The organism is Siccirubricoccus phaeus (genome assembly GCF_008360935.1).
Classification (GTDB): Bacteria; Pseudomonadota; Alphaproteobacteria; order Acetobacterales; family Acetobacteraceae; genus Siccirubricoccus; species Siccirubricoccus phaeus.
The window spans coordinates 54,919-111,667 of the sequence record NZ_SRXO01000012.1; the positions used below are offsets into that span (position 1 = coordinate 54,919).

Annotated in this window: 47 protein-coding genes (2 of these 47 running past the window's edge); 15 read left to right on the plus strand and 32 right to left on the minus strand. The window is 72.1% G+C overall.

Annotated elements, in window-relative coordinates; translation table 11 throughout:
* Positions 1–1,025, minus strand: partial view of an extracellular solute-binding protein gene (locus tag E5N76_RS17220; protein ID WP_149538565.1) — the 5' portion only. The gene continues 76 nt to the left of window position 1, outside the view; 1,025 of the gene's 1,101 nt are visible here — the first part of the coding sequence; its start codon is at positions 1,023–1,025; the stop codon falls past the left edge of the window.
* Positions 1,026–1,261: 236 nt separating this feature from the next.
* Here E5N76_RS17220 and E5N76_RS17225 point away from each other — a divergent pair, with 236 nt between their 5' ends.
* The 6 genes from E5N76_RS17225 to E5N76_RS17255 all read left to right on the plus strand — a co-directional run bounded on the left by E5N76_RS17225 (position 1,262) and on the right by E5N76_RS17255 (position 8,215).
* Complete coding sequence (locus tag E5N76_RS17225) at positions 1,262–1,915, plus strand: hypothetical protein (RefSeq protein ID WP_149538566.1); 654 nt, start codon at positions 1,262–1,264, stop codon at positions 1,913–1,915.
* Positions 1,916–1,969: 54 nt separating this feature from the next.
* The gene (locus E5N76_RS17230) at positions 1,970–4,444 is read left to right on the plus strand and encodes a glycosyl hydrolase family 28-related protein (protein ID WP_149538567.1); all 2,475 of its coding nucleotides are present in this window, start codon (positions 1,970–1,972) and stop codon (positions 4,442–4,444) included.
* 109 nt (positions 4,445–4,553) lie between these two features.
* Positions 4,554–4,856: a hypothetical protein gene (locus E5N76_RS17235; protein ID WP_149538568.1), complete on the plus strand. Its 303-nt coding sequence runs from the start codon at positions 4,554–4,556 to the stop codon at positions 4,854–4,856.
* A gap of 13 nt (positions 4,857–4,869) precedes the next feature.
* Positions 4,870–5,244, plus strand: a complete 375-nt coding sequence (locus tag E5N76_RS17240) for a phage tail fiber protein (protein ID WP_149538569.1) — start codon at positions 4,870–4,872, stop codon at positions 5,242–5,244.
* 699 nt (positions 5,245–5,943) lie between these two features.
* Positions 5,944–6,651, plus strand: coding sequence for a TVP38/TMEM64 family protein (locus E5N76_RS17250; RefSeq protein ID WP_149538571.1), 708 nt, complete (start codon positions 5,944–5,946; stop codon positions 6,649–6,651).
* Positions 6,644–8,215, plus strand: a complete 1,572-nt coding sequence (locus tag E5N76_RS17255) for a phospholipase D-like domain-containing protein (protein ID WP_207792007.1) — start codon at positions 6,644–6,646, stop codon at positions 8,213–8,215. The genes E5N76_RS17250 and E5N76_RS17255 overlap by 8 nt, the downstream gene beginning before the upstream one ends.
* Before the next feature lie 7 nt (positions 8,216–8,222).
* Here the strand turns inward: E5N76_RS17255 and E5N76_RS17260 are convergent, their stop codons facing one another.
* The gene (locus E5N76_RS17260) at positions 8,223–9,218 is read right to left on the minus strand and encodes an endonuclease/exonuclease/phosphatase family protein (RefSeq protein WP_207792008.1); all 996 of its coding nucleotides are present in this window, start codon (positions 9,216–9,218) and stop codon (positions 8,223–8,225) included.
* Between the two features lie 247 nt (positions 9,219–9,465).
* Between E5N76_RS17260 and E5N76_RS17265 the strand changes: the two genes are divergently transcribed.
* Together E5N76_RS17265 and E5N76_RS31055 are read left to right on the plus strand one after the other, a co-directional pair.
* Positions 9,466–10,803 (plus strand): ABC transporter transmembrane domain-containing protein, encoded by a 1,338-nt coding sequence (locus E5N76_RS17265; RefSeq protein WP_149538572.1) that lies wholly within the window; start codon positions 9,466–9,468, stop codon positions 10,801–10,803.
* Complete coding sequence (locus E5N76_RS31055; RefSeq protein WP_187830224.1) at positions 10,790–11,308, plus strand: ATP-binding cassette domain-containing protein; 519 nt, start codon at positions 10,790–10,792, stop codon at positions 11,306–11,308. Before E5N76_RS17265 ends, E5N76_RS31055 begins: the two co-directional genes overlap by 14 nt.
* 120 nt (positions 11,309–11,428) lie before the next feature.
* Here E5N76_RS31055 and E5N76_RS17275 read toward each other — a convergent pair whose 3' ends face one another.
* The 5 genes from E5N76_RS17275 to E5N76_RS17295 form a co-directional block, all read right to left on the minus strand.
* A complete protein-coding gene (locus tag E5N76_RS17275) occupies positions 11,429–11,860 on the minus strand; it encodes a DUF1801 domain-containing protein (RefSeq protein ID WP_149538574.1) in 432 nt (143 codons plus the stop codon).
* Positions 11,861–12,032: 172 nt separating this feature from the next.
* Positions 12,033–12,845, minus strand: coding sequence for an SDR family NAD(P)-dependent oxidoreductase (locus E5N76_RS17280; protein ID WP_149538575.1), 813 nt, complete (start codon positions 12,843–12,845; stop codon positions 12,033–12,035).
* A 37-nt stretch (positions 12,846–12,882) separates the two neighbouring features.
* Entirely contained in the window at positions 12,883–13,917 is a 1,035-nt protein-coding gene (locus tag E5N76_RS17285; protein ID WP_149538576.1) for a zinc-binding dehydrogenase, read from the minus strand.
* Between the two features lie 31 nt (positions 13,918–13,948).
* Positions 13,949–15,250, minus strand: coding sequence for an MFS transporter (locus tag E5N76_RS17290; RefSeq protein WP_149538577.1), 1,302 nt, complete (start codon positions 15,248–15,250; stop codon positions 13,949–13,951).
* Between the two features lie 45 nt (positions 15,251–15,295).
* Positions 15,296–16,453 (minus strand): LLM class flavin-dependent oxidoreductase, encoded by a 1,158-nt coding sequence (locus E5N76_RS17295; RefSeq protein WP_207792009.1) that lies wholly within the window; start codon positions 16,451–16,453, stop codon positions 15,296–15,298.
* A gap of 306 nt (positions 16,454–16,759) precedes the next feature.
* Here E5N76_RS17295 and E5N76_RS17300 point away from each other — a divergent pair, with 306 nt between their 5' ends.
* On the plus strand, positions 16,760–17,467 hold the full coding sequence (locus tag E5N76_RS17300; RefSeq protein ID WP_149538578.1) for a TetR/AcrR family transcriptional regulator: 708 nt from the start codon (positions 16,760–16,762) through the stop codon (positions 17,465–17,467).
* 302 nt (positions 17,468–17,769) lie between these two features.
* Here the strand turns inward: E5N76_RS17300 and E5N76_RS17305 are convergent, their stop codons facing one another.
* The 11 genes from E5N76_RS17305 to E5N76_RS17355 all read right to left on the minus strand — a co-directional run bounded on the left by E5N76_RS17305 (position 17,770) and on the right by E5N76_RS17355 (position 31,744).
* Positions 17,770–18,957 carry an ABC transporter substrate-binding protein gene (locus E5N76_RS17305; RefSeq protein WP_149538579.1) on the minus strand — a complete coding sequence of 396 codons (1,188 nt, stop codon included), beginning with the start codon at positions 18,955–18,957 and terminating at the stop codon, positions 17,770–17,772.
* Positions 18,958–19,361: 404 nt separating this feature from the next.
* A complete protein-coding gene (locus E5N76_RS17310) occupies positions 19,362–19,673 on the minus strand; it encodes a putative quinol monooxygenase (protein ID WP_149538580.1) in 312 nt (103 codons plus the stop codon).
* Positions 19,674–19,836: 163 nt separating this feature from the next.
* Entirely contained in the window at positions 19,837–20,340 is a 504-nt protein-coding gene (locus E5N76_RS17315) for a cupin domain-containing protein (RefSeq protein ID WP_149538581.1), read from the minus strand.
* A gap of 356 nt (positions 20,341–20,696) precedes the next feature.
* Positions 20,697–21,662, minus strand: a complete 966-nt coding sequence (locus tag E5N76_RS17320) for a Bug family tripartite tricarboxylate transporter substrate binding protein (RefSeq protein WP_149538582.1) — start codon at positions 21,660–21,662, stop codon at positions 20,697–20,699.
* Entirely contained in the window at positions 21,659–23,245 is a 1,587-nt protein-coding gene (locus E5N76_RS17325) for a hydantoinase B/oxoprolinase family protein (protein WP_149538583.1), read from the minus strand. Before E5N76_RS17325 ends, E5N76_RS17320 begins: the two co-directional genes overlap by 4 nt.
* Positions 23,242–25,254, minus strand: a complete 2,013-nt coding sequence (locus E5N76_RS17330; protein ID WP_149538584.1) for a hydantoinase/oxoprolinase family protein — start codon at positions 25,252–25,254, stop codon at positions 23,242–23,244. Before E5N76_RS17330 ends, E5N76_RS17325 begins: the two co-directional genes overlap by 4 nt.
* Before the next feature lie 3 nt (positions 25,255–25,257).
* Positions 25,258–26,217 (minus strand): Bug family tripartite tricarboxylate transporter substrate binding protein, encoded by a 960-nt coding sequence (locus E5N76_RS17335; RefSeq protein WP_149538585.1) that lies wholly within the window; start codon positions 26,215–26,217, stop codon positions 25,258–25,260.
* Positions 26,218–26,420: 203 nt separating this feature from the next.
* On the minus strand, positions 26,421–27,668 hold the full coding sequence (locus tag E5N76_RS17340) for an NAD(P)/FAD-dependent oxidoreductase (RefSeq protein WP_149538586.1): 1,248 nt from the start codon (positions 27,666–27,668) through the stop codon (positions 26,421–26,423).
* 86 nt (positions 27,669–27,754) lie between these two features.
* The gene (locus E5N76_RS17345) at positions 27,755–28,954 is read right to left on the minus strand and encodes an ABC transporter substrate-binding protein (RefSeq protein WP_149538587.1); all 1,200 of its coding nucleotides are present in this window, start codon (positions 28,952–28,954) and stop codon (positions 27,755–27,757) included.
* Positions 28,955–28,985: 31 nt separating this feature from the next.
* Positions 28,986–30,413, minus strand: a complete 1,428-nt coding sequence (locus E5N76_RS17350) for a glutamine synthetase family protein (RefSeq protein ID WP_149538588.1) — start codon at positions 30,411–30,413, stop codon at positions 28,986–28,988.
* On the minus strand, positions 30,413–31,744 hold the full coding sequence (locus E5N76_RS17355) for an aromatic ring-hydroxylating dioxygenase subunit alpha (protein ID WP_149538589.1): 1,332 nt from the start codon (positions 31,742–31,744) through the stop codon (positions 30,413–30,415). The genes E5N76_RS17350 and E5N76_RS17355 overlap by 1 nt, the downstream gene beginning before the upstream one ends.
* A gap of 94 nt (positions 31,745–31,838) precedes the next feature.
* Between E5N76_RS17355 and E5N76_RS17360 the strand changes: the two genes are divergently transcribed.
* On the plus strand, positions 31,839–32,633 hold the full coding sequence (locus E5N76_RS17360; RefSeq protein ID WP_187830225.1) for an IclR family transcriptional regulator domain-containing protein: 795 nt from the start codon (positions 31,839–31,841) through the stop codon (positions 32,631–32,633).
* Between the two features lie 196 nt (positions 32,634–32,829).
* On the opposite strand, the gene E5N76_RS17365 is transcribed toward E5N76_RS17360, so the two are convergent.
* From E5N76_RS17365 to E5N76_RS17375, 3 genes are read right to left on the minus strand one after another with little or no spacing between them, the layout of a single operon-like run.
* Positions 32,830–33,144 (minus strand): hypothetical protein, encoded by a 315-nt coding sequence (locus E5N76_RS17365; protein ID WP_149538591.1) that lies wholly within the window; start codon positions 33,142–33,144, stop codon positions 32,830–32,832.
* Positions 33,145–33,191: 47 nt separating this feature from the next.
* The gene (locus E5N76_RS31060) at positions 33,192–36,704 is read right to left on the minus strand and encodes an AAA family ATPase (protein WP_149538592.1); all 3,513 of its coding nucleotides are present in this window, start codon (positions 36,702–36,704) and stop codon (positions 33,192–33,194) included.
* Between the two features lie 3 nt (positions 36,705–36,707).
* The gene (locus E5N76_RS17375) at positions 36,708–37,967 is read right to left on the minus strand and encodes a metallophosphoesterase family protein (protein WP_187830226.1); all 1,260 of its coding nucleotides are present in this window, start codon (positions 37,965–37,967) and stop codon (positions 36,708–36,710) included.
* A 554-nt stretch (positions 37,968–38,521) separates the two neighbouring features.
* Between E5N76_RS17375 and E5N76_RS29575 the strand changes: the two genes are divergently transcribed.
* Complete coding sequence (locus tag E5N76_RS29575) at positions 38,522–39,226, plus strand: hypothetical protein (protein ID WP_187830227.1); 705 nt, start codon at positions 38,522–38,524, stop codon at positions 39,224–39,226.
* Positions 39,227–39,887: 661 nt separating this feature from the next.
* On the opposite strand, the gene E5N76_RS17385 is transcribed toward E5N76_RS29575, so the two are convergent.
* Complete coding sequence (locus E5N76_RS17385) at positions 39,888–40,106, minus strand: hypothetical protein (RefSeq protein WP_149538594.1); 219 nt, start codon at positions 40,104–40,106, stop codon at positions 39,888–39,890.
* A gap of 85 nt (positions 40,107–40,191) precedes the next feature.
* Positions 40,192–41,088: an EamA family transporter gene (locus E5N76_RS17390; protein ID WP_149538595.1), complete on the minus strand. Its 897-nt coding sequence runs from the start codon at positions 41,086–41,088 to the stop codon at positions 40,192–40,194.
* 257 nt (positions 41,089–41,345) lie between these two features.
* On the opposite strand from E5N76_RS17390, the gene E5N76_RS17395 reads away from it, so the two are divergent.
* On the plus strand, positions 41,346–42,023 hold the full coding sequence (locus tag E5N76_RS17395) for a helix-turn-helix transcriptional regulator (protein ID WP_187830228.1): 678 nt from the start codon (positions 41,346–41,348) through the stop codon (positions 42,021–42,023).
* 132 nt (positions 42,024–42,155) lie between these two features.
* On the opposite strand, the gene E5N76_RS17400 is transcribed toward E5N76_RS17395, so the two are convergent.
* Together E5N76_RS17400 and E5N76_RS17405 are read right to left on the minus strand one after the other, a co-directional pair.
* Positions 42,156–43,259, minus strand: a complete 1,104-nt coding sequence (locus E5N76_RS17400) for a class I SAM-dependent methyltransferase (RefSeq protein ID WP_149538597.1) — start codon at positions 43,257–43,259, stop codon at positions 42,156–42,158.
* A 382-nt stretch (positions 43,260–43,641) separates the two neighbouring features.
* On the minus strand, positions 43,642–44,907 hold the full coding sequence (locus E5N76_RS17405) for an MFS transporter (protein WP_149538598.1): 1,266 nt from the start codon (positions 44,905–44,907) through the stop codon (positions 43,642–43,644).
* A gap of 262 nt (positions 44,908–45,169) precedes the next feature.
* Between E5N76_RS17405 and E5N76_RS17410 the strand changes: the two genes are divergently transcribed.
* On the plus strand, positions 45,170–45,748 hold the full coding sequence (locus E5N76_RS17410; protein WP_149538599.1) for a YqaA family protein: 579 nt from the start codon (positions 45,170–45,172) through the stop codon (positions 45,746–45,748).
* A 286-nt stretch (positions 45,749–46,034) separates the two neighbouring features.
* Here E5N76_RS17410 and E5N76_RS17415 read toward each other — a convergent pair whose 3' ends face one another.
* From E5N76_RS17415 to E5N76_RS17425, 3 genes are all read right to left on the minus strand, one after another.
* Positions 46,035–46,712, minus strand: a complete 678-nt coding sequence (locus tag E5N76_RS17415) for an RES family NAD+ phosphorylase (RefSeq protein WP_149538600.1) — start codon at positions 46,710–46,712, stop codon at positions 46,035–46,037.
* Between the two features lie 271 nt (positions 46,713–46,983).
* A complete protein-coding gene (locus E5N76_RS17420; protein ID WP_207792010.1) occupies positions 46,984–47,982 on the minus strand; it encodes a tripartite tricarboxylate transporter substrate binding protein in 999 nt (332 codons plus the stop codon).
* A gap of 85 nt (positions 47,983–48,067) precedes the next feature.
* Entirely contained in the window at positions 48,068–48,517 is a 450-nt protein-coding gene (locus E5N76_RS17425; protein ID WP_149538601.1) for a GNAT family N-acetyltransferase, read from the minus strand.
* A gap of 141 nt (positions 48,518–48,658) precedes the next feature.
* On the opposite strand from E5N76_RS17425, the gene E5N76_RS17430 reads away from it, so the two are divergent.
* A complete protein-coding gene (locus E5N76_RS17430) occupies positions 48,659–49,705 on the plus strand; it encodes an amino acid ABC transporter substrate-binding protein (protein WP_235907747.1) in 1,047 nt (348 codons plus the stop codon).
* Between the two features lie 410 nt (positions 49,706–50,115).
* Here the strand turns inward: E5N76_RS17430 and E5N76_RS17435 are convergent, their stop codons facing one another.
* Together E5N76_RS17435 and E5N76_RS17440 are read right to left on the minus strand one after the other, a co-directional pair.
* Complete coding sequence (locus E5N76_RS17435) at positions 50,116–50,757, minus strand: YcbK family protein (RefSeq protein ID WP_187830229.1); 642 nt, start codon at positions 50,755–50,757, stop codon at positions 50,116–50,118.
* Between the two features lie 398 nt (positions 50,758–51,155).
* Complete coding sequence (locus E5N76_RS17440; RefSeq protein WP_149538604.1) at positions 51,156–52,373, minus strand: M20/M25/M40 family metallo-hydrolase; 1,218 nt, start codon at positions 52,371–52,373, stop codon at positions 51,156–51,158.
* A 107-nt stretch (positions 52,374–52,480) separates the two neighbouring features.
* Between E5N76_RS17440 and E5N76_RS17445 the strand changes: the two genes are divergently transcribed.
* Complete coding sequence (locus E5N76_RS17445) at positions 52,481–54,562, plus strand: methyl-accepting chemotaxis protein (protein WP_149538605.1); 2,082 nt, start codon at positions 52,481–52,483, stop codon at positions 54,560–54,562.
* A gap of 154 nt (positions 54,563–54,716) precedes the next feature.
* Here the strand turns inward: E5N76_RS17445 and E5N76_RS17450 are convergent, their stop codons facing one another.
* Together E5N76_RS17450 and E5N76_RS17455 are read right to left on the minus strand one after the other, a co-directional pair.
* Positions 54,717–55,814, minus strand: coding sequence for a site-specific DNA-methyltransferase (locus E5N76_RS17450; RefSeq protein ID WP_149538606.1), 1,098 nt, complete (start codon positions 55,812–55,814; stop codon positions 54,717–54,719).
* A 493-nt stretch (positions 55,815–56,307) separates the two neighbouring features.
* Positions 56,308–56,749: the 3' end of a Bug family tripartite tricarboxylate transporter substrate binding protein gene (locus E5N76_RS17455; RefSeq protein WP_149538607.1), read on the minus strand. The gene runs 533 nt beyond the window's last position; 442 of the gene's 975 nt are visible here — the last part of the coding sequence; its start codon lies beyond the right edge, outside the window — the gene reads right to left on this strand; the stop codon is at positions 56,308–56,310.

Consider the following 56,749-nt stretch of genomic DNA (forward strand, 5'->3'; position numbering starts at 1 on the left):
AAGGCGCGGGCCAGGCTCTCGGCGGAGGGATAGACGCTGGGATCCTCCCGCACCGCCGCCGGCACCAGCGGCCGGGCGGCGGGGACGGCGTTGGGGTAGCGGACATGGCCGGTGATGGCGGCCATCACCTCCGGCCGCAGCAGGAAATTGATGAAGGCTTCCGCCGCCTCCGGATTCGGCGCATCGGCCGGGATCGCCAGCAGGTCGAACCAGAGATGCGCGCCGCTTTCCGGCGCGGCATAGGCGATCTCCACCCCCCTGCCCGCCTCCCGCGCCCGGGCCGCGGCCTGGATGACGTCGCCGCTATAGGTCAGCGCCACGCAGATCTCGCCCCGCGCCAGCATGTCCAGCAGCGCGCCGGAGCCGGGGATGGCGCGGAGCTGCGGCCGCACCGCCAGCAGCGCCTGCTCCGCCGCGCGCAGATCGGCCGGCGCCGTGCTGTCCGGGGCCTTCCCCAGCCAGCGCAGCACGGAGGGCAGCACATCCGTCGCGCTGTCCATGACGGCGAGGCCGCAGCGCGCCAGCTTCGCCGCATTCTCCGGCCGCAGCAGCAGGTCGAGCTGGTCGAACCGCGCCCCGGGCAGGATCTGCCGCACCGCATCCGCCCGCACCCCGAGCCCCACCGTGCCCCAGAGATAGATCGCGCCGAAGCGGTTGCCCGGATCCACCGTGGCGACGCGCGCCATCAGCGCCGGATCCAGATTCCCCCAATTCGGGATGCGCGCCTGGTCCAGCGGCCTGAGCGCCCCGGCGCGGACCAGCCGGGCGAAAGTCGGCTCGCTGGTCGGCACGATGAGGTCATAGCCGGAGCGGCCCGAGGAAAGCTTTCCTTCCAGCGTCTCCAGGCTGTCATAGACGTCGTAGCGGACCCGGATGCCGGTCTCCGCCTGGAAGCGCTGCACCACATAGGGGTCGATGTAATCCGCCCAATTATAGACGTTCAGCACCGGCTGCGCCGCCGCCGTCCGCCCCGCCAGCAGGGCGCCGAAGAGCAGGCCGAGGCATAGGGCACGGCGAAGGGTCATCGGGTCTCCCGGGCAGCTTGCGGTGGTGGCGCAGAGTGCCGCCGCCCGGCCGGAAAGACCATCGGCAAGAACCAAGGACCATTTTCCTTGACTTAGAGAAACTATTCCAGTAGACCCGCCTTGCCGACGGCCGAATTGCGCCCGGCGCCCCTCCCCGCACCCTCCGCGCCCGCCGCCCAGGCCGCCCCGTTCGGACGGCCTGCCGCGCGCGCACGCCCGTTGAGACGGAGATCCCCGTGCCCTTCAGCCCGGCCAACCTCACCGCCCTCGTCCAGGGCAACAATTTCACCCTCTGGCACTACCGCACCGCGGACAGCCGCTCGACGGTCGGCAGCGCCGGCTATTTCGGCAGCGTCGCCGGCAGCCTGAAGCCGGGCGACCTGATGATGCTGCAGACCGCCGACGCGGTGGCGCTGCTGCCCATCCGGATCGGCGCGCAGCTCGGCACCGGCGTCACGCTGGACGGCGCGGTCGGCCCGCTCAACACGGTGCGCAGCGTTGCCCAGAGCTTCGGGCTGAGCCAGGTGGCCGCAGCGGTGGTGCGCACCATCATCCTCGCCCCCTTCGCCGCCGGCATCGTCGCCGGCACGTCCATCCCGGTCTCCGCCACCGTCACCGGCCCGGTCAGTGCCGTGGTCTTCACGCTGCGCGACGGCACCGGCGCGGTGGTGCCGCCCGCCCGGACCATCCCGGTCTCGAACGGCGCCGCCGCCACCACCTTCCCGGCGCCGCCGGTCGGCACCGGCTACCGCATCCATGTCGAGGACGTGGCGGACCCGCGCGTCGCCACCTTCTCCCGGAGCTTCAATGTCGGCCCCGACCTCAAGCTCATCCTGGTCGAGGCCGACGGCAAGCTGCTGACCGAAAGCGGCAACGTCCTGAAGCAATAGGCGCCGCGCCCCGGCCGCCCTTCCCCCCAGCCGCGAATACCGGAACGGAGCCCCATGCCCGACGCAAGAATCAGCGAATTGCCCGTGGCCGCCACGCTCGGCGACAGCGACCTTGCCCCGCTGGTGCAGACCAGCGGCGCCATCACCGAAACCCGCCGCGCCTCCATCACCCAGATCCGCAACGCCATCCTCGCCGAGCGCGGCGCGCATGTGCGGGATTACGGGGCCAGGGGCGACGGCACCACCAATGACGCGCCCGCCATCCAGGCCGCGGTGAACGACCTGAAGACCAAGGGCGGCGGCACGCTCTATTTCGGCCCGAAGGTGTACCGCATCGCCTCCGCCATCACGGTCAGCGACGCCACCATCCGCTTCCAGGGCGCCGGCTTCACCGAAGGCCCGGGCCCCGGCCAGGGCACCTGGCTGCAGATCGCCGCCACCGGCTTCACCCCCTTCACCTTCACCGGCGTCTCGACGCGCGGCGCGGCGGTGAGCGACATCGCGGTGCGGCAGAACCACACCAACCCGATCAACGCCTCCTGGACGCCGAACGCCTTCGACTACGTCTTCCGGGTGGAGGACTGCCTAGGCGGCGTGGACTTCGACAACGTCTTCCTCTGCGCCATCAACAAGGGCATCTACTGCCGCAATTCCGGCCGGCTGGACATCCGCCGGCTGCGCGGCCAGATCTTCACCGCGGGCGTCGAGATCGACGAGTGCTTCGACGTGCCGCGCATCCACAACCTGCATTTCTGGACCTTCCTGACCGCGGACAACAACGTCGTCCGCTGGCAGCAGGCCAATGGCGATGCGATGATCTTCCGCCGGGTCGACGGCGTCTTCATCGACCAGGCCTTCGTGCTCGGCTACCGGAGCATGTTCCGCTTCGCCTCCTCCACCGCCGGCAACACCACGAAATTCTACATCGGCCAGGCCTATGCGGATTTCGTGAAATACGCGGTGCTGGTGGAAGCCAACGGCACCGAGGGGCAGATCGGCAGCCTCACCTCGCAGAACGAGCTGTACAATTCCGGCGGCGCCGCTCTCGCCGGCTCCAACGGCATCTGCGTCAACGCCGCCAACACCCGGATCCAGGCGGCGAATCTCCGCATCGACGCGGTGCAGGACAACCCGATCGCCATCGGCGGCAGCGGCAACCGGCTCGACATCTTCTCGCTGCGCTGCGTGCGCTTCAACGCCCAGAACAACGGCGCGGCGGCGATCAGCATCGCCGATTCCGGCGGCAATCCGCCGAACGCCGTCTATCTCGGCTCCCCGGCGCTGCTTGAATCCGGCAATGGCGGCCCGGTGGTGAACAGCGGCACCAACGGCATCCTCGCCACGGGCGCGCCGGCCGGGCGGGCGGCGCGCCCGGGACTCACGGTCGGCAGCACCGACACCGGCCTCTACCTCCCCGCCACCGGCGTCCTGGCCGGCAGCGCCGGCGGGGTGGAGGTGCTGCGCGCCACCGCCGCCGGCGCCGTCACCCTGGGCGCGATGCCCGGCAGCCATGCGCTGGAAGTCGCGACGCCCGGCAGCACGGCGAACCGGCTGCTGGTCACCGGCGGCACCACCGGCAATGCCGTCACGCTCCAGGCGGCCGGCGCTGATGCCAATATCGGCATCGCCCTGACGCCGAAGGGCAGCGGGCTGGTGCGGCTTGCCGCCGACGTCCTGACGGCACCCGGCGGTAGCGGCAATATCGCGCGGCTGCAGGGCGCGGCCACCGGCAACCCGGTGGCGGTGCTGGCCGATACCGGCTCGGCGGATGGCAATGTCGGCCTGGCCCTGGTCACCAAGGGCACCGGTGCGCTGATGGCCGCCATCCCGGACGGGACCGCGGCCGGCGGCAATGCCCGGGGCACCAATGCGGTGGACTGGCAATCCAATCGCTCCTTCGCCAACCAGGCCGCCACCGGCAACGCGGCGACCATCAGCGGCGGCAGCGGCAACATCGCTGCCGGCACCTTCTCTACCGTCGCCGGCGGTAACGGCAACGCCGCAAACAGCGGCGCTAGCTGGGTCCCCGGCGGGCAGCAGGCCTATACCCGCAACAACATTCACCGGGGCGCCTGGGCGGCCGGCCGCTTCATCACCGATGGCGACGCCCAGGCCGGCGAGTTCCTGCTTCGCCGACAGGCCACTGACGCCACCGCGACGCGGCTGACCGGGGATAACGGCGGCCCCAACACCAGCAACACGCTGAACCTGCCGAATAACGGCACCTATCTCCTCAGGCTGATGGTGCTCGCCCGGCAGACCGGCGGTGCCGCCGGCACCGCGGGCGACAGCGCCGGCTGGACAGTGGAGGCGCTGGTGAAACGCGGCGCCACCGCTGCCGCCACCAGCCTGGTCGGCGGTGGCGGCGCTTCCCTCGCGCCCACCTACAGCGACAGCGCGGCTGCCGCCTGGCGCCTGGCCGTGGCGGCCGACACGACCAATGGCGGCGTCGCCCTCAGCGGCACCGGCGAGGCGAACAAGACGATCAACTGGGTCGCCCGCGTGCTGTCCGTCGAAGCCGTCGGCTGACCCCGGCGCGGCCGCCGCCCGGCGGCCGCACCACCCACCACCGGCCAGGCGCGCAGGGCGGAAGCCGCGGCGAAGCCCACGCGCGCCGGCAGATCCACCGGAGAGCATCATGGCCCTGCTGAAGCCCATCGAGATCGAGAATACCGGCCTCGTCGCCAGCTACTGGCGGCTGACCCATACGCAGATCGACCATGTCGCCGGCGTGGCGGAGTTCCGCCTGCATGGCTACCCGGACGCCGAGGCGCGCAGCGCCGGCAAGACGCCGCTGCCCGCCATCCGCTTCCGCGCGACGCCCGAGGAGCTGGGCGAGGCGAGTCTGCACAGCCTCACCACCGCGGCGCTCTACGCCGCGGCCAGGACCCTGCCTGCCGAGGACGGGCAGGTGTGGTTCACCGACGCCACCGATTGCTGAGCAGGAGAGAGCGATGCCCGACCTGACCGATTATGCGAAGAACCTTCTCGGCCGCGCGCTCTGCGCCCGGGCGCCGGCGATGCCGACCGCGGTCTATCTCGGCCTCGGCACCGGCGGCAGCGATGCCACCGGCCTGACCGGCGAGCCGACCGGCACCGGCTATGCCCGGCAGCGGGTGACCTTCAGCGGCACCGGCGCGCAGCAGAACACCGATGCGGTGACCTTCACCTTCGCCGCCTCGGCCGGCACGCTGACGCATGTCGGGCTGTTCGACGCGGTGAGCGGCGGCAATGCGCTGACCTGGTCCGCGCTGTCGCAGGCCGCTGCGGTGACCGGCGCCGGGACGGTGACGATCAACCCGGCCGGGCTGGTGCTGACGGCGAGCTGAGGCAGCGGCCGGGCCCGGCCGGAGTCGGCGGTTTAACCTGCCGACCGAGGGCGGCACCGACCAGGCGCCGCCCTCTTTCCGGTTCGTGCCACCGCCTGCCGAAATGTTGAGTCACGTGGGAGACGGCATCGGCCGGGCGCGCGGGGCGGCGGCAACCCTGCTCCGCACGCAGGCGTTGGCCCAGGCTGAGGAACGGCCGGAGCGCCGTTCCGTTTCGATCTCGCACGCATTCCGGAGAGATTGCCTCGCATGCAGGTCCAGGCCGTCGTCCTCGACAAGCCCGAACCGCCGGCGCGCCCTGGGATCTGCATCGAGGCCGCCGAACTCAGCGGCCCCTGCCCCAGCGGGTATCGGTACGCGGGGAGAATGCCGCGTCTCTGGCACCGGCCGAGGCTGAGCCATGGCCCGAGCCATGGCCCACACCCTGCGTGTCTGGCCATGAAAGGCGCCGGCATCATCGAGCCCGTCGGATGCGAGGTCACCCAGTGAATCCCCGCGACCGCCCTTTCCCATATCGGTTCGGATCCGGTCGAGGCCTTCGAGCATCTCGGCCTGCGGCGCCGGGGAACGGTCGAGCTGGGGCCGAAGCCGGGATCGTGACCGGCGTGGCCGCCTCGGCGCGCACCACAGCACGGCCGCTTGCCGCCCCTGATCGGGAGTTTGCCGGAAATGGGCATCAAGGCCGCCCGCCATCGCGGCATGGAAGATGATCGATTCGGATGGCTGCGGCTCCTGCCGGTCCTGGTCCTGCTGGCCGGGCTCGCGACGGCCTGGGCGTTCGGCCTGCAGCGCTACATGTCGCTGGATGTCCTGGCGGAGTACCGCGACGCGCTGTCGCAGCAGGTGGCGGCGCGGCCGTTCCTGTCGGCCGCATGCTACCTTCTGGCCTATGTGGCAGCGGTCACCTTCTCCGTCCCCGCCGGTCCCGTGCTGACGCTGGCGGGCGGCCTGCTGTTCGGCCGCTGGCTCGGCGCCGCGCTCGCGGTGACGGCCGCCACGGCGGGGGCCTGCCTGCTGTTCCTGGCCGTTCGCTCGGCGCTGGCCCCGGCGGTGGCGCAGCGGGCCGGCCCCTTCCTGGACCGGCTTCGGCCGGGGCTGGAGCGCGACGGCTTCTGGTACCTGCTCTCGCTGCGGCTGCTGCCCATCGTGCCCTACCCCGTCGGCAGCATCGCGCCGGCCCTGGTGGGGATGCCGTTCCGCGCTTTCCTGGCCGCGACCGCGCTGGGGATCGTGCCCAGCACCCTGATCTTTGCCGGCATCGGCGCCGGGTTCGGGCAGGTCTTCGCCCAGGGTGGGCGGGCGGATGCATCCGTGCTGCTCTCGGCGCCGATCCTGTTGCCGCTTCTCGGCCTCGCCACACTTTCTCTGGTGGCGATGTGGTGGCGGCGTTGGAGGAGCCATGCGTGACAATTGCGGGCCGGGATCGGCGCATTCATCCCGTGCCGCCTCGGATGTAGCGGAGGCGAATGTCGGCGCCATGTGGCCGGAGTCCCGGCTCAGGGGTGCGGAGGAGGCCGCGCCGCATGGCGGGCAGTCCTCGCTGCTGCGCGCCGGCGAGACCTGCTGGCGTGTCGAGTCGGCGGGACGCATCGCCTTCCTGCTCGACAACGCCGCCTATTTCGCCGCGGCCAAGGCCGCCATGCTAAGAGCTGAGCGATCCATCCTGCTGCTCGGCTGGGATTTCGACCCGCGCACGCGCCTGTGCCCGGACGCGGCGGCACAGGAACCGCCGGACGAGATCGGGCCGCTGCTGACCGCGCTTGCGACGCAGCGGCCGGGCCTCGACATCCGCGTGCTGGTCTGGGACATCCCCCTCCTGCTCACGGCGCGCAGGCAGTTCTTTCCCAGGCGCGCAGCCGCGCGGTTCCGGGGCGGCCAGGTGCATTTCCATCTGGACCACGCACCCATCGGCGCCTGCCATCATCAGAAATCGCTGATCATCGACGACGCCATAGCCTTCTGCGGCGGTGGCGATTTCGCGATCAATCGCTGGGACACGCCGCGGCACCCGGACCATGATGCGCGCCGCCGCCTGCCCTTCGGCAGGGAGCACGCGCCGCGGCATGAGGTGATGATGCTGGTGGATGGCGGGGCGGCGGCGGCGCTGGGCCAGCTTGCGCGCGAACGCTGGCTGCATGCGACCGGCGAACGAATTGCGCCGCCGCCGCCTGTGGGCGGCGATCCCTGGCCGCAGGAGGTGCCCCCCGACCTGATGGGCGCGCCGCGCCTTGGCATCGCCCGCACCGAGCCGGCCTGGATGCACGACCCGCCGGCGCGCGAGGTCGAGGCGTTGTACCTGGCGGCCATCGCCGCCGCGCGCCGCTTCATCTACCTTGAGAATCAGTATTTCGCCTGGCCGCGGCTGGCGGATGCGCTGGCTGCGCGGCTCGCGGAGGCCGAGGGGCCGGAGATCCTGCTCATCGTGTCGAGGAGGAGTCCCGGCATTCTCGACCGGATGACGATGGATGCGCCGCGCGACTCGCTGGTGGCGCGGCTTCGTGCCGCTGACCGCCACGGCCGCTTCTCCGCCTATGCGCCGCGCACGGCGGGTGGGCGGACCGTCATCGTGCATTCGAAGGTCGCCATCATCGATGATCGGCTGCTGCGCGTCGGCTCGGCGAACCTCAACAACCGCTCGGGCGGCTTCGATACCGAATGCGACCTCGCCCTCGAAGCCCCGGCCGGGCCGGACGGCGCGCGCGTCCAGGCCGCGATCCGCCGCTTCCGGGAGCGGCTGATCGGTCACTTCCTGGACGTCGACGATGCACGCATGGCGGCGGCGATCACCGCGGCGGGCGGGCTGGCCAAGGGCATCGAGGCGCTGGACGGCGGTCGCAGCCAGCGGCGGCTGCCGCCGCTCCAGCCCGGCGAGCCTGGCCCCTTCGGGGCGGTTGTCGCCGCCCTGCAACTGGGCAACCCGTGCGGGCCCGAGGATTCCTGGCGGCCCTGGCGACGGTGGCGTGCGTCGTAAGCGCTGCTTACACCGGCGCCTGCGGGCGGATGCTCAGCTCCACGACCAGCGGCAGGTGATCGGATGCCAGCCGCTCGAGCGGACCGCGGCGCACCTCCGCGCTCTGCGCCTCGACACCCTCGCCGAGGAAGACATGGTCGATGCGCAGCAGCGGCCACCGGGACGGGAAGGTGGGTCGCGGCCGCTGCCCGGGCTGCGCGCATTGCGCGTCGCGCAGGCCGGCGGCGAGCCGCCGATAGGCGCCGGAACGAGGCACGGCGTTGAAGTCGCCGAGCAGCACCGCCGGCTGGCCGCGGCAGGCCGGATGGCCGAGCCAGCCCTCCCCGAGCAATGCCGCGACCTGCGCCAGCCGCTCGCTTGGCGCCAGGCCGAGATGCGTGTTGATCACCTGCAGCACGGTCCCTTCGCCGAGTTCCACCGCGACCCAGAGCGCGCCACGCGGCTCCAGCAGCGGCCGATGCGTCAGGCCGGGCAACGGCCCGGCCTTGACGAGCCGGAGAGGCAGCGTGCTCAGGATCGCATCGCCGTAGGATTCCTCTTCGACCCGGAGCGCCGGGTGGAAGTGGAAATTCATGCCGAGCTCGCGCGCGATGCTGTGCGCCTGGTCGAGGCCACGGGTCCGGACGCGCCCGACATCGAGTTCCTGTAGCGCTACGATGTCGGGCCGGGCGGCGGCGATCACGGCGGCGATCCGCTCAGGCGAGAGCACGCCGTCCGTGCCGCGGCAGCTATGCACGTTGTAGGTCAGAATACGGGGCATGCCGCGACAACGCGCGATGGCCGCAGCGGCAGCGACCTGGCTTGGCGCACGTCCGGGGAACGTCCCGATATCGACCAGGACGTCGCCATCATCGCCAGGCCGGCTGGTCGCATCTGTTGCCGTCCTGGCACAGCTTGCTTCTCCCTCTCGCTGACCGCGTTCCGGATACGGATTGCCGTCGCCCTCGGCGCGGTGGCGCTCAGGCCAGTGCTGGATGGCACCGGTCAGGAATTTCTTCCACACGGCGCACGTTCTAAGGCGCCTCCCAGTACCGAACAAATTGGGCGCTTCGCCCTGAGAGCTGCGCGGCCGGGGCGCCACCGACGACGCATCAAATTCACGCCGCACAGCCTGTGGTTCCTTCCCTCCCGGCTGGCTGCAGGGAGCCGGTGCTGTTCGATGCGCCGCAGGCACAGAAGCTCGCCGGCCGGAGCTAACGGAACAGGGGGCGATCTGTTATTGCGAGCGGCTCGCAAACGGGGACCACGCCATGCCGCCAGACTTCGATCGCCGAAGAGAGCCCGGCAAATTGGCCGGCCTGGGCGAGGAGCTGCGGCACGTCTCGACCGGCCTGTGGCGCAGCGTCCCGCCCTCGACGCGCTGGCAGATGGGCGGCGTGCTGGTGCTCGTGGTGCTCGGCTCCGCCTTCCAGGCCCTCTCCCCCCTGGCGCTCAAGGCCATCATCGACGGCCTCGGCAGCGGGCCGGCGGCGGTCGTTCTTCCTGTCCTGGCCTATGCCGGGCTCATCGGCGCCGCCCGGGTCGGGCCCTCCATCGCCGGCTGGGGCTATCAGCTCTCATCCCGCCGCGTGGAACGCGCGCTTTCGCTGCAGGCCTATGCGCGCCTGCTCGATCTCCCCCACGCATTCTTCCTGAAGCACCGCAGCGGCGAGATGGCCCGCACCGTGTCGGATGGCGTGAGCGGAAGCACGACCATCCTGGGCGCGCTGCTCTTCTCCGCCCTCCCCTTCCTCGTCGAGGTCGGCATCGCCTTCGCCGTGCTCGCGGCCAGCTCCTTCCCGTGGTCGATCACCCTCGTGCTCGTCGTCTTCGTCATCGGCTACGGCATCGTCTTCGAGAAGGGGATCGCCGGGCAGCGGGCCGCCTACCGCGATGCGGCCAGGGACAACGCCGAGGCCGCCGGCATCGCGCACGACGCCTTCGCCAATCACGAGGCGATCAAGCTCTTCGCGCGCGAGCGCTACGTGCTGGACCATGTGGTCAGCGGGATGGCGCGCAGCGACGCGCACTGGTCCCGCTTCGCGCGGCTGATCGGCGTGACGGGGGCCGCGCAGGGCCTGATCGTCGCGGCCGCCATGGGATGCACCCTGCTGCTGGCCGGGCGCGAGGTGGCGGCCGGCCGGCTGACGGCGGGCGACTTCGTCCTGGTCAACGCCTACGTCCTGCAGGTGATGGGGCCGGTGGAGCGGCTGGGGCACCTGATCCGCGAGGTGACGCGCGGCCTGGACATGGCGGGCCGGCTTCGGCGGCTCCTGGCGGAGCCCTCGGAAAGCGAGCTCTCCCCCGGCCAGGCAAGCCTGCCGCCAGGGGGCGCCCTCTCCGTACAGGTCCGGCAGTTGCGGTTCGGCTACGACGGCGAGCGGGAGGTACTGCGGGGCATCGACCTGGACATCCCGGCAGGGCGCACCCTGGCCGTCGTCGGCCGTAGCGGATCGGGCAAGTCGACCTTGGCGCGGCTGTTCCTCCGCCTCTACGCAGCGGATGGCGGCCGGATCGCCCTGGACGGCGTGCCGGTCGAGGATCTCGACCTGCAGGCGCTGCGCAGGGCGATCGCCATCGTTCCCCCAGGAAACCGTGCTGCTGCATGACACGCTGCGCCGGAACGTCGCCTTCGGGCAGCCGGATGCCAGCCCGGATGAGATCGAGGCGGCGGCAAGGACCGCGGGGCTCGACCGTGTGGTGGCCGCCCTGCCGGAGGGATGGGAGACGGTGGTGGGCGAGCGGGGGCTGCGCCTCTCCGGCGGTGAGCGTCAGCGGGTCGCGATTGCCCGCGCGCTGCTGAAGAAGCCGCGGCTCCTCGTGCTGGACGAGGCCACGGCCTCCCTGGACACGCGGACGGAACGGGAGGTGCAGGCCCGGCTGGACCTGCTGGCCCGGGGCACGACGACGCTGGTGATCGCCCACCGGCTCTCGACGATCCGCCAGGCCGACGAGATCGTCGTGCTGGACCACGGCTCGATCGTCGAACGCGGGAGCCACGAGGAGCTGCTGCAGCGTGGGGGCCTCTACGCCTCGCTCTGGCGTGCGCAGATCGAGGCGGAAGAGGTCCTGGAGCAGGGCGTCAGGCCGATCGGACGTGCCAGGGCGACCTGATCGGACCCTGCCCTCGATCTCGATGCCGGCCATGCGGTCGATGGCGAAATGGCCACCCTCGGAGATGGGCGCTGAGCCGCCCGGCTGAAAGTGGCCGCGTCTGCTCTCCCCATGGCCTCATCATTCGTCCGGCGGATAGCGCTCACGCAGGTAGCGAAGGGTTTCGGACAGCAGCTCCTCCAGCACCGCACCGTCCACATCCGCCAGGCGCCCGATGTAGAGGCAAGCTTTTCCGGTCCGGTGCTTGCCAAGCTTCTGGAGCCGGTTCTCGTACTCGGGAAATCCACCCATCCCATAGAGCACGAGCTCCTTGGCGCGTGGCGAGAAACTCACGCGCGCCATGCTGCCCTCCCGGCCGCTCTCATAGCTGTAGCGGTAAGCGCCGAAGCCGACGAGGCTGCCACCCCACATCACGGCCGGTTCGCCCGATACGCGTTCCATGATCTCGCGCAGCGCGATCGCATCCGCGCGGCGCGCCGCATCGGCCAGCCCGGCAAGAAAGGCGTCCACCGATTGCACGTTCGGCTGTGTCCTTGCCTTGGGCCTGGTCATCGAGGGGTCTCCCCAGGGGCCCTCCCTAGGGGGCCTCCCGCTGCCTCACGGCGATCGCCTCTGCGCCGGGCAATCTCCATGCGCGCGACGTCCGACGCCTTGAACATATAGTCCCCGCGTCTTCGCCCGAGCGGGATACCAGGTCGCGCTCTCCGGTTCGTGTGCTTCGGGATCATGCACCGCGAGGCGACCAGCCTGGCGCGCCGCGGAAGGGCCGCATGTCAGGGTAGCCGGTGACTGCCCAGGCACCATCGACCAGCAGGCTGGCGCCGGAGACGTAGCGGGCCTCGTCGCTGGCCAGGAACAGCGCGGGACCGGCGATGTCCTCGGGTTGCGCGGCGCGGCCGGCCGGGATGCGCGCGAGGAAAGCGGCCTGCGCCGCCGGATTCTCGAAGTGCCGGCGGGTGAGCGGCGTCTCGACCAGCCCCGGAAGGACGGCGTTGACCCGGATCCCGTCCGGCGTGAGCTCCAGCGCCGCGTTCCTGGTCAGCATCTCGACGCCCGCCTTCGCCGAGGCATAGGCGGCACCGGCATGCATGGGCACATGCGCGTTCAGCGAGGCGATATTGACGATCGTGCCGCCGTCAAAGCCCAGCATCCGCCGCGCGGCGTGCTTCGTGCAGAGGAACACGCCCTTCAGGCAGAGGTCGACGGTGAAGTCCCAATCCGCCTCGCTCAGATCCACCAGGTAGCCGGGCCGGGAGGCGCCGGCGACGTTGAAGGCGCAGTCGAGCCTTCCGAACCGCTCGACCGCGAGAGCCATCGCCGCCTCCACCTCGGCCTCTTTCGTGACGTCCGCTGTCGTGCACGCCACCCGGGTTTCGAAGCTGCCCGCAACCGCGTCCAGCTTCTCGCGGTTGATGTCCGCGCAAACGATGCTGGCCCCCTCGCGGTGCAGGCCGCGCAGGATGGCCAGCCCGATGCCCGAGGCACCGCCCGCCACCACCGCCACCCTGCCGGCGAAGCGTCCCGTGCTGCCGCTCATGCCCAATCCTCCCGTCAATCCCGCCGCCCGTCCGCCGCTAGCCGCGCGACGGATCGAGCAGTACCTTGTTGTGCGGGTTGGGACGCCGGAGCGCCTCGAAGGCGTCCGGCAGCTCCGCAAAGCTGACGACCCGCGAGATCATTGCCGTCGCTTCCGCCCCCTTCGCCCGGAGGAGGTCCAGGGCCAGCGCGAAATCCTCCGGCACGTAGCCCAGCACAAATTGCAGCCGCAATTCCTTGAGCACGGCGCGCCGCGGGATCAGACGGTCCTCGGTGCGGCAGACCCCGACGATGACGACGCAGGAGCGGACGGACGCCAATTCGATGCATTGCTGCAGCAGGCCAGGCGCACCGACGCACTCGAACAGAATCTCGGGCGGGCCGCCGGTCAGGCCGCGGAATGCCGCATCGAGCGCGCCGGCGGCAGGGTCGACCCCGGCCGTCGCGCCCAGGCGCACCGCCCGGTCCCGCCGGACCGGATCGATTTCGCTGACCACCACATCCCGCGCGCCGGCCGCGCGGGCGAAGAGGACGACAGCGATGCCGATCGGCCCCGCCCCCACTACCAGCACCCGCCGCCCCAGCAGCGGCCCCGCCATGCGCACGGCATGGGCGCCCACCGCCAGTGGCTCCGCCAGAGCGGCGGCCTGATCGTCCACGCCGTCCGGGATCCGCAGGGCCTGGCGTCCGCCGAGGCGGACATACTCGGCGTAGCCGCCCGGGACCGCCGGGGACATGCCGACGATCCGGCTGTTCGGGCAATGGATGCCGAGGCGGTCCCGGCATTCGCCCTCGGCTCGGCAGTCGTCGCAGGGCCACACCGGGATACCGATGGCGCGGTCGCCCGGCGCCCAGCCCGCAGCGCGGGACTCCACGACCTCGCCGGCGAATTCATGGCCCAGCACCGTGCCGGCCGGAATATGGGACGGGCCCGGCTCCGTGGCATGCAGGTCGGAGCCGCAGATGCCGCAATAAGCGACCCGCAGGACGATCTCGCCCGGTTCGGCCCGGGGCGCGGGCCGTTGCTCGATCTGCAGGGGCATCCCCGGCCCGGCGAAGACAGCGGCTTTCATGACGCCTCTCTCGCTGATGAAGACCGGCACCTCACGCCCGACCGGCGCCAAGCGGCCGTGCGCTGGCGGGCGCCGCCTCGTCCGCCGCCGAGCGGCGGGCAAAGAGCGCGACGGTCAGGGCACCGAGGACGACCAGCACCGCAGCCAGGATGAAGGCGCTGATGAAGGTTCCCGTGCCCTTCACCAGGTAGCCGGTGATGATCGGCGCCAGCATGCCGCCGACATTCGCCACGAAGACCATGAAGCCGCCGACGCTGCCGAGGCTTTGCTCCGGCACGCCGTCCAGGCCGATCGCGTAATAGGTCGGGCCGGTCAGGTACATGAAGCCGACACCAAGCCCCATCAGGGTCACCGCGGCGGGGACCGAGCTGACCAGGCCGGCAAGCGCCACGCATCCCGCCGCGACCAGGAGTCCGACCACGAGCACCATCTTGCGGCCACGCAGCGGGTCGCCGGAAAGGCGGGTCACGTAGTCGCAGATGAAGCCACCGCTGATCAGCCCGAGCGCACCGAGCATCCAGGGGATCGCGCTGACGACGCTCATCGTCCCGACGCTCATGCCCAGCGACATGGTCAGGTAGCTCGGGAACCAGGAAAGGAAGAAGTAGAGCAGGTAGCTGTAGCTGAAGAAGCAGAGCGACGTGGCGATGAGGGATGGCTGGCGCAGCGCGTCGCGCAACCCGCCGGGAACGGGCGGCGTGGCGGCGGCCTCGGCCTGCCGTTCGCGCTGCACCTTCTCCCGTTCATCGGCGCCCAGCCAGGGATGCTCTTCCGGGCTGTTGGCGGCGAGGAGAAGCCAGCAAAGCACCCAGGCCAGGCCGATAGCGGCGACGGCGAAGAAGGCCGCGCGCCAGCCGAAGGCGGCTGCGATCACCCCGACGAGCGGCCCGGCCACGACGCCGCCGAGCGGCTGCCCGGAACTGGCGAGACCGAAAGCGCCGGCGTAGCGCTCGCGCGAGAACCACCGCATCAGCACCTTGTTGGCGGCGGAGATATAGGGCGATTCGCCAATGCCGAAGAGTGTCCGCAGCACGAGGAGCGAGAGGAAATTTCCCGCCGTCCCGATCAGCCCGCAGAAGACCGACCACAGCGCCATCGAGACTGCGAGGGTACGCTTGGATCCGAAGCGGTCCGCGGCCCACCCGCCGAAGAAGCAGAAGATGGTGTAGCCGAAGGAGAACACGCTGAACGCCAGGCCCAGCTGCGCCGGATCGAGCTCGAGATCACGTCCGATAAGTGGCGCCAGGACGGCGAACACCGCACGGTCCATGTAGTTGATCAGGCCGCCCGCGAAGAGCAGCCCGATAGTGGCCCATTGCAGGCGCTTCAGCATCCCGTTCCCCCAGATGGTCCCACGGCCGCGCGATCAGCCGCCGCGCTACGGCGTGCCGCGCTTCCTGGCCTCTTGCCGGGCGATCTCCGCCTGCACGGCCGCGCTGGCCTGACCGACGAACTCGGCATGGTGGTCGCGGGCAAAGGCGTAGCTGTCGCGCCGCCATTCGCGTGAGCGCTGGAAATGCGGGTGAACGTAGCGCGCCATCAGCTCGTAATGGCGCTTTGTCTCGGCCCAGTCGGCCCAGTTGTGCGCCAGCTCCAGGATGGTGCCGAAGCCGCCGGATCCCTCCAGCAACCGCTCGATATAGGCGATGGCGTCGTCGGGCGTGCCGATGCAGCCGGCTCCGGTCTCGACGAAGAAGGTGTAGGGGTCCTCGACGTCCGGCGGGACGATCGGGAAGGTCGCCACGTCATTGAAGTAGTCGCGGAAGGCATGGATACCGTGCTGCACGTTCCGGCGGGCCTGCTCGCGGGTTTCGGCGATGTGGAAGAGGGTCACCATGCGCCATTTGCGCCGGTCGGGGCTGTGACCGTTCCCGCGCGCCTGATCCTCGTAGAGATTCCAGTTGTTGCTGTGGTGCTTGATGGCCTCCGGGCTGGTGCCGCCAATCGATAGCATGCCGAGCCCGTGTCGCCCGGCCGCCAGGGCGCCGGCCGGGGAGCGGGAGGCGGCGACCGCCATCTCCATGACAGGCTGGGTGTAGCAGGGGAGCTGCAGCCGGGCGTCCTGCAGATCGTACCAGCCTGTCTTCTCGGTCACCGTCTCGCCGCGCAGCAGCCTGACGATGACGTCGAGCGACTCGTTCATCATCCGCCGCTGGTCGGCCGCCTTGATGCCGATCTTCAGGGCATCGTGGACCAGCGCACCCGGCCCTACGCCGAACATCGCCCGCCCGCGCGTCATGTGGTCGAGCTGGACCATACGGTCGGCGAGGATGAAGGGGTTGTGGTAGGGCAGCGACAACACGCCGGTGCCGAGCCGGATGTGGCGTGTCCGTTCGGCAGCGGCCGCGATGAACAGCTCGGGCGCGCCAATGATCTCGAACCCGCCGGAATGGTGCTCGCCGATCCAGGCTTCGTGATAATTCAGCCGGTCGAGGTGCTGCAGGAGCTCGAGGTCGCGCTCAAGCGCGAGGGTCGGGTTTTCGTCCAGGTTATGGAATGGCGCGAGAAAGATCCCGCTGCGCAGATACTCGCTCATGCGTGCCTCGCCGCTGCGATCGGGACGGATGCCGTGGGCCGGCCAGGTCGATGGGACGGCGACGCGCGGCATGGATCGGGGGCGAGCGCCGCGGCAGGGCGCGCATTCCCTGTTCGGGCATAGGGGGTCAGCACGGTTCGGCTGCCTTTCTTGCTTGGACGTCCGGTTCTTATAACGCGTTATAAAAAGCGGCTGCGGGATGCCCGGGAAAATCACCTCATCGCGACGCCACGAAGCGAGCCGGTGCTTGGTAGCCCGTACGCGGCGGCTTCTTGCGGGGCATGGTCCGCCTGACAGGGATGAGCAATGGCCAGTCACGCAGAGAGCAAGGCCGAGCGACGTGCGAGAATCATCCGGGCGGCCCGTGCGCTGATCCGCGAGACCGGACGGACCGGGCTTTCCATGCGCGCACTTGCGTCACGCGCCGGCGTCAGCCTCGCCACGCCCTACAACCTCCTTGGATCGAAGGAGGCGGTCCTGAAGGCGCTGCTCGAGGCAGACCTTCAGGAATTCCGGGAGGCATTGCCCATCCCCGGATCGGGGGATCCCATTGAGCACATCTTCGCGGCGATCACCGTGGCCACGCGGCTCTATTCGACCGAAGAGAGCTTCTACCGCGCGTTGTTCCTGGCGCTCTTCGAGTCCGACAATGTCGAGCTGCGGACGTTCTACGGGCCGGATCGCCAGCAATTCTGGGCAGGATTGCTCCGCGAAGCCGTTTGCACCGGCCAGGTCCTTGCCGGGACCGACGTGGCCGCACTGGCACGCAACATCCGCTACGTCTTCGCCGGCGTGCTGCATCGCTGGGCGACATCCAGCAGCAGACCCGGCTGGATCGAGGCCGAGATAGGCTATGGCGTTTCACTCGCCCTGTGCGCCGTGGCGACGCCGGGCGCGATCGGCCGCATCCGCGCCAGGCTGAACGCCTATCAGGAGCGGATCGCTGAACACCAGACGGCTGAGCCCGCAATCCCGCCCGAATCCACGGCGAGTTGCAGGACCGCCTCGGTGTGACGATCGGTGTGACGATAAGCAACTCGCTGGAGGAGAAGGGGGTCTTTCAGAGCCCGCTCGGACGGGTCGAGTAGGCGGCTGAGTGGAGGATGGGGTTCCGCAGTGCCCGGGGGGAATGTCTGACGCGGTTTTCCGGTACGGCAAGGTGGCTTCCCGCCACCGGCGAGACCGATCGTGATGGCATCCGTCCGGGCGGTCCTTCCCTGCATCGCCTTCGACGGCACGCATCCTGGCGCCAGGATGCCGTCAGGAGGGCCGCTCTTCGCTCCGGCGGAGGTGCAGAAGGCGGCGCGAAGCCCCCATCACCGCATGCGGCACTCGCCCGCCCAGGGATCGACATCGTCGCTGAGGACCTTCCGCACCACCTCGGTCTGGAACTTCCCATCCGCCCGCTTCGCCACCTGGCAGAGCCAGAGATCCTGCACGGGAAACTGATTCGCGCCGAAGCGGAATTTGCCGCGCACCGAGGCGAAGTCGGCCGCATTCAGCGCCGCCCGCAGCGCGTCCTTGTTCTGCGTATTGCCGCCGGTCCTCTGCAGCGCGCCATCCAGCAGGAAGGCGGTGTCATAGGCATGCGCAGCGTAGGAGGCGGGGACCATGCCGTAGGCCGCCTCGAATTCCGTGACGAAGCGGCGGTTCTGGGCGTTGTCCATGTTCGGCACCCAGGTGCTGGCGGAATAGAAGCCCACCGCGGCGTCCTGCTGCGCCGGCAGCGTCGCCTCATCCACCGTGAAGGTGGAGAGGAAAGGGATGTTCTGCAGCCCCGCCTGGCGGTATTGCCGCACCAGGCTGACGCCGAGCCCGCCCGGCATGAAGGTGAAGAGGCAATCCGGCTTCGCCGCCGCGATCTTCGCCAGCTCCCCGGAGAAATCCATCTGATTCAGGGGGACGTAGCCCTCCTCCAGGATCTCGCCCTTGAAGCGGGATTTGAACCCCGCCACCGCATCCCGCCCCGCCTGGTAATTCGGCACCAGCACGAAGGCCCGGCGATGGCCGAGATCCTGCGCCGCCTGGCCCATCACCGCATGCACCTGGTCGTTGTTGTAGGAGGTGCAGAAGAGGAAGGGGTTGCACCCCCGGCCAGCGATGTTGGAAGGGCCGGCATTGGTGCTGATCAGGAAGGTGCGGCTTTCCGTCACCGGCCGGGCGATGGCGCCAAGGATGTTGCTGAACACCACGCCGACGACGAAATCCACCTTGTCCCGCTCGATTGCGGTGCGGATTTTCTGCACCGCCACTTCCGGGCGCAGCTCGTCATCCAGCACCTGCACCTCCACCGGGCGGCCGCCCAGCTTGCTGTCCAGATGCTTCATGCCGAGGGCGAAGCCGTCGCGGAGCTGCGTGCCGAGGGCGGCGCCCGGGCCGGTAAGCAGCGCGAGCACCGCGACCTTCACCGGCGCCCCTCCTGACGCCCCCTGGGCACGAAGCGTGGCAGGGGCGGCGAGCGCGGCTGGCAGCGCCAGCGCGGCGCGGCGGGTGAGCAGCATCATGGCAAGGCGGGTTCCCGGGTTGGATGGCTGGCGAGCAGGATTTGCTCGCGCAGCGTATCATACATCGCGGTGCTGCGGAGGCAGCGCCGGCCGGCCGCCACCCGCGCCGAAATCCGGCCCGCCGGGCCGTGCGGCCCTGCCGCGGGGCGGGTGCGCGCCGCCCATGCGCCAGGGCCAGCGTCACCCGCCACGGGGCTGGCCCCAGAGACCAATCCGCTTGGGACCAATCCCCTTGGGACGAATCCCCCGAAACCAATCCGCTGAAACCAATCCCCTGGGGGCGGTCCCAGGCTGCGCCTCCCGCCGCGCCGCGAACGGCAGGCCGGCAGCAGCGAGCGGCAGCGGGGAGGCGGCCCTTGCCCCGGCCGCCGCCCGCGCCGCCGCGGCGGCAGGCAGGCCCCGCCTCAGCCCGCCGGCGAGAGGATGTGGATGACGCGGCTGGCCAGCAGATCCTTCACCTTCGCCGCATAGGCCGCCATGTGCGGCGCCGCGGCATGCGCCTTCAGCGCCGCCGGGCTTTCCCATTTCTCGATGACCACGAAGGTATCCGGCCCGAAGGGCGTCTGGATGCTGCCCGCCCCCTCGAGGTCGATGGCCGGGCCGTATTCGATGCAGCCCTGCTCGGCATGCACCGCCGGCATGTTGGCGCGGAAATGGCCCAGCACTTCCTCCCGCTTGCCCGGCTTGGCGGTGATGATGGCGATGACGTGGATCATGTGACGTTTCCCTGGTTGAGCACGAACCCGCTTGGCCTCGAGCGTCCCCATGACGCCCGCGCCGCCCGGTGCCCGCTGCGGCTTCGCCGCGGCGGGCTGTGCGAGATGCTGACAGAACGGGGAGCGGGGCCCCCGCGACGGCGCGCAGCGACGTCGCGGGGAACTAAGAGACCGCCTCGTAGGGCTGGCGCTTCACCTTGTCCATGTTGAGCCCCTCGATGCGCAGCAGCCGGGTGGCGGCGTCGCGGCGCGGGGAATGCAGCACGCCCGGCTCATACAGATAGGCGTCGCCCGGCTTCAGCACGTAGTCGTGCTTGCGCCGCGCCTTGCCGGGCTTGCCCTCGGCCGGGCGCTCCACGCATTCCCAGTCGGTCATGATGGTCTCGCCCTCCGCCTGGCCGTAGATGGCCCAGGAAGGGCCGTGGTCATGCGGCTTGCTGTTCTTCGCCCCTTGATAGGCATGGGCGAGGATGGCGAAGCCCAGCTCGGGATCCTCGTAGATCACCTTGCGCTCCGGCGTCCCCTCCGGGATGGCGGCGGCGACGAAGGCGGGGTCCTTCAGCGCCGCCCGCACCAGCTCCACCACCTTCTCCCGCCCAGCGGTGTCCGGATGGGTGCGCAGCGCATCGTGGCACTGGGCGGCGAATTGCTCGATCGTCATGGCCATGGCGGGCCCTCCCTGAACTTCCAGGCATAGCCAAGCGCCGCCAGGCGGTGCCTGTCAAACCCGGTCTTGACGCCTGTCTCGAAGGTCTGCGGCACGTCTCGGCGGGTCTTTTCCGCCCTGGCGTCATGCGCCGGCATGCTGCCCGCATGAATTCCGCGGACTTGCCGATGCCACCAGCATCGGCAAGTCCACCTCCTGGCCAGGACGCAAAATCCCTCGCCGATCCGCTGCCGGAACCCTTCGGGACAGGCTCCTAGAGCGGGATCGGTTGAGCTGCGCTCACCCGCCCCGCTCTAGCTCATTGTTCGCTCGCGTGATTCACGGTTTCGGTCGATTCGACCTCAACCGATCACGCTCTAGTCCTCGATCGGCACCCGCGCCTCCGCCACCACCTGGCGCCAGCGGGCCATGTCCGCCCGCCAGCTCCGGTCGAAGGTGGCGGACTCCTCGGCGGCCGGCACGGCGCCCAGGCCGCGCAGCTTCTCCTGCCCCTCGGGGGACACCGCCGCCGCGGTGAAGGCGCGGGAAAGCTGGGCGACGATCTCCGGCTTCATCCCGGCCGGGCCGAAAGGCCCCACCCAGCTCACCACGACGAAATCGGCCATGCCGGCCTCCGCCATGGTCGGCACCTCCGGCAGCCGGGCGGAGCGGGCGGCGGAGGTGATCGCCAGGGCCCTGAGCGCGCCGTCCTGCACCTGGCCGATGACGGAGGGCAGGTTGTCGAAGATCACCTGGATCTGCCCGCCGCGCAGATCGGCCGAGGAGCCGCCGGCGCCGCGATAGGGTACATGGGTCATGTCGAGCCCGGTGCGCAGCTTGAACAGCTCCCCGGTCAGGTGGATGGAGGTGCCGACGCCGGTGGAGCCGAAATTGATGCCCCCCGGCCAGGCCCGCGCCCAGGCGACGAAATCCTGCAGGCTGCGCACCGGCAGCTCGGCGCTGACCACCATCACATTGGGGAAATCCGCCACCCGGGCGATCGCCGTGAAGTCGCGGTCCGGGTTGAAAGGCAGGCTGCGCTTCACCGCCGGCGTCACGCCGTGGGAGCCGCCGCCGCCCATCACCAGCGTATGGCCATCCGGCGCCGCCTTCGCCACCAGGTCGCTGCCGATCACGCCGCCGGCGCCGGCGCGGTTCTCCACCACCACGGGCGCGCCCAGGCGGTCACGCACCAGCTCCGCCATCACCCGGGCGACCAGATCCAGCGAGCCGCCCGGCCCATAGCCGACGATCATGCGAATCGGCCGCCCCGGCTCGATCTGCGCCGCGGCGGGCGCGATGGCGGCAAGCAGCAGGATCAGCGAGGCGAGCAATCGGATCACGGCGGCACCCCCCAGCCTCCGGCGCCGGCGGTGCCCATGACCAGCCGATCGCCCGTGTGCAGGACCGTGCTGAGTTTCGACCGGATTTCCTCGCGCCCTCCGTTGTGCCGCAGGATATAGGCTTCGGCAACCCGGCCCGGCCTACCCCCCAGCGCGCCGCGCGGGGCGTTCAGGTGCCGCTCGCCGCGGAAGCTGAGGGTGAGCGGGCCGTGCAGCACCTCATATTCCCGCAGGATGCCGCAGCCGCCGGGGTGCTGCCCGGCGCCGCCCGAGCCGCGCCGCACCGCCACGCGATGCACCCGCAGCGGCGCATCGGATTCCAGCATCTCCGCCGGCTGGTTCATGGTGTTGGAGACATCGGTGGAGATGCCGTTGACGCCCGGCCCGAAGGCCGAGCCGCCGCTGCCCCCCGCCACCACCTCCGTCACCACATAGGGGCTGCCATCTTCGCGGCGCCCACCGAAGGAGACGATGCAGGAGACGCCGGCATTGGCCGCCGGAATGCGCTCCGGCGCCGCTTCGGCCAGGGCGCCGAGGATGGCGTTGGTCAGCACCTTCACCGTGGCGGTGCGGGCATTCACCGCGGCCGGCATGCGCGGGTTCACCAGGCTGCCCTCCGGCAGCACCAGGCGCAGCGGGCGGAAGCAGCCGCCATTGTTCGGGATGTCCGGGCCGGTGACGGCGCGCAGCGCGAAGAAGGCGCCGGCCATCACGCCGGCCGGGGCCGCATTCACCGGTCCGCGCACCTGGGGGGAGGTGCCGGTGAAGTCGATGGTCAGGCTGTCCCCCGCCACCGTCACGGCGACGCGCACCGGCACGGGCCGGTCCAGCTCCACGCCGTCATTGTCGAGCTGGTCCTCATAGACCCAGGTGCCGTCCGGCAGGGCGGCGATGGCGGCGCGGGTGGCGATCTCTGCCTGCCGCACCAGCTCCCGCAGCATCGCCGTCAGCGGCGCGGCGCCATGCTTTGCCGCCAGCTCCGCCAGCCGCGCGGCACCGGTGCGGCAGGCAGAAATCTGCGCGTTGAGGTCCCATTCGAAGGCATCGAAGGTGCGGATGTTGCGGCTGATGATGCGCATGATCTGCGCATCCACCACGCCCTCCCGCGCCAATTGCAGCGGCGGCAGGCGCAGCCCCTCATGGAAGATCTCGGTGGCGCTGGTGGGGACGGAGCCAGGGGTCAGCCCGCCCATATCCTGGTGGTGCAGGATGGTGGCGGAAAGGGCGATCACCTCCTCGCCCGCAAAGACCGGCACGAGAAGCGACACATCCGGGATATGCGTGCCCCCATCATAGGGGTCGTTCATCAGGTAGATGTCGCCGGGGCGCATCTCGGCGACGGGGAATTCCCGGATCAGCCGCCCCACCGCCGGCACCAGGCAGCCCAGCAGCAGCGGCAGAGAATTGGACTGCGCCAGCACCGTGCCATCCGGCAGGAACAGGCTGGCCGAGGCGTCATTCGCCTCCCGCACGATGGGGGAGACGGCGCTTTTCAGCATGATCGCCTGCATCTCCTCGGCAATGGCGTCGAGGCGGCGGCGGATGATCTCGATGCTGGCGGGGTCCAGGCGATGCGCGTTCATGCAGGGAGGCGCTCCATCAGCAGATGGGTGGCGGCGGCGGTGAGGCGCCAGAAGGGCGGGACCAGCAAGGTGCTGTCGATGGTCTCGAGGATGGCGGGGCCGGCGAGGTTTTCGCCCGGGGACAGGTTGCGGGCGATGCGGGCGGTGGCGAAGCCCGCCTCGCCCAGCCAGGCGCGGCGCAGCGTGCCGGCGCCGGCCGCGCCCTGGCTGGCGATCAGCGCCACGCCGCGCGGCCGCGCCCGCTGCACCACGCGCAGCGCGACCAGGCGCACCGGCGCATCGCGGGTATGGCCATAGGCGGCGTGGTGCGCCGCGATGAACGCGGCGCGGATATCGGCGGCGGGGGTGGCGCTGCCGGGCTGGATGGTGACGTCCAGCGTATGCCCCTGGCCGAGGAAGCTGGCGGCGGCGGTAATCTCCGTCTCCTCCGGCGCGGCGCCGTCCCGCGCCAGGGCGGCGGTGCAGCTTGCCGTCAGGGCGGTGATGGCAGCGCGCAATTCCGCCTCCGGGATCAGCTCCGTGGCGCGGAAGAAGCCCAGGGTGGCGTCATGCTCCAGCGGGGCTTCCAGCAGGCCGGTTGCCGCCAGCACGCCGGGGGCGATGGGCACGACGAGGCGGGTCATGCCAAGCTCCTCGGCAATGGCGGCGGCGTGCAGCCCGCCGCCGCCGCCCGCCGGCACCAGAGGCAGCTCCCGCGGGTCGGTGCCGCGGCCCACCGTCATGCGCCGCACCGCCTCCGCCAGCGCCGCATTGGTGATGCGGTGGATGGCGATGGCCGCCTCCTCCACCCCGAGGCCGAGCGGCGCGGCGACGGCATCGCGGATCGCCCGCGCCGCCGCCTCTCTGTCCAAAGGCATGGTGCCGCCGGCGAAGCGCGCGGGGTCCACCAGCCCCAGCACCACCGAGGCATCCAGCACCGTGGGCGCGGTGCCGCCGCGGCGGTAGCAGGCCGGGCCGGGATCGGCGCCGGCGCTCTGCGGCCCGACATGCAGCCCGCCCGCCGCATCCAGCCAGGCGATGCTGCCGCCGCCCGCGGCGATGGCCAGCACATCGGCGGTCGGCACCCGCACGGGCGTGCGGCCGACGCTGCCATCATGCCGCAGCACCGGGGCGCCGCCGGCGATGACGGCGATATCCGCGCTGGTGCCGCCGATATCGATGGAGATGCCCTCGGCGCAGCCCGCCTCCCGCAGCACGCTGGCGGCGCCGATGGCTGCCGCGGAGGGGCCGGAAAGGGTCAGCCGGATCGGCTTCGCCCGCGCCGCGGCGGCGCCCAGCAGCCCGCCGCGGGAATGCATCACCTGCAGCGGCGCCGGCACGCCGCGCGCCGCCAGCATGGCCTCGATGCGGCCGAGATAGGCGTCCAGCACCGGCTTCAGCGCCGCGTCGAAGACCGTGGCGCAGCTACGTTCATACTCGCGGATCGCCGGGTCCACCTCGCTGGACAGGGAGATGGCGATGCCCGGCAGCGTCGCCGCGACGATCTCCCGCGCCCGCCGCTCATGCGCCGGGTTGAGGAAGGCGAAGAGGAAGCAGATGGCGACCGCCTGCACCCCCTGCCCTGCCAGCGCCCGCGCCGCCGCGGCGACGCCCGCCTCATCCAGCGGCACCAGCTCGGCGCCATCCGGGCCGATGCGCTCCGCCACCTCCAGCCGGCGCTCTGCCGGCACCACCTCCACCGGCGTCTGTGGGCCGAAGACGAGGTCGTAATTGGCGGCGCGGGTCATCCGCCCGAGCTCCAGCACATCGGCGAAGCCGGCGGTGGTGATCAGCCCGACCTTCGCCGCCTTGCCCTCCAATATGGCGTTGGTGGCGACGGTCGTGCCGTGCAGGAAGCGCACCACGCCAGCCGCGCCGCCGGGCAGCAGGCGTTCCAGCGCCGTGCCGACGGCGCGGGAGGGGTCATCCGGGGTGCTGGCGACCTTCAGCAGGCGGAAGCTGCCATCCGCTTCGCGGCACACCGCATCGGTGAAGGTGCCGCCTATGTCGATGCCGATTTCGAGAGTCATGCGTCAATCCAAGCGCACCTGGCCGGCCTTGACCACTGCCGCCCATTTCGGAATTTCCGTCTCCAGCAGGGCGCGGAAGACCTCCGGCGCGCTGCCCTCGATGGCGAAGCCCTGGCTGGCGAAGAACTCCCGCATATCGGGCGCGGTCACCGCGGCGTGCACCTCATTCGCCAGCCGCGCGACGATGGCGGGCGGCGTGCCGGCCGGGGCGAACAACCCCTGCCAGGAAAGGGCGAGGAAGCCGGGCAGCCCGGCCTCCGCCATGGTCGGCACCTCCGGCAGCAGCGGATGGCGCTGCGCGCCAGTCACGGCCAGCGCCCGGATGGTGCCGGCGCGGAGCTGCGGCAGCACCACCAGCAAATCACCGAACATCGTCGCCAGATTGCCCGCGACCAGATCATTCAGCGCCGGACCGGAGCCGCGATAGGGCACATGGCTCAGCCGCGTGCCCGCCTGCATGTCGAACATCACCCCCGTCAGATGCATGGAGGTGCCGTTGCCCGGCGTGCCATAGGTGATGTCGCCCGGCGCCGCCTTGGCCGCGGCGATGAAGCCGGCCAGATCCCTCGCCGGCAGGTCCCGCCTCACCACCAGCACCAGGGGCGCGGTGACGACCAGGGAGATGGGCGCGAAATCCTTCAGCGGATCATAGCCGAGGCGCGGGAAGAGGCTGGGCGCCACGCCATGGGTGCCGGTGACGCCGAACAGGATGGTGGCGCCATCCGGCGCCGCGCGCGCCACCATCTCGGAGCCGGTGGTGCCACCGGCGCCGGGCCGGTTCTCCACCACCACCGGCTGGCCGAGCGCCGGGCTGAGCTTCTCCCCAATGCGCCGCGCCAGCAGATCCGTGCTGCCGCCCGGCGGGAAGGGCACGACGAGGCGGATGGGGCGGGACGGCCAGTCCTGCGCCGCCGCCGCGCCGGAGAGGAAAGGCAGGGCAAGCACGGCACGGCGCGGCAGCATGGGCGGAAGTCCTTTCAGGCAATATGATGCGAAAGCAAGGACGGGGAGCAAGGACGGGGCCAGGCGCCGAAAGATCGGGGGCGCTGCCCCCGAACCCCCGCCGGGCCAGGACCTGGCCCCGGACCCCGGTGGGAGTTCTGGGCCCGACGGGTTGAACCGGCGGACTCACGGTGGCACTGCCGTGAGCGGGCAGAGCTCCATTCTCAGGCGGCCCGCCGGAAGCGATCCGGCGCGAAAGGGGCAAGGTCGAGCAGCGGCGCCCGGCCGGCGACGAGGTTGGCGACCTCCCGCCCCGTCGCCGGCGCGCCGCACATGCCGACATGGCCATGGCCGAAGGCGAGGAAGGCATTCTCCACCCCCGGCGCCCGGCCGATCACCGGCAGGCTGTCCGGCAGGCAGGGGCGGTGGCCCATCCAGCGCGTCGTGCGGCTGGCATCGAGATGCGGAAACATCTCCCGCCCTCGCGTCAGCAGCGCCTCGGCCCGGCGCCAATCCGGCGCCGCCTTCAGCCCGGCGAATTCCACCGTCCCGGCGAGGCGCAGCCCCATGGCCATGGGGTTGACCATGAGGTTGTGCTCCACCGCCATGACGGTGTGACGGAGCTGGAGATTGCTGCTCTCCACCGTCACATGGTAGCCGCGCTGGCTCTCCAGCGGGATGCGGGCGCCGAGCTGCGCCGCCAGCTTCGCCGACCAGGCGCCGCCGGCCAGCACCACCGCGTCGAATTCCAGACGCTCGCCAGTCTCCAGCCGCACGGCGCGCAGCATGCCGCCCTGCGCGTCCAGCGCCGCCACGCGCTGCCGCACCACCTCCGCCCCATCGCGTTCGCATTGCACGAAGAGGGCGCGGGTCAGCGCCGCGGGGTCGGGGGTGGAACCATTCTCCGGCGCCAGCAGGCCGAAGCGGAAGCGTCCCTTCAGGTCGGGCTCCAGCGCCTCCAGCTCCTCCTGCTCCACATCGCGCAGCAGGACGCCAAGCTTGCGGCGGAGGTTCATCCCCCAAGCCCATTGCGAAGCCGCCTCCCGCCCCGAATAGACGTAGAGGCAGCCGCTGCGCCGCATATGGCTCATGCCGCCGGCGCGCTGCAGCAGCGGCTCGTAGCACTCGAAGATCGGCGCCAGCAGGTTGCGCAGCGCGCCGGCGATGCGCGTCACCTCCGCCGGGTTGGAGAATCGCAGGAAGCGCGCCAGCCAGGGCGCGGCGATGGGCGCATAGGCCCAGCGCACGGAAAGCGGCCCTAGCGGGTCCAGCAGCCAGCGTGGCACCTTCTTCCACATCCCCGGCATGCCGACCGGCAGGCAGGCGGAGGGCGAGAGGGACCCGGCATTGCCGAAGGAGGTCGCCTCGGCCGGCCCCAGCGGGTCGATGAAGGTGACCTTATGGCCGTCCCGCTGCAGCCAGGCGCCGCAGCAGGTGCCGACGATGCCATTGCCGATGACGGCGATCTTCATGGGCGTGCGCCCGCCCGTCGGAAGGCGAGACCCGGCCGCGCTGCCGCCGGCCCAGGATCGGCGCAATGAGCCGCGACGCGCATGGCTCAGCGCGCCACCAGGGGACAGCCGCCCTGGTCCAGCGGCCGGAAGGCCTGGTCCGGCGGGATGGTGGCGACATGCTCGTAATAGTCATAGGCATAGCGGCTCTCGCCCGGCGCCTTCACCTTGAAGACATGCATCGCATGCACCGCGCGGCCATCCGGGCGGATGGTCACCTCGCCGAAAAGCGGGTCGGCGATCGGCGCGCGGCGCATCTCGGCCACCACCGCCTCGCCCTCGATGCTGCCGGTCCGCGCCACGGCGCGCAGCCAGGCGATGGTGGCGGAATAGACGCCGGCATGGTCCATGGTGGGCATCCGCCCGCCCATGCGCGCCGCCCAGCGGCGCGACCACTCCCGCGTACCGTCGGTCAGGTCCCAGTAGAAGGGCGAGGCGAGCAGCAGCCCCTGCGCCGTGTTCAGCCCCAGCGCATGCACATCGGAGAGCAGCAGGAACAACGCCGCGATCTGCACCCGCCCGCCGCGCAGCAGCCCGAATTCATTGGCCTGCTTGATGGCGTTGATGGCGTCCGTCCCGGTATTGGCCAGGGCGATCACCCTGGCGCCGCTGCTCTGCGCCCGCAGCAGCAGGGAGGACATGTCGCCGGTGTTCAGCGGGTGCCGCGCGGCGCCGAGGTTGCGGCCGCCCGCCGCCGTCACCGCCGCCTGGGCATCGCCTTCCAGCGCATGGCCCAGGGCGTAATCCACCGTCAGGTAGTACCAGCTCTCGCCGCCGCGCTGCACCACGCCGCGCGCCACGGCGTTGCCCTGTGCCCAGGTGTCGTTCACCCATTGCACCGTGGTCGGCGCGCAGAAGCGGCCGGTGACGGCGGAGGAGGCGGTGGAGGAGGCGAGCGCCGTCCGATGCCGCTCCTTCATGATCTCGATGACCGCGAGGCCGACGCCGGAATTCGGCAGGTCGACGATGGCCTGCACGCCCTCGGTATCCACCCAGCGCCGGGCGATGGCGCTGCCGACATCCGGCTTGTTCTGGTGGTCGGCATGCACGATCTCGACGCGCATGGCGGGGTTCTCCCGCATGAAGTCCTCGGCCGCCAGCTGCGCCGCGGTGACGCTGCCTTGCCCCACCTGGTCGGCGAAGGGGCCGGACATGTCGGTCAGCACGCCGACCTTCACGGCGGCGACCTGCGCCGCGGCCGGCAGGGCGAAGAGCAGGGCGGCGAGCAGGCAGGCTGGCAGGCGCATGCGCGGGTCTCCAAGGCGCTCGGGGCGGCGGTCAGAACAGGTCGAAATACTCGCGCTGCTCCCACTCCGAGACCTCGGCGTTGAAGCGGGCGATCTCGGCGCGCTTGAGGCGCAGGAAGTAGTCGATGAAGTCGGCGCCGAAGCCGGCGCGGAAGACCTCGCTCGCCTCCAGCGCGGCCAGCGCGCCGTCCAGCGTGGTGGGCAGGAGGGGCGCCCTGGTCTCGTAAGGCGCATCGGCGCATGGGCCGGGATCCTGCCGCGCCGCCAGCCCCGCCAGCCCGCACACCACCTGGGAGGCGAGATAGAGATAGGAGTTGGCCGCCGGCTCGCCGACCCGGTTCTCGATATGCGTCGCCGCCGAGCCCGGCCGCCCCAGCACCCGCAGCATGACGCCGCGATTATCGATGCCCCAGACCGCGCGGTCCGGCGCCAGGCTCATCGGCCGGTAGCGGCGATAGCCGTTCAGCGTCGGCGTGGTGAAGGAAGCGGCCGCCGGCGCCTCCGCCAGCAGCCCGCCCAGCCAGTGCATCCCGAGCGGCGAAAGCGGCGCGCCATCGGCGGAGGCGAAGGCGTTGCGCCCCTCCTGTTGCAAGGACTGGTGCAGATGCCAGCCGCTGCTCATCACATTCGGCAGGCGCGGGCGGCACATGAAGCTGGCGTGGTAGCCATGCCGCCGCGCCACCTGCTTCACCGCGCTGCGGAACAGCACCATGGCATCGGCTGGCGCCAGCCCCACCCCCGGCGCGAAGGTGAATTCCACCTGGCTCGGCCCGTACTCCACCTCCACCGAGCGCAGATCGAGGCCGAGCGCCGTCACCTCCCGCTGCAGCACGTCCAGGATGGGCTGCATCTGGTCCAGCCGCGCCTCGGTCAGGTATTGGTAGCCCTGGGTCAGCAGCGCGACCTCGGGCGGGGAGCCGGGCTGGCCGGCATCCTCCGGCGCCAGCTTTGGGTCCAGCAGCTTTGTCAGGTGGAATTCGACCTCCAGGCCGGTGACGAACTCATAGCCCTCCGCCGCCAGCGCGCCGAGGCAGCGGCGCAGCAAAGCGCGAGTGGCGAAGCCCACCTCCCGCCCATCCGGCCAATGGGCGTCGCAAAGCATCCAGGCGGTGCCAGGCGCCCAGGGCAGCATGCGCCAGGTGGTCGGGTCCGGCACCAGCACGAAGTCCGCCGCGCCCTGCACGTCCCGCAACCCGATCCCGCCGCCGGCCGAGAAGATCGGCACCACGGTGCGATGGGAGGTGTCCTTCAGCAGCAGGGTGGAGGTCAGGGAGACGCCATCCTCCATCGCCCCCGCCAGGGCCGCCGCCGTCACCGCCTTGCCGCGCAGCACGCCATGCTGGTCCGGGAAGGCCAGGCGGACCAGGCTGACGCCCTCCCGCGCAGCGCGAGCCAGCACCTCCTGTGCGGCTGCCTGTTGCTCCGCGCTGCGCAGGCCGTGCTGGCTGACGAAGCCCATCACTCCGCCGCCTGCCGGGACCCCGGGGGAAACCATGACGCGCCCTGGCGGCGGCGCCGATCCACTTCGGGCCAGTATTGCTCCCAGCCCTCGGTCGGGCCGATGCCGTCCATGGTGGCCGGGCCGGTCACGCCGGCCGCCGCGGCCGCATCCAGCGCCATCAGCGGCCGCTCGCCGCGCTCCACGGCGTCCATGGCGCGGAACAGCAGGCGGCGATTGGCGGCGATCGCCTTGTCCGAGGAGGCCAGGTGTTCCCGCGTGCGGTCCTGGATGCGCCCCTGGCTTTCCACCGCCCATTGGTCATGGACGTTGATGTCCTCGCCCATGCCCGTATAGGTGCGGCGCCGCTGCTCCTCGGGGTCGAAGCCGTAGCCATTGTGGCGGCCGACCTTGGGGCGGTACTCCGGCAGCTCGTACAGCGCCAGGCGCTGCTCGCGCATGCGGGCCTTGTCCACCGGCGCGGCGAAGCTGGTGAAGATGGCGTACCAGTAGCAATTCACGTCATCCACCGGGACATGCCATTGGGTAATGGTCATCTCGGCGGAAAGCGGGATGGCGAAGGCCTGGGGGAAGACGAGATTCGTCACCCGCACATGAGTATGCGCGTCGGAGATGCGGCGCAGCGCGGTGATGCGCAGCCCGTGCGGCGCGTTTTCCACCTCGATGCGCGGGCGCGGATATTCCCGCAGCACGCGGCTCATCGGCATGTCGCTATCGGCGCTCGCCGCACGGAATTGCTTGCCGTAGCTCTGCGCCTGGTCCTCATCCTCGAAGAAGCGGTGCAGGAAGCTGGCATGGGCGGGGTCGATCCCCACCTCCAGCGCCTGCAGCCAATTGCATTCGATCAGGCCCTTGAAGGCGAAGACATGGCTGTCCGGCGCGGCGAAGCAGTCCAGCGCCGGAAAGGCGGGCGGCGCACCTTCGCCGAGGAACGCCCAGAGGATCCCGCCGCGCTCCGCCACCGGATAGGCTTTCTGCCGGATGCGGTCGCAGAGCCGGCTTTCCGCCGGCTCCGCCGGCGTTTCCAGGCATTGGCCCGTCACGTCGAACAGCCAGCCATGGAAGGGGCAGCGCAGCCCGCCATCCTCCAGCCGCCCATAGGCGAGGTCGGCATTGCGGTGCGGGCAGTCCCGATCCAGCAGGCCGATCCGCCCGGCCTCGTCCCGGAACAGCACGAAATCCTCGCCCAGCAGCCGGACGGGACGCACCGGCCGTGGCCCTTCCAGCTCCTCCACCAGGGCCACGGGCTGCCAGTATTGCCGCAGCAAGGCCCCGCCCCGGGTGCCCGGGCCGATCTGGGTCAGGCGGCGATTCTGCTCGGCGCTCATCATGGCTGGGGATCCTTCCCGTTCGGCTATCGAACACCTGTTCAATTCTAGGCCAATCCCGGCTAGGATCGCAACGTCCGTGCAGGGGGGGAGAGCATTGCCACGACTTTCGGCAGCGGATGCCGCACGCCGCGCGGAAGAACCGCGCGAGCTGTCAGAGGCGCTGTCCCGCGGCCTCGCCGTGATGCTGGCCTTCCAGCCCGGCCAGCCGGCCATGACCCTGGCCGACATCGCCCGCCGCACCGGCCTCGCGCGCGCCACCGCGCGGCGGGCGCTGCTGACCCTGACGCATCTCGGCTTCGCGGCGCAGGAGGGCAGGCTGTTCCGGCTGACGCCGAAGGTGCTGCTGCTGGCCGGCGCCTATCTCGGCGCCTCCGCCGCCGCCACGGTGCTGCAGCCCGAATGCGACCGGCTCTGCGCCGAGCTCGGCGTCACCTGCTCCGTCGCCGTGGCGGACGGGGCGGAGGCGGTGATGGTCGCCTATGCCTCGCCGCGCCGGCTGGATGTGGCGGGCGCCGGGCCGGGGCTGCGCCTGCCGGCCTTCTGCAGCGCGGTGGGGCGGGTACTGCTGGCGCATTTGCCGGCGGCGGAACAGGCCGCCTTCCTCGCCCGGCTGAAACCCGAGCCGATCACCCCCCGCACCGTCACCGCCAAGCCGGCGCTGCGGCGCATCCTGGACCAGGTGGCGGCGGAAGGCTTCTGCCTGGCGGACCAGGAGGCGGAATTGGGCTTCCGCTCCATCGCCGTGCCGCTGCGGCGGGCGGATGGCAAGGTGGTGGCGGCGCTGAACGCCGGCTGCGCCGCGGCGCAGGTCAGCCTGGAGGTGATGCGGCAGCATTTCCTGCCGCGGCTGCAGGCGGCGGCGGCGGGGTTGCAGGGGCAATTGCTTTAGGTTTTGAAAGGGGCTCTGCCCCTCTCAAACTCTCCCCGCCAAAGGCCGAAGGCCTTTGGAAACCACGAGTTTCAGACCCGACGGTCCAACCGCACAGCCTGCCGCGGCTTTGCCGCGGCAGGCTGTGCGATGCCTTGGGAACAGGGCGACTCAACGGGCCCCTCCCGCGAAGGCGCGCAGCGACTTCGCGGGGAATTCAGCGCCGGTAGCGGTTCACCGTCTCCCACTGCCGGCGGGCGACGGCACTGGCCGGCCGGCCGCGCGAATCGCAGGCCGTGACGATATGCGGCGAGATGTCCGAAATGCTGCGCAGCGCGGCGGAAACCGGCAGGGAATAGCCGGCCAGCAGAATGGTCAGCAGCCCTTCCGCATCCACCGCCAGCACCTTGCCCCAATCCCCCGCCTTGGCCGTGCCGAAATCCCCCGGCTCATCCATGACGAGCATCACCAGATCACCAGGCACAACGCCGGCCGGCGACGCGGCGCCACCGGACCGGTTGGCGACCCTCATGCGCACCCCCATGCCATTCCGGCGCGGATCATGGCGGGAAATCCTTATCAGGCGGTGAGCAGCGCCGCGCGCGCCATCTCCCGCACCGCCACGCTGCCCTCCGGCAGCCGCCCCGCCAGCGCCGCCAGATGCGGGTGATGCGTCAGCAGGATCACCTGGGTGTGCCGGCTCAGCGCCAGCAGCGCCTCCAGCGCCGCCAAGGCGCGGTCGTCGTCGAAGCTCTGCAGGATGTCGTCGGCGATGAAGGGCAGCGGCGGCGCCGCGGCCACATGGTCCTCGATGGCGATCAGCCTGAGGGCCAGGAAAAGCTGGTCCCGCGTGCCTTCCGAAAGCGCGGCAACCGGCTTCGGCTCGGTGTCCGGCGGCTCCTCGGCCAGCAGGCGCAGCTCGCCATCGGCGCCCTCCTGCGTCACCACCCGGGCGATGGCGCCGCGCGTCAACTGCCGCAGCGTGGCGGAAATCCGCGCCAGCAGGGCGGAGCCATCCACCGCCTCGGCGGATTTCAGCGCCTCCTCCAGCAGGCTGCGCGCCACCTGCAGCACCAGCGCCTCCTCCAGGCTGCGGCCCAGCAGGGCCAGCGAGGCCTGCTCATCGGCCTTGGCCGCCACGGCGGTGGTCCGGGCCTGGCGCTGCGCCAGCTCGGTGCGCAGCCGCCCGGCCTCCCGCGCCGCGGCGGCGGCGGCCTCCTCGGCGGCGCGGGCGCGGGCCTCGGCTTCCGCCAGGGCGGCAGCCAGCGCCTCGGGCGGCAGGGCAGCGGCTTCCTCGGCCAGATCCGCCTCGGCCCGCCCCTCCCCCGCCTCGCGCAGCGCCGCCTGGGCCTGGTCCAGCGCCTCAACCTGCCGCTGGCGTTCCTCCGCCAGGGCCAGCAGCCGCGCCGCCGCCGCTTCCTCGGCGGCGCCGATCGCCGCCAGCAGCGCCGCCCAATCCCGCTCCAGCGCCGCCCGCCCGGCCGCCAGCCGGTCCAGCTCCGCCGCCAGCGCAGCCAGTTGCTGTTCCAGCCGGGCACGCTCCGCCGCGCGGCGCTGTTCCGCCCCCAGCCTCTCCTGCAAGGCGCGCAGCCCGGCATGCGGGTCGGCCGCCGCCGCCTCCGGCGCGAAGCGGGCGAGGAGGGGCAGCGCCGCCTCCCGGAACGCCGCCGCCGCGGCATCGGCCGCCTGCCAGGCCCGACGGGCGGCAGCCTCCGCCGCCACGGCGCGATCCAGCGCCTCCAGCAGCTCCAGCACCACGGAGACCGCTTCCGGCGCCTCGCCCTCCGGCCGGCCCAGCCGGGCAAGCAGCGTCGCCCAGCCCCGCGCCCATTCCCCCTGGCGATGCCGCGCCGTCTCCAGCGCCCGCCCGGCCGCCGCCGCCTCGCGCTCTGCCACCCCCAGCTCGGCGAGCGCCGCCACGCGCCGCTTCGCCAGGGCCTGTTCGGCCGCCAGCCTGGCCTCCGCCTGGTCCAGCAGCAGCGGCAGCGGGGCCGGCGCCTGGCCCAGCACGGCGGCCAGGCGCGCCGCCCAGCTTGCCTGCCGGGCGAGCAGCGCCGCCTGCGCTGCCTCGGCCCCGGCCACCGCTTCCAGCGCTGCCGTCACCGCCGCGCGGGCGGCCAGCAGGGCGCGCAATTCGGCCGGGCCGGAGTCGGGCGGCAGGCCGAGCGGCGCGATCGCCGCCGCCCAGGCCGAAGCCGCTGCGGCCCGCTGCACCTCCGCGGCCTGGCAGGCAGCCTCTGCGGCCGCCGCGCGCGCCCGGTGGCCGGCGAGTTCGGCCTCGATCGCCTGGGCCTCGCCCAGCCGCGCCGCCTCCGCCACCAGCCGGTCGGCAAGCTGGTCCGCCGCCTGCACCGCCCGGTCGAAGGCGAGGTCGAGCGGCGCCCCGCCGGCGAATGCCGCCTCCGCCGCCGGGTCGGGCGGGGTGGGGCCGAAGGCGCGGGCGCGGATGAGCTGCCAGCCGGCCTCCCTGTGCCGCCGCGCCGCCGCCAGCGCGGCCGCATCCGGCAGCCCGGCCCGGTCCCGCAGATCGCCCAGGCGCCTGGCGGCGGCCTCGGCCGCCTCCGCCGCGCCGCGCTGCGCCTCGGCGGCGCGCGCCAGCTCGGCGGCGGCAGCGTCCCGGGCGGCGGCCAGGCGCTCGAAGGTCGGCAGGCCGGGCAGGGGCAGGTCGCGCAGCGCCTCGGCCGGGCCCGACCAGGGGGCGGCCTCCGCCAAAGCGCGCGCCAGCGCCGCCTGGGCGCGGGAGAGCGCCGCCCCCGCCGCCGCCACGGCCGCCGCTGGCTCGCCCGCCTCCCGGATCTCCCGCAGCAGGGCGGGCAGCCGGTCCTCCGCTGCGGCTTCCGGCAGGGCGGCAACGGCCTTCCGTGCCGCTTCCAGCCGCTGCGCCGCCTCGGCCTGGCGGGTGGCGGCTTCCGCCAGCGCCGTCGCCAGCCCGGCCGCGGCGCCGCAGGCCTGGCGCGCCGCCACCAGCTCCGCCCGGGGCGGGACCAGCCGGGCGGCCTCCGCCTGGGGCAGCGCGGCGCCGAGCTGGCGCAGCAGATGCGCCACCTCCGCGGCCGCCGCGTCCTGCGCCGCTTCCAGCCGGGGCAATTCGCGCTCAGCCCGTTCCGCCCCGGCCAGCTCCTCGGCCAGCAGGGTGATCCGGTCCGCCGCCGCCAGCAGCTCGGGCGCTTCCGGCAGCGCGGCCAATTGCCCGGCCAGCTCCGCCTGCCGGGCGAGCGCGGCCTTCCGCTCCACCTCCGCGGCGGCCAGGGCACCGCGCAGCGCCTGGAAGCGCGGCGCCAGATCGGCGCCCAGCACGGGCGCGTCCGGATGCGCGGCCAGCCAGGCCCGCGCCGCCTCCGCCGCCGCCAGCCAGGGGCGGGCGGCGCGGATGCGCTGCAAGCGGGCGGTTTCCGCCGCGGCGGCGCGGCCCGCCTCACGCGCCTCGGCCAGCGCCGCTTCCGCCGCTTCCAGCGATTTTTCCTGGGCCAGCCAGTCCTCCGGCCGCCAGATCTCCTGCTTCAGCGCCCGCTGCGCCGCCTGCACCCCGTCCAGCCCCTGGTAGAAGGGGCGGCTGCGGTTGGCGCGCGTCGGGGCCAGCCGGTCGCGCAGCTCGGAAAGCTCGCCCCGCAGCTTATGCGCATCCCGCAGCCCGCCCGCCGCCGCCTGCAAGGCCGCGCCCAGCGCCCCGCCGGAGGCCAGCAGCTCCTCCCCGCCCGCCCGCAGCCTTTCCGTGCCGAGGACGAAGAGCCGTTCCAGCAGGGGCTGGTCCACCTCCCCCAGCACCGGCCGCAGCGCCTCCCGCGGCAGCTCCACGCCCGCGGCATCCACCAGCGTGTTGCCCTGGCCCTTGCGCCGGCCGAAGGCGAAGGGGCGGCCGGCGGCGTCCACCGCCTCGGCCGCGAGGCGCATGCCGCTGTAGCCGAAGCGGAAATCCATCGGCGTCCGCGCCGGAATGCCGAAGAGCAGGTTGCAGATCGCCCGCAGCAGCACGGATTTGCCCGCGCCATTCGGGGCCAGCACCAGGTTGAGGCAGCCCGGACGGGGGTCGAATTCCAGCCGCAGCGCCTCGAAGGGGCCGTAGCGCTGGGCCTCGAGGCAAGCGAGGCGCATGCGCTACCCCTCCGCCAGCCGGGCCAGCAGCAGGGCGCGGGCGCGGGCCAGGATCTCGGGCGGCAATTCGCCGGCGGCGGCGCGGACGGCCGGGTGGTCCTCGCCCAGCAGCCGGCGCAGATCGGGGCCCTTGCCGAGCAAGGTCGCGGCATAGGATTGCGCCTCGGCCGCCGCCGCCTCCGGCGCCGCGTCCTGCAACGCCGCCAGCATGCGGCCGAAGGCATCGGAGCGCGGGGCGGGCGGGGCGCCGGGCGGGGCGGTGGCGAGGTCCAGCTCCTCCAGCCAGAAGCCCTCCGGCGCCAGGGCCAGCCCCTCCGCCCGCAGCTTCTCCCGCAGCGCCCCCGGGTCCCGCAGCAGCCTGCCATGCAGGGGGGTGGTGCCCTGCAGGGCGATGCGGGTGGCGAGCAGTCGCCCCTCCGCCGCGTCCAAAGCCGCTTCTAGCGCCAGCCGCACCCGGTCCAGCGCCGCCGCTTCCTCCTCCACCCCCTCCAGGCTCACGGCCAGCCGGGCCCAGCGGACGGTGTCCAGCGCCCGGTGCTCCACCGAAGCCACCTGCCCGTCCCGCACCGTGACCAGGCTGGCGCCCTTGGCGCCGTCCTCCTTCACATGCCGGCCCTGGAGGTTGCCGGGGAACACCACCCAGCAGGCGCCGCGCGCCAGCTCCTCCCGCGCATGGATATGGCCGAGCGCCCAATAGTCGTAGCCATGCCGCAGCAGCTCCGGCAGGGCGCAGGGGGCGTAGCCGGCATGGCCCGGGCGGCCATCCAGCGAGGTGTGCAGCAGGCCGATGTTGAACGCCCCCGGCACCGCCGCCGGGTAGTGCGGCACGAGGTTGTCCAGCATCTCCCGCCGGGCATAGCCCTGGCCATGCAGCACCACCCCCAGTTCCGGCAGGGGGTGGGAGGTGGGGTGGGTGGGCAGCAGGGTGACGCCCGGCGGCAGGCGCAGCCGGCGGGTCAGCACGCTTTCCGCATCATGGTTGCCGGAGATGGCGACCACCCGGATGCCCTCCCGGGCCAGCCGGCCGAGCTGGGTGACCAGGGTGTGGCCGGTGGTCCAGTCCCGCCAGTCGCCGTCATAGAGGTCCCCGGCCAGGACCACGAAATCCACCTGCTCGGCGATCGCCAGATCGACCAAGTTGCGCAGCGCCTCTCTGGTCGCGCCGCGGATGCGCTCGGCCGGGGCGTCGGCCAGCGCGTCCAGGCCACGCAGGGGGCTGTCCAGATGCAGATCGGCGGCGTGGAGGAAGCGGAATCCCGGCATCGCCCCCATCATCGCCCAGGCGATGGCCGGGCGGAATCCCCAGCCGTGCGACACCGGCTTAACAGCGCCTTAGCCATGCCCGGTTACTGTCTTGCCGACCTGTCGCCGGCCTTGCCGGGGAGCCAGGGGCCTGCCCGCGCCGCTCGCCGGATGTCTGGCGAAAGGGGCGGACCAAGCAGGCCGCTGGAAATGGGGGCTGGCGGTGACTGCCGATTCGGGACGCCAGGGGCGGGGCGCGGATGGCCCGGGATCGGCGCCAAGGGGGCTGGGGGACGCCGGTGGTCCGGTCCTGCGGCCCGGGCGCCGGGCGCCGCCGGGCGATAGGGCTGGGCGCCCAGGTGGCTCGGGCCGCCGGACAGGGCCTGGCGGGGGCGGTGCGGATGGTCCTGGCGTCCGGCGGGCACCGCCGGGCGATGGGGCTGGGCGCTGGGCGGCTCGGGCGCCGGACCCGGCGGGGGCAGCACGGATGGGTTCTGACCATCCGGCGGGGCGCCCGCCGGGCGATGGGGCTTGGGCGCCGGGCGCATGGGGCGTCAGGCGCATGGGGCATCGGCATGGAATTGGGAACCCGCAGCATCCGTTCCTCGGGCGCCGGCAGCGGCAGCATCGAGCTGACGCTGCCCGCCGCCCTGCGGGAGTTGCAGGGGCTGCCCTGCCGCATCACCCTGCGGGACGGGCCGCGGCCGGAGATCGTGCTGCAGCCGGAGCTGCGCGGGGCGCTGGCAGCCTTCGAGAAGCTGGGCGCCCTGCTGCGCGGGGCGCTCGGCCTGGCGCCGGAGGATCCCGGCCTCTCCGAACGCATCGCCAGCCTGCACCCCACCCCCTCGGCCTCCGGGGCGGCAAGGCTGGCCTGGACGGATGGGCTGGCGCTGGCCGGCCCGCCGCCGCAGCCGAGGGACGCGCTGGCCCGCAGCCTGCGCGCCCTGGCGGAGCCGGCCGGGGTGGCGGCCGGGCTGGGCGAGGCCTGGGCGCCCGGCTTCGCCGCCGCCCTGGCCTGGCTGCTGACCGGGCTGGTGCCGGACGCGATGGAGCAGCAGGGCTGCGACATCGCCGCCGCGGCGCTGCTGGCGGCGGGGCTGCGCCCTGCCCCGCCCGTGCTGTCGGGGGACGCCTTCTCGGCGGCGGGCTGGGGCGCGGCGGCGCCGCTGCTGGGCACGCTGCTGGCGCTGCACCGGGGCTGGACGGCGGAGCCGGCGCGGCACGCGGCCCTGGCGCTGGGCTGGCGGCGGGGGCTGGCGGCGCAATTGCGGGTGGGGTGAGGTGGCAGGCCGGGGCCGGGCGGGCGGCGCTTCGCGTGGCAACGCCTGGGCGGGACAACCGGTGGCGGGGCACGAGGGCCTGTGCAAGCGAAGGCGCTTTCAGGCGCCTTGGATACCGCCAAGGCGAGTATCCGCCCCGGCCCTGAGTCCGGCTTTCCTGGCAAGGACCTCGCCGCGCGCCGTGCGAATGCACGCCTTGGGCGTCCCGCGCGGTGCCGCTTCGCGGCATCCCTGACACGAAAACGGATCACGGTCGGGGCCTGAGATGCGCTCGAGGCGCGCCGGGCCGGAACGGGAAAGGGACGTCCCGGCCGAACAGGCCTCGGCAGCCGCCCGCCCTCGCCCCATGGCCGCCCCACGACCGGAACCTGCGATACGCTCGACGGTGACGGGCGGCGCACCGGATTAGAGCGTGATCGGTTGAGGTCGAATTGACCGAAACCGTGAATCACGCGACCGAACAATGAGCTAGAGCAGGGTTGAGTGCAGCTCAACCGCCCCGCTCTAGTGTCCTGCCCACCAAGTTCGCTGGATTTCCAGCGAACGCAGCGGACAAGCAGGCCACTGAAAACAAAAAGCCAGTGGCCCGAGAGCGAAGTCCGCAGGACTGCGGAATCGGGACACCAGAACAGCCGCGGAGGCGGCCGGCCGGCCCCTCGCCTCAGCCGCCGGCCTGCCGGCCCTGCTCCTGCGAAACCCGTTGGCCTTGCTGCTGCTGCTGCGGCACCGGCGGGGCGCGGTGGCGGCCGGCCTCCCGGCGGCGGTCCCGCTCCTCCCGCGCCATGGCATCGCGCAGGGCGCCTTCATAGCTCAGCCCGCAGGCCGCCCCGCCCAGAGCCGAAACCCCAGGCGGCAGATGGGGGATGTTGTCCTTGTGCATGCGCGCTCTCCCATCGCCGCACGCGGGGAGTGTGCACCCCTTCGCGCGCGGGGTGCGATGGAAATCAGATGTCAATCCGGGGAAATCAGCGCGGAGCTGCCGCTTGCCGCGCCGCCAGCAGGTCGATCGCCAGGGCCAGCACCACCACCAGGCCCCCCGCCCAGGCCCCGGCCGGCGGCAGGCTGCCGAAGGCCAGCCAGACCCAGAGCGGCGCCAAGGGCAGCTCCGCATTGCCCAGCAGCGCCGCCCGCGCCCCCGGCAGAAGCCGGCTGCCCTGGGTCAGCAGCAGCAGCCCCAGCCCGAATTGCCCGGCGCCGAACAGCGCCAGCCAGCCCGCCTCCGCCCCCGTCACCGCGAAGGGCCGGGCCAGGGGCAGCGCCAGCAAGGCCGAGGCGAAAGCGGAGAGGCAGGCGGCCGGAAGCATGGGCAGCGCCCGGTGGCGGCGAATGATGACCATCATGGCGGCGATCAGCGCCGTCATCCCCAAGGCCAGCAAATTGCCCAACAGATGGCCGCTGCCCGGCGCCGCCCCGGTCATCAGCGCCACCCCGGCCAGCGCCAGCAGGCTGGCCAGCAGCGTCGCCCGGGCCGGCTTCTCGCCATGCCAGGCCCAGGCGAAGGCGGCGGCCAGGAAGGGCGCCGTGGCGAAGAGCAGCGTCACCTCCGCCACCGAGCTCAGCCGCAGCGCATGGATGTAGAGCAGCGTGCCGAGGGTGGAGCATCCTGCCGCCGCCAGGGCCGGGCGGGAAAGCCATCGCCACGGATGCAGCGCCCGCAAGCCGCCCTGCCAGGCGACGCAGCCGGCGAGGAACAGCCCGCCGCAAACGCCGCGCCAGACCAGGATGGTCCAGGGATCGGCCGCGACCAGGCCGGTGAACAACCCCGCCGTGCTGAACAGCAGGGCGGAGGCGAGGATGCAGCCCACGCCCCGGGCGGCGCTGGAGGGGGTGGCGGCCGGGGCGGCGGCGAGGCGAGCGGACATGGCGAAGGAGCCTTTGCCTTCAGGGGCCTGGCCGTCCCCGGCGCGCCATCGGCGCGGCCCGGGACCGGCAGGGCCGGACCCTGGTGTCCTGTCCGTGGCATTCGCTGGATTTCCAGCGAATGCCACGGACAAGCAGGCCACTGAAACCAAAAGGCCAGTGGCCCGAGAACGAAGTCCGCAGGACTTCGGAAGCGGGACACTAGCCACCCCCTCCTGACAGGGTTATGTCAGGAGCCGTCGCGCCTCGGAGGACCGCCATGCGCCGCGCCGACCGCCTGTTCGACATCATCCAGACGCTGCGCGTCGCGCCGCGGCCGGTGACGGCGCGCGCCCTGGCGGAACGGCTGGAGGTGGCGGAGCGGACCATCTACCGGGACATCGCTACGCTGCAGGCCCGCCGCGTGCCCATCGAGGGCGCCGCCGGCCTCGGCTACGTGCTGCGCCCGGGCTTCGAGCTGCCGCCGCTGATGTTCAGCGCGGAGGAGATCGATGCCATCGCCCTCGGCGCCCGGATGGTGCGGCAGGCGGGCGATGCCGGCCTCGCCCGGGCGGCGGCAGGGGTGCTGGCCAAGCTGGCGACGGCGCTGCCGGAGAGCCTTAGGCGGGACATGCTGGAAGCGCCCTTCTGGGTCGCCACCGGCAGCGCTGCGGTGCCGCAGGGCATCGACCTGAGCCTGCTGCGCCAGGCGATCCGGGAGCGGCGGAAGCTGCACCTGGACTATGCGGATGCCGAGGGGCGGCGGACGCAGCGCGTCATCTGGCCCATCGCCATGGCCTATTACGAGGATGCCACCCTGCTCGGCGCCTGGTGCGAGAAGCGGCAGGATTACCGGCATTTCCGGACGGAACGGGTGCTAGCCTCAGCGGTGCTGGAGGAGCGCTTCGCGCTGCCGGCGGAGGCGCTGCACCGCGCCTGGTTCGTGCAGGGGGATTGACCCCTAGAGCAGATCGGTTGAGGTCGAATCGACCGAAACCGATCACGCTCTAGCAGGCTGCTGCACCTGGCGCGGCGTCCGGAACGGCACGGCGGCGGATCAGGCAGGCGCCGGTCACCGCCCCCAGGCGCCTCAGCCCGGGACCTCGCCGGCCAGCCGGGGGTTTCGCCAGGCCTGCAGGCCATCCACGGTGGTGAGCGCCTCCAGCGCCGTGCCGGCGCGCCACTGCATGACCGCCGGCTTCTCCGCCTCCAGCACCCAGCCGGCATCGTGGAAGAGGCGCATCACCTCGCCATCCAGGGCGCGGCTATGCGTGCCGATGACCACCCGCCGCACGCACTCCTCCATCGCCTTGATGCCGGCGCGGCACACCTCCGCCTCGCCGCCTTGGATGTCGAGATGCACCAGGTCCCATTGCGGCTCGCGGCGCAGCAGCTCCTCGATGCCCAGCATCGGCAGGCGCCGGGTCGCGACATGCGCGATGCCGGCATAATCCACCAGCCCGGCCTCCAGCGGGCGGGCGCCGTAATGCTGCGCCGCCTCCGGCGCGACGCCCCATTCGACGGTGCCCGCCGCCTTCCCCACCGCGCCATGCAGCGCCACGTAGGACTCCGGCGCGATGCCATTGTCCCGCATATGCGTGTGCAGGAAGGCGCAGCGATCCGCATCGCCTTCCACCCCGTACAGGCGGAGCCGCCCGATGCCGCGCTGCCGTGCGGCGCAGGCGGTGATCGCCATCCAGGGGCCGTAGCCCGCGCCCAGCTCCAGCATCGCGTAGCGCCCGGGCGCGGCGGCGAGGACGCTGCGCAGCACGGCGATCCATTCCGCGGTCTCGCCCTGCAGGCTGCCGACCGGTTCCGGCCGGCCCTCGACCATGCCGCCGAAGGGCAGGGTGGAGCGGACGAAGGCGGTGCGCACCGAGACGCCGAGCCAATTGACGTAGCGGTCCGGCGGCGCGGTCCCCTGCCATGGCGTGAAGGCATCCAGGATCGCGCGATCGCCGGGGCCGTAGCCGGCGAAGACCTGATGCTCGTGCGGGCGGGGCGGCTGGCGAAGCTGAAACTCCCGGGAGTTCAGCAGCACCTCGCCCAGCGTCTTCACATCGGCGAGGCGCAGGTGGAAGTCGATCGCCGCCTGGCTCTCCGGCTCGCGGCCGAGGATCAGCGCATAGGCCGCGCGGACCAATTCGGGGGTGAGCGGCGTGCCGAGGCCCATGGCGGCAAGCGTGCCACTCATCCCCCGTGCCTCCGGCGGCACAACCCGGCGGCGGCACCGCGGCCGCGCGGCGGGCAGAGTCGGGCCGTGCCGGGCAGGGGTTCGAGCGCCTGGAGATGCCGCATTCCTGGGTTCCCGATGGGGTCGCGTTCCAGTCTGCGCAACAGCCTGATCAGAAACAAGCCTGGCCGGCCTTCATTGCAATGCGGCAGGCGCCGGGGCCTTTGCACCTTTGAGTTCGGCGTCTCGACCGTCGCGCCCGAACGCATGGTTTCCAAAGGGTAGGAGTTCGAGGAAGGGCAGAGCCCTTCCTCGACACCGGTGTCCCGATGCGGAAATCCGGCGACTTCGCGCGCCGTACACCGGAGCGGGATCGGTTGAGCTTCGCCCGCCCGATCCCGCGCTAAGCCCGGGCCAAAGCCACCCTCGGCCCGTCCTTCACCGGCAGATGCACCAGCGCCGCGAAGGCCGCCGCCGCGATGCAGATGGACCACATCAGGTCGTAGCTCCCGGTCCGGTCGAAGATCAGCCCGCCCAGCCAGGCCCCGGTGAACCCGCCGATCTGGTGCCCCAGGAACACCAGCCCGAAGATCGTCGCCAGCCAGCGCGTGCCGAAATTCCGCGCGCAGAGCGCCACCGTGGGCGGCACGGTGGACAGCCACAGCACCCCCATCACCGCCGAGAACAGCAGCACGGAGGCCGTGGTCTTCTCCACGAAGAGGAACACCGCCATGACGACGCCGCGCAGCGCATAGATCGCCACCAGCAGCCCGCGCCGCGACCAGCGCCCGGAAATCTCCCCCGCCCCCAGCGAGCCCACCACGTTGAACAGCCCGATCAGGCTGATCGCCCCTGCCCCCACCGCGGCCGGCAGGTGGCAGGAGGCGACAAAGCCCGGCAGGTGCACCCCCATGAAGGAGACATGCAGCCCGCACACCCAGAAGCCGAAGAACAGGAACCAGAAGGAGGGCGTGCGGAAGGCCCGGCCCAGCGCCTCCCGCGCCGTCTCCTCGGCCGGGGCGCCGGCGGCGCGGGGGGCGGGCGCGTCGTTCAGCGGCAAGGCGAGCGGGATCATGGCCAGCGCGGTCAACGCCACGATCACCAGCGCCGCCTGCCAGCCGAAGCCGGCGATCGCGACATGCGCCAGCGGCACCACCAGGAATTGCCCGAAGGAGGAGCCGGCGGTGCCGAGTCCGGTGGCGCGGCTGCGCAGCTTCTCCGGCAGCAGCCGCGTCAGGCTGGCCATGATGACCGGCATGCCGGCGGCGGACACGGCGGCACCCACCACCAGCCCGGCCAGCAGGGTGAAGACCAGCAGGCTGTCCGTCAGCGCCATGCCCAGCACGCCGGCGAATTGCAGCGCCGCGCCCAGCATCACCACCCGCCGGCCGCCGATGCAGTCCGCAAGCTGGCCCCAGAGCGGCTGGGTGAGGCCGTTCACCAGCACCTGCAGCGCGATGGCGAAGGAGAAATCCGCCGCGCCCCAGGCCTTGGCGGCGGTCATCGGCGCCAGGAACAGGCCGAAGCTCTGGCGCAGCCCCATGGCCAGCGCCGCGGCCATGACGCCGCAGGCCAGCAGCAGGCCGACCGATATGGCGGGGCCGGCCCCCCGGCCCGCCCCTCCGCTCCCCGCCGGGGGCGGCGTTGCCGCCCCGCTTGTACCCGCCATGCCGCGCTTCCTCCGCCTTTCGCCGGCAGGCGACCGCCCGGCCCGCCAGCCGGCGGGCCTGACGGAGCGGCCGCCACCGGCGCGAATGATCTCCAGGGTGGCTTGTGTCCCATTCCGGCGGGCGCCGTTACAAGCCTTGCCGCCGCATGGCGGCCCGGGGAAGGCATGCGGCAAGCGCGGGGCAATGGGCCGTGAATTGCCTCGTGAATTGCCTCCCTGCCCCTGGTGTGCCAAGCCGCGCCGGGCTGCAGGGGATGCAAGGATGCTGCGACGCCTTTACGATTTGGTCCTGCGGCTGGCCGGGCACCCCAGGGCGCCCTCCTGGCTGGCCGTGGTGAGTTTCGCGGAAAGCAGCGTCTTCCCCATCCCGCCCGACGCCATGCTGATCCCGATGTGCCTGGCGAAGCCGGACCGCGCCTATCGCTATGCGCTGATCTGCACCATCGCCTCGGTGCTGGGCGGCATCCTCGGCTATGCCATCGGCTATTTCCTGTTCGAGGCGCTGGCCGAGCCGGTGCTGCGCGCCTATGGCCATGCCGATGCGCTGATCCGCTTCCAGGGCTGGTATGACCGCTGGGGGGCGCTGGTCATCCTCATCAAGGGGCTGACGCCGATCCCCTACAAGATCGTGACCATCGCCTCCGGCGCGGCGCTGTTCAGTTTTCCCATCTTCCTCGCCGCCAGCATCGTGACGCGGGGGGCGCGGTTCTTCCTGCTGGCCTGGCTGCTGCGCCGCTTCGGCCCGCCGATCCAGGGCTTCATCGAGCAGCGGCTGACGTTGGTGACGACGGCTGCCGCGGCCGGCATCGTGCTGGGCTTCCTCGCGCTGCGCTACGTCTGATCATTCCCCACGAAACCGCTGCGCGGCTTCGTGGGGGCCCCGGAGTCGCTGGGGGCCTGAGGCCTCGCACAGCCTGCCGCCGCGGCAGGGCAGCGGGTAGGGACGGCGAAGGCACGCGTTCGCCACGCTCCCCATGGCAGGGGAGCCCATGCCATAAAGCAGCCACGGCCGAAGTAAGGCAGAGGCGGCCGAAGGGAGCCCGTCGGCACGGCGCCTTCTTCGCATCCCGGCATGGAGGATTGCCAGGCAGCGGGGCATGGGCGGAGGCAGCCAGAGGGGACGCCCCTCAGGACGCCGCCCTATTCTGCCCCCGCGGCAGCGGCCATTCCAGGATGCTCGGCCGGCCTTCCGGCCGGATCTCCCGCGCCGTCCAGTCGAACAGCACGGCATTGTACCCCTCGAATCGCGTGCTGCAGTAGAGGATGCCGCGGAAGCCCGCCGCCCGCGCCGCATCGGCGACGAAGCGCGGGACGAAATATTCCGGCTTCCAGGGGCTGCCCGGATCGGGCCGCAGCCGGTCCATCACCGCATTCAACCCGGCGGTCAGCAGCACGCCGCCGCGCCCGGGGCGGGCGCCGGTGACGCCCGCCAGGTCCAGCAGCCCCCGCATCTGGCGGGCGCGGAAATCCTGCACCCAGAGGATGCAGCGCGGCTGCGGCGCGGTCTCCGCACAGGCGCCGTGCACCGTGGAGGCGAGGTAGAAGACGCTCTGGCCATGATGGTTGAAGCGGCCTTCGGTCCAATTCGCCGGGGGCGGGCCCATCTCCGCCGCGGTGTGGCGTTCCGGCCCGCTCGGCAGCCGGGCGCGGTGCCAGAGCGCGTCCTTGAGAATCAGCTTCGGCGCCCGCCGGACCGCCGCCAGGATGCGCCGCCCCACCGGATGGTCCAGGCCGAGATAGGGGTAGCGCGCGAGATGTGCGCCGAACGCCTCCATCTCCCGCGTTGCATCCGCTGCCTTCGCCATGCCGGCGGAAGCGCCGCCGCCACGCCGCGGTTCGTCGCAGGCCGCAAGATTGCCGCCCGCGCCGCCCGTTGCCCTGCCGCACAAGGCAACCGCGAATGGCCGAGCATGGCCGGCCGGCCGACGCGGCAGGATCGGCCGGGGCGCCCGTCAGGAGCCCTTTTCGGGAAATTGCCGCATGCGGCCCTGCCCTGCCGCGGCCTCCCGCTTCAGGCCGGGCGAGCCCTCCGGCCCCAAGCGCCTCCCGCGGCACCGTGCAGCATGCGCGTGGAGATCAATCCCGCCAGGGATGCTGTTGCCACAGCTTGCCGTAATGGTCCCGCATGGCGACCAGCTCCGCCCGGTACTCGTCCGGGCCGAGCAGCCGCAGCGGCAGGGCAAGCTGGGTCGCGACGGCCTGCCATTCCGGATCCTCCGCCGCCTGGCGCGCAGCACTCACCAGCTTCTCCAGCACCGGCCGCGGCAGGCCGGCCGGCGCCGCCAGGCCGCGCATGGAGCCCTCGACCACGTCGAAACCCTGTTCGCGGAAGGTCGGCACATCCGCCATCACCGGCCAGCGGCTGGTGCCCATCTGGCCGATCGGGCGGAACATCCCCTGGCGGTAATCGCCGATCGCCTCCCCCATATTCGTCACCGCCAGCTCGATCTGCTTGGAGAGCGTCGCGGTCCGCACCGGCGCGCCGCCGGCGAAGGGCACGTGCAGCAGCTTGATGTCCGCCACCCGCTCCAGCGCCAGCATGGCGAGATGGTCGTCCGAGCCGATGCCGGAGGTGCCGTAGCTGATCTGCCCCGGCCGCTTCTTCGCCTCTGCCACCAGGTCGGGGACGGTCCTGATCGGGCTGTCCGGCAGCACCCAGACGGCGCCGGGATCATCCACGATGTTCAGCACCGGGGCGAAATCATCCAGCCGGAAGCGGGCCTGCGGCCGCTCGATGGGGATGGTGACGATGGTCGGCGTGTTGATGAAGCCGATGGTGTAGCCATCCGGCTTGCTGCGGGCGAGCTCGGTGAAGCCGATCTCCCCGGCGGCGCCCGGCCGGTTCGTCACCACGATGGGCTGGCCGAGATATTTCTCCATGATCTTCGCCAGGGGCCGGGCGGCGACATCCGTGCCGCCGCCGGCCGGGAAGGCCAGCACCATGTTCAGCGGGTGGTCCGGGTAGGCCGCCCCCTGGGCCCGGACGGAGCGGATGCCGGGAGCGGCAAGCGGCGCGGCGGCGAGGCCGGCCAGAATCGTGCGGCGGCGCATGGCCACCAGGGGGCGGCGGGGCATGGGTGGTCCTCCCGGAACGGCCGCACGGTGCGGGCGGCCTTGGCCGGGATCGGACCACAGCGGCGGCGGCGGGGCAACCGTCCCGTCAGCCAGGGCGGGCGATGAACCCGGTCTTCTCCCCGCGGCGGAAGCCGGCGCCTTCGTAGAAGCGGAAGGTCGAGTCCTGCTTCGAGCCGGTGAGGAGCATCGCCTTGTAGCAGCCCGCCTGCCAGGCGGCGGCGAGCGCCGCCGCCAGCACCGCGCGGCCAATGCCCTGGCGGCGGTGATCCGCATGGGTCACCACATTCTCGACGAAGGCGTAGGGGCGGGTGCCGCGCGTCAGGTTCGGCACCTGGATTAGGGTGCAGGTCGCCACCGCCTCGCCCCCGCGCTCCGCCAGGAAGACGGTGAGGCCCGGCATCGCCAGCATGGCCTGCCAGGCGGCGGCGGTGAGCTCCGGCGGCGGCGTCGGATCCTCGTGGTTCAGGTGGCGGTAGAGCGCCAGCAGGGCGGGGAGGTCATCGGCGGCGGCAGCGCGGATGCGCAGATCGGTCATGGGGCGGGCCTGGGCATGGTTCCGCGAGGATGGCACAGGATCGCGCACCGGGCCTGCGCGGATCACGCGCTTCGCCTGTGCGGCCGCGCGAGATTGCGCCGCGGCGGAACGGCCCGTCGCTGGCACGGTTCCTGCCTGCCCATGCCGGGACCACCGGAGGAGAGGGCGATGCGGGAGTGGGTGAAGCGCCTGCTGGCGGGCGCGATGCTGGCGGGCGGCCTGGCCGCCGCGGCGCAGGCCGGCACCACGCTGGACGCGGTGCGGCGCAATGGCGTCGTCTCCTGCGGCGTCTCCACCGGGCTGGCCGGCATGTCCCAGCCCGATGCGAACGGCGTCTGGCGCGGCTTCGACACCGATATCTGCCGCGCCGTCGCGACGGCGGTGTTCGGTGATGCGTCCAAGGTGCGCTTCGTCGGCACCACCACGGCGACGCGCTTCACCGCGCTGCAATCGGGCGAGATCGACATGCTCTCCCGCACCACCGCGCTGACCGTGGCGCGGGACAGCCAGATGGGGCTGACCATCACCGTGCCGCATTTCTTCACCGGCCAGGGCATCCTGGTGCATAAGCGGCTGAACATCACCAGCGCGGCGCAGCTCGACGGCGCCACCTTCTGCGCGACGCTGGCCAGCGAGATCGAGCGGAACCTGGCGGATTGGGCGCGGCAGAAGAACATCCGCATCACCACCGTGCCCTTCGACACGCCGCCGAGCATCCTGGCGGCGTTCCAGGCCGGCCGGTGCGACGCGATCAGCAACGACATGATCAACCTCTCCGGCAACCGCGCCGCCTCCCCCACCCCGGACGAGCTGGTCCTGCTGCCGGAGCTGGTGTTCAAGGAGCCGCATGGGGTGCTGGTGCGGAATGGCGACCCGGAATGGGCGGCACTGACGCGCTGGGCGGTGTTCGCGCTGATCCAGGCGGAGGAGATGGGGCTGACCAGCGCCAATGTGGGGCAGATTCGCGCCACGACGCAGGACCCGAAGATCCGCCGCTTCCTTGGCCTGACGGAGAATGTCGGCACCGGCTGGGGGCTGCCGGCCGCTTGGGCCTATGAGGTGGTGCTGCAGGTGGGCAATTACGCCGAGGTGTTCGAGCGCGGCCCGGGCAAGGTGCTGGGCATGGAGCGCGGGCCCAACCGGCTGTGGACCGAGGGCGGGATGCTGATGTCCTGGCTGTGGCAATAGGCCTTGAACTCGCAGGCGAAGCTTCGAAACGCTGCGCAACCTTGGCCCCGGAGGTCACCCCCGCGCCGTGATCACCGACCGCGCCAACCGCACCAGGGCCGCCGGGGCGGCATTTGCCCCCTCATGCCGCCCGCCGTGCCTTGCTTCGCGTCACGCCGCCGATGCGCATGGCTGATCGCGACGCGCCTTTCCTCGATTCTTTTCGGACTTCCGCGCGATGCCGAGGGACTTTTTCTGCAGCCTGCTAGAGCGGTTTCACGCTGACTGTGCAGCGCGAAACCTCTCTAGCTTATGGATTGTAGAGCAGATTCACGCCTCCGGGCGATGCCGCCCTCCGGCGATCTGCTCTAGCTTATGGATTGTAGAGCAGATTCACGCCTCCGGGCGATGCCGCCCTCCGGCGATCTGCTCTAGCGCCCGCGCGTAGCGGCCCATGCCTTTCTCAAAAGGACAATTCGGTCGTCCTGTTGTGCCACGGCGGGCCCGGCCGGGCCGGGGGCGACGTCGCCCCATCGCCGCACCGGTCCGCTGTCGAGGTGGACGAAGCTGTGCCGCCCGTAGACGCCCACGCCGCCGCGCCGCAATGCCAGGGCGGCGTCCCCGAAGCCGGCCAGCTGCGCCGTCGGAACATACACATCGAGCGCGCCTGCCCGCAGATGCTGGCTGTCGCCGGCGCCGTGGACGGCGGCATTGGTCTCCGGCGTGCGGTAGCCGGACAGCACGACCAGCTCATCGCCACCGAGCCTGGTCTGGCGGGCCACTTCCCACAGGATGTCGATCGCCCTTGGGTCAAATGGCCGCACGGCGCCGGTGCGGGTATCGGCCAGGACGATGGAAAGCTCGGCCATGGCGACCGGATCGGCTGCCCTCCCGTCATGGTAGGGTCCGGAGAAGCGGGCACCCGTTGCCGCGTGCCGCAACTGCAGGCGCCTCGACATCGGGCCGGCCGGGCGACGCCCATCCCGCCTGTCAGGGGCCGCATGAGCCGCAGGTATGATGGTCGCAGCCAGGGCCGGGATGGCGGCACCAAGCAACAGGATGCGTCGGTTCATCGCCATTGCTGCTAGTCGGTCGCGGTACGCGGCGGAACCCAACCTCGCGCGATCTCGGCATACCGTGATTCACAATCCACTTTGGATCGCGCTTTCGCGTGCTGCCCTCAACCGCAGGGCGGCAGGCCGACAAGGCACCTGCCCCATCATCCCGACTCGCCGCGGCACCGGACGGCCTGCTTCCCCGGGCGCCCCCGACGCTGCCGCACTCGCATCGGGCACTGCTTCGGCAAGCTCAAGCGCGTCAGGCGCGCCGCCTTCCGATGCGGGAAACCGCCCGGACCTACGCTGCCTTCATCACGCCCGCCGGCGCCCTGCTCTGGACCGGATCCGTCCACACCACCCAGCAGCTCGGGGCAAGCGCCAGCTCTCGCGTGAGGCCCCTCAGCGCGGCGGCGCTACGCCTCGAACCCCGCCACCGCCAGGATCGTGGCCAGGCTCGCCGCCATGCCGCGCAGGCACTCGCCCTTCTCCACGTCGATCCACTCCTCCAGCGAATGCGCCCGCCCGCCGCGCCCGCCACTGCCGATGCGCAGCGCCGGAATGCCGAGACTCATCGGGATGTTCGCATCGGTGGAGGAGCTTTCGAACACCGGGATATAGCCCTCCGCCGCCACCGCCGCGGCGGCAAGCTGCGCCATCGTCGAATCCCGCGGCGTCGCCCCGGCCGGCCGGTCGCCGATCGGGGCGATCTCCACCGTCACGGCCCCCTCCCGCGTCGAGCGCGCCGCGTTCTCGGCCGCCACCGCCGCCGCCACGCCGTCCAGGAACTCGCCCTCCAGCCGCGCCAGCTCGGCGGCGGACTCGCTGCGCAGATCCACCTCCATCCAGACCGCGTTCGGGATGGCGTTCACCGAGGTGCCGCCGCCGAGGACGCTGACGCAATGCGTCGTCTTCGGCGCGCCCGGCGCCGCCAGCCCGGCCAGCGCCAGGCTGGCCCGCGCCATGGCATAGGCCGGGTTCACCAGGCCGAAAGCGCCGAAGCTGTGCCCGCCCGGCCCGCGGAACACCACGCGGAACCGCTTGCTGCCGACGCCGCCGGTGACGATGCGGTCCACCTCCGGGCTGTCCACGGTGAAGAAGGCGTCGATCCGGTCGCGGTGCCGCCCCTCCTGGAAGAAATGCCGCACGCCACGCAAATCGCCCAGCCCCTCCTCCCCCACATCGCCGAGGAAGAGCAGGTCGCAGCGCGTCACGATGCCGGCCGCATCCATGGCCCGCAGGAAGGCGAGGTTGACGGCCAGGCTCCGCGTATCGTCGCCGATGCCGGGGGCGAAGAGCTTCGTCCCCTGCCGCCGCACGCGCACATCCGTGCCCTCGGGGAAGACGGTGTCCAGATGCGCGGCCACCACCACGGTCCGGCCATTGCCGCTGCCCCGCCGGCGGCCCATCACATTGCCGACGGCATCCTGCTCCACCTCCGCCAGCCCATGCGCCCGCAGCATCTCCAGATAGGCGCTGGCGCGCGCCGCCTCCTGGAAGGGCGGGCTGGGGATTTCGGTCAGGCGGATGGTGTCCTCGACGGTGCGCTCATGCTCCGCCGCCAGCACCTCCAGCGCCGCCCGGAACCGGGGATGGGCGCGGATGCGGGCGATGGTCTCGGCGGCGTCCTGCATGCGGCCTCCGCACCCCGGCGCGCAGCAGGTCGTGCCAGGGCGCCATTCAGGGTTCCTCAATCGACATAGCCTATCCCTCCCACCACTGACAGGGAAAGGCGGCAAAAATGCGCATCAGAACGCTCTTCGGCGCGGCCATGGCCGCGATCGCCATCGTCGGGCTTGCCGTCGGCGGCGGCATCGCGCTGCAGCAATGGCAGCGCGGCGCCGCGGCGCGGGAGGCGGCGCAGCTCACCCGTGCGGCGAAGGACCTGCTGCGGCTGATCGAAACCCTGGTGATCGAGCGCGGCAATTACGTCATCCGCGTCGCCGTGCCCACGCCCGCCGAGCCCGAGGTGATCGAGCGGCTGCAAGGCATCCAGCGGCAGACCGATGCGGCCCTGGCGGCGGTGCTGGAGGGGCTGCGGCAGAGCGGAGAGGAAAGCCTCGCCGCGCATCGCGCGCCGCTGGCCGGCCTTGCCGGGGAGCTCGCCACGCTGCGCCGGGACGTCATGGCCGCCATCCGCCTGCCCTGGGCGGAGCGCGCCGGCAGCCTCCAGGTGCGGCCGGCGCGGGAGATGAATGCGATGCTCGGCAAGGTGGTGGCGGCGCTGGATGCCGGCCACCGCACCATCGCGGCGCAGACCGGGGAGCTGGACGCGATGCTGCGCATCGCCCGCAGCACCTGGGAGATGCGGGAGGCGGCGAGCCGCCGCATCCTGCCGATTTCCACCGCCCTCTCCTCCCGCCGCGCGATGACGCCGGCGGAGCTGGAAAGCGTCGCCGCTGCCAGCGGCGGCACGCTTGGCGCCTGGCGCTCGATTCGCGAGATGATCGGCGTCGCCGGTCGCCCGCCCCGCCTGGCGGCGGCCGAAACCGAGGTGCAGCGCCGCTATTTCGAGGCAACGGAGGCGCAGCTCCGTACCCTGCTGGAGGCCGGGCGCGCGGGCAGCACCTACCCGATGACCCCGGCGGAATTCACCGGCTTCGCCACCCCCTCGATGCAGGAGCTGCTGCGGGTGCGCGACGCCGCGCTGGAGGAGGCGCTGGACCGGGCGACGGCCATGGCAGGCGCGGCGCAGGGCTGGTTCCTGCTCGCCCTGCTCGGCACGCTCGGCCTCGCCGCTTTGCTCTGCGGCCTGACCCTGCTGCTGGCGCGGCGGGTGGTGGCGCCGGTCGCGACGCTGACCGCGACGGTGGAGACCCTGGCCCGCGGCGAGCACGGCATCACCGTGCCGCACCAGGCCCGCGGCGATGAGATCGGCAGCATGGCCAAGGCGGTGGAGGTGCTGCGCGCCGGCGCCGCCGAGGCCGCTGCGCTCGCCGCGCGCGTCGCCGCCGAGCAGGCGGAAAAGGTGGCGCGGGCGGAGAAGCTGCGGGCCGAAATCCACCGCTTCGAGACCGAGATGGCGGAAGGGCTGGGGCATTTCGTCGCCGCCGCGGCGCCGCTGGAAAACACCGCGGACGCGCTGGCCGGCGCGGCGGAGACCGCACGCAACCAGGCCCAGGCCATGTCCGGCGCGGCCGGCAGCGCCTCGGCCAATGTGCAGACCGTCGCCGCCTCGGCGGAGGAGCTGGCGGCGAGCATCGCCGAGGTGGCGCGGCAGATCACCGACAGCGCCCGCGTCGCCCGCCGCGCCGCGGAGGATGCGGCGGCGACCGATGCCGCGGTGACGGGGCTGAGCGACACGGCGCAGCGGATCGGCGAGGTGGTGGGGCTGATCTCCTCCATCGCCGGCCAGACCAACCTGCTGGCGCTGAATGCCACCATCGAATCGGCGCGGGCGGGGGAGGCCGGCAAGGGCTTCGCCGTCGTCGCGGGAGAGGTGAAGGCGCTGGCGGCGCAGACCGCCAGGGCGACGGAGCAGATCGGCGCGCAGATCGCCGCCATGCAGGCAGAAACCGGCCGGGCGGTGGAAGCGATCCGCGGCATCGCCCGCACCATCGAGGAGCTGAACGGCATCTCCGCCCAGGTGGCGGCGGCGGCGGAGGAGCAGGCGGCGGCGACGCAGGAGATCGGCCGCGCCGTGGCCCAGGCGGCGGCGGGGACCGAGGAGGTCAGCCGGCAGACGATGGGCGTGCTGGAAGGGGCGGAAAAGGCGGGCGCCGCGACGGTGGAGCTGCGCCAGGCCTCGGGCGGGCTGACGCGGCAGGCGGATGTGCTGCGGGGGACGGTGGATGGGTTTTTGGCGGTGGTGCGCGCGGCTTAGCTCGAGGGGGACGCCGCCCCCCTCGAGCTCCCTCTGCCAAAGGCCGAAGGGCCTTTGGAAACCTCGAGTTTGGCGTCTCGCCCGTCGCGCCTGGAATTCATGGGTTCAAACGGCCCTTCGGGCATCCAACGTTGAGGAAGGACAGAGCCCTTCCTCAACCCTCCCCCTGCAAGGCAGCCCGGAACTCATCCAGCACCCGCAGCCGCCCGCCCGGCTGCTCCACATGCCAGAAGGCCCAGCCATTGCAGCTCGGCGCCTCCTGCACCAAAGCGCCGACCTGGTGGATGGACCCCTGTGCCCGGCCGCAGCGGATGGAGCCATCCGCCGCCACCACCGCCTGCCAGCGCCGGCCGCGATCCACCAGCACTGTCCCGGCCGGCACCAGCCCGCGCTCCACCAGGTGCCCGAAGGGGATGCGCTTCTGCTCGCGCTTGCCGGCGGTGACCAGGGCGGCGGACTCCGAAAGCGGCTCGACGGAAGCGATCCGGGCCTTCGCCGCCGCGGCATAGGCGGGGTCCCGTTCCAGCCCGATATAGCGGCGCCCCAGCCGCCGCGCGACGGCGGCCGTGGTCCCGGTGCCGAGGAAGGGGTCCAGCACCACCTCCCCCGGCTGGGTGCAGCTCAATATCACCCGGTGCAGCAGCGCCTCCGGCTTCTGCGTCGGGTGCAGCTTCGCCCCTTTCTCATCGCGCAGCCTTTCGGCGCCGGTGCAGAGCGGGATGAACCAGTCGCTCCGCATCTGCACCTCCTCGTTCAGCGACTTCATGGCGGCGTAATTGAAGCGGTAGCGGCTCTCGGCGCCATGGGCGGCCCAGATCAGCGTCTCATGCGCGTTGGTGAAGCGGCGGCCGCGGAAATTCGGCATCGGGTTCGCCTTGCGCCAGATGACGTCGTTCAGCACCCAGAAGCCGAGATCCTGCAGCGCCGTGCCCAGGCGGAAGATGTTGTGGTAGCTGCCGATGACCCAGATGGTGCCGTCCTTGCGCAGCACCCGGCGCGCCTCCCCCAGCCAGTCCCGGGTGAAGCTGTCATAGGTGGCGAGGTCGGCGAAGCGGTCCCAGGCCTCGTCCACGCCATCCACCAGGCTGTCATCCGGCCGGCGGAGATCGCCCTTGAGCTGGAGGTTGTAGGGCGGGTCGGCGAAGATGGCGTGCACCGAGGCCGGCGGCAATTGCCGCATCAACTCGACGCAATCCCCGACCAGCACCTGGTCGAGGAGCAGCTCCGGCCCCGTCCCCAAGCCATCCCCCATGCGGCACCACGCCCCCGCGACGCGGCGGCCCCAAGGCGGCCACGATGGCGGGCGGGGGAGTCGCGGTCAACTGCGGGATGCCGGCCGGCCTAAGAGCCTGCCGCAAAAGGGCCTGCGGCGTGTCCTGGCGGGTCTTTTCCCCCCTGGCGTCATGCGCCAGCCTGCTGGTCGCATGACGTCGGCGAACTTGCCGACGCAACCAGCATTGGCCGCGTTGTGGCGGCCGTGCCGCGACCCTGGCCAGGATGCAAATCCCTCGCCAATCCATCGCCGGAACCCGCTTGCGACAGGCTCCGACTCTGGTTCCGCAGCCCCGCGGACTTCGCCCCTGGCCCGCCATGCCCGCCGGGCCGCGCTCTTCGCCGGCGAACGCCGCGGGCAGGAAGCCCTGGCCGCCGGTCCACGCCGACGGCAGTGCGGATCAGCAGCCAGCCGGGTCTTTCGCGGCGGGTGAGTCGCACCGCCAGGCGCTCCGCCCTTCGGCGATCGCGCGCTACCCCAGCGTGATCTTCGCCTCGCGCACCACCTCGCCCCAGCGGCGATACTCGGTGGCCATGAAGTCGGCGAATTCCGCGGCGCCGAGCGGCGCCGGCTGGATGGAGAAGCTCTGCAGCCGCTCCTTCACCTCCGGCGTCCCGAAGCCTTCCAGGATGGCCTCGGCGACGCGCTGGAGGATCGGCGCCGGGGTGCCGGCGGGGGCCTGCACGCCCCACCAGATCATGGCGGCGAAGCCGGGCATGTTGGCGGCCTCCGCCACGGTCGGGATCTCGGGCGCGGAGTACCAGCGCTCGGCGCTGGTCACCGCCAGGACCTTCAGCTTCCCCTCCCGCGCCTGGGGCAGGTAGGCGGGCAGGTTGTCGTGCACCACGTCGAGGCGGCCGGCGAGCAGGTCGGTCATCATCGGCGCGGTGCCGCGATAGGGGATGTGCTGCAGG

Coding starts and splice junctions, on each gene's coding strand:
- E5N76_RS17230 (WP_149538567.1), top strand. CDS start 1,970: ATGCCCGACGCAAGAATCAGCGAATTGCCCGTGGCCGCCACGCTCGGC.
- E5N76_RS17235 (WP_149538568.1), top strand. CDS start 4,554: ATGGCCCTGCTGAAGCCCATCGAGATCGAGAATACCGGCCTCGTCGCC.
- E5N76_RS17240 (WP_149538569.1), top strand. CDS start 4,870: ATGCCCGACCTGACCGATTATGCGAAGAACCTTCTCGGCCGCGCGCTC.
- E5N76_RS17250 (WP_149538571.1), top strand. CDS start 5,944: ATGGAAGATGATCGATTCGGATGGCTGCGGCTCCTGCCGGTCCTGGTC.
- E5N76_RS17255 (WP_207792007.1), top strand. CDS start 6,644: ATGCGTGACAATTGCGGGCCGGGATCGGCGCATTCATCCCGTGCCGCC.
- E5N76_RS17265 (WP_149538572.1), top strand. CDS start 9,466: ATGCCGCCAGACTTCGATCGCCGAAGAGAGCCCGGCAAATTGGCCGGC.
- E5N76_RS17275 (WP_149538574.1), bottom strand. CDS start 11,860: ATGACCAGGCCCAAGGCAAGGACACAGCCGAACGTGCAATCGGTGGAC.
- E5N76_RS17280 (WP_149538575.1), bottom strand. CDS start 12,845: ATGAGCGGCAGCACGGGACGCTTCGCCGGCAGGGTGGCGGTGGTGGCG.
- E5N76_RS17285 (WP_149538576.1), bottom strand. CDS start 13,917: ATGAAAGCCGCTGTCTTCGCCGGGCCGGGGATGCCCCTGCAGATCGAG.
- E5N76_RS17290 (WP_149538577.1), bottom strand. CDS start 15,250: ATGCTGAAGCGCCTGCAATGGGCCACTATCGGGCTGCTCTTCGCGGGC.
- E5N76_RS17295 (WP_207792009.1), bottom strand. CDS start 16,453: ATGAGCGAGTATCTGCGCAGCGGGATCTTTCTCGCGCCATTCCATAAC.
- E5N76_RS17300 (WP_149538578.1), top strand. CDS start 16,760: ATGGCCAGTCACGCAGAGAGCAAGGCCGAGCGACGTGCGAGAATCATC.
- E5N76_RS17305 (WP_149538579.1), bottom strand. CDS start 18,957: ATGATGCTGCTCACCCGCCGCGCCGCGCTGGCGCTGCCAGCCGCGCTC.
- E5N76_RS17310 (WP_149538580.1), bottom strand. CDS start 19,673: ATGATCCACGTCATCGCCATCATCACCGCCAAGCCGGGCAAGCGGGAG.
- E5N76_RS17315 (WP_149538581.1), bottom strand. CDS start 20,340: ATGGCCATGACGATCGAGCAATTCGCCGCCCAGTGCCACGATGCGCTG.
- E5N76_RS17325 (WP_149538583.1), bottom strand. CDS start 23,245: ATGAACGCGCATCGCCTGGACCCCGCCAGCATCGAGATCATCCGCCGC.
- E5N76_RS17330 (WP_149538584.1), bottom strand. CDS start 25,254: ATGACTCTCGAAATCGGCATCGACATAGGCGGCACCTTCACCGATGCG.
- E5N76_RS17335 (WP_149538585.1), bottom strand. CDS start 26,217: ATGCTGCCGCGCCGTGCCGTGCTTGCCCTGCCTTTCCTCTCCGGCGCG.
- E5N76_RS17340 (WP_149538586.1), bottom strand. CDS start 27,668: ATGAAGATCGCCGTCATCGGCAATGGCATCGTCGGCACCTGCTGCGGC.
- E5N76_RS17345 (WP_149538587.1), bottom strand. CDS start 28,954: ATGCGCCTGCCAGCCTGCCTGCTCGCCGCCCTGCTCTTCGCCCTGCCG.
- E5N76_RS17350 (WP_149538588.1), bottom strand. CDS start 30,413: ATGGGCTTCGTCAGCCAGCACGGCCTGCGCAGCGCGGAGCAACAGGCA.
- E5N76_RS17355 (WP_149538589.1), bottom strand. CDS start 31,744: ATGATGAGCGCCGAGCAGAATCGCCGCCTGACCCAGATCGGCCCGGGC.
- E5N76_RS17365 (WP_149538591.1), bottom strand. CDS start 33,144: ATGAGGGTCGCCAACCGGTCCGGTGGCGCCGCGTCGCCGGCCGGCGTT.
- E5N76_RS31060 (WP_149538592.1), bottom strand. CDS start 36,704: ATGCGCCTCGCTTGCCTCGAGGCCCAGCGCTACGGCCCCTTCGAGGCG.
- E5N76_RS17375 (WP_187830226.1), bottom strand. CDS start 37,967: ATGCCGGGATTCCGCTTCCTCCACGCCGCCGATCTGCATCTGGACAGC.
- E5N76_RS29575 (WP_187830227.1), top strand. CDS start 38,522: ATGGAATTGGGAACCCGCAGCATCCGTTCCTCGGGCGCCGGCAGCGGC.
- E5N76_RS17385 (WP_149538594.1), bottom strand. CDS start 40,106: ATGCACAAGGACAACATCCCCCATCTGCCGCCTGGGGTTTCGGCTCTG.
- E5N76_RS17390 (WP_149538595.1), bottom strand. CDS start 41,088: ATGTCCGCTCGCCTCGCCGCCGCCCCGGCCGCCACCCCCTCCAGCGCC.
- E5N76_RS17395 (WP_187830228.1), top strand. CDS start 41,346: ATGCGCCGCGCCGACCGCCTGTTCGACATCATCCAGACGCTGCGCGTC.
- E5N76_RS17400 (WP_149538597.1), bottom strand. CDS start 43,259: ATGAGTGGCACGCTTGCCGCCATGGGCCTCGGCACGCCGCTCACCCCC.
- E5N76_RS17405 (WP_149538598.1), bottom strand. CDS start 44,907: ATGGCGGGTACAAGCGGGGCGGCAACGCCGCCCCCGGCGGGGAGCGGA.
- E5N76_RS17410 (WP_149538599.1), top strand. CDS start 45,170: ATGCTGCGACGCCTTTACGATTTGGTCCTGCGGCTGGCCGGGCACCCC.
- E5N76_RS17415 (WP_149538600.1), bottom strand. CDS start 46,712: ATGGCGAAGGCAGCGGATGCAACGCGGGAGATGGAGGCGTTCGGCGCA.
- E5N76_RS17420 (WP_207792010.1), bottom strand. CDS start 47,982: ATGCCCCGCCGCCCCCTGGTGGCCATGCGCCGCCGCACGATTCTGGCC.
- E5N76_RS17425 (WP_149538601.1), bottom strand. CDS start 48,517: ATGACCGATCTGCGCATCCGCGCTGCCGCCGCCGATGACCTCCCCGCC.
- E5N76_RS17430 (WP_235907747.1), top strand. CDS start 48,659: ATGCCGGGACCACCGGAGGAGAGGGCGATGCGGGAGTGGGTGAAGCGC.
- E5N76_RS17435 (WP_187830229.1), bottom strand. CDS start 50,757: ATGAACCGACGCATCCTGTTGCTTGGTGCCGCCATCCCGGCCCTGGCT.
- E5N76_RS17440 (WP_149538604.1), bottom strand. CDS start 52,373: ATGCAGGACGCCGCCGAGACCATCGCCCGCATCCGCGCCCATCCCCGG.
- E5N76_RS17445 (WP_149538605.1), top strand. CDS start 52,481: ATGCGCATCAGAACGCTCTTCGGCGCGGCCATGGCCGCGATCGCCATC.
- E5N76_RS17450 (WP_149538606.1), bottom strand. CDS start 55,814: ATGGGGGATGGCTTGGGGACGGGGCCGGAGCTGCTCCTCGACCAGGTG.